This is a genomic window from Spirosoma areae, from assembly GCF_054781775.1.
The window spans coordinates 1-44,591 of sequence record NZ_BAAGTT010000048.1 but is presented as its reverse complement, the minus strand read 5'-3'; the positions used below and the strand labels follow the sequence as shown (position 1 = coordinate 44,591).

Sequence of the window (44,591 nt, the reverse complement as noted above, 5' to 3'; positions counted from 1 at the left end):
GGGGCATTTTCGAGTCGTTTCGTCGGAAGGACAGTTCGGCCCGGATTGAGGTAATTGATTTGTATGATGAAGCCAACCGGCCGGCTGGTACCCGGGTACGCATGACCATTCCAATTGAAACTATATAAGACATGAACCATCTACGCGCTGTAATTATTGACGATGAAACCAATGCCCGTGAGGCTCTGACTAATCTAATTCGCCTGCTTTGCCCGGAGGTGACCATTTGTGGAGAAGCTAAAAACGCTGACCTGGGCATCGAACTGATTAAGAAAGAGCAACCCAACCTGGTGTTTCTGGATATTCAGATGCCAGGCAAAACCGGCTTCGATTTGCTGTCGAGCTTCGAGAAAGTAGATTTTGGCGTGATTTTTACCACGGCCTACCAGGAATATGCCATTCGGGCGTTTCGGTTCAGCGCCATTGATTACCTGCTCAAACCGATTGATCCCGACGAGTTACAGGCGGCTATCGAGAAATTTAAGGCGCAGGTAGGGAGCGTGAATCCCCAGCAGCTTCAGATTTTACAGGAACACCTCGCCACGCCACAAAGCCTGCGGCTGGTTCAGCGGAAAAAAAATGACAACCAGCGCATTGCCTTACCCACCGCCGAGGGCATTCATTTTGTGCAGATGACCGACATCATTCAGTGCGAATCGCTGGGTTCATACACAAAGTTTCATTTAGTCAAAGGCCCCGCCATTGTGGTGTCGCGCTTGCTGAAGGAGTACGAGGAAATTTTAGATAACTATTATTTTTTCCGCGTCCATCAGTCAAATATCATCAATCTGGAACACATCAAACGGTACGTTAAAGGCGACGGTGGCCAGGTCTGGATGAGTGACAACACTGAAATTGAAGTCTCGCGCCGTCGTAAAGATGAATTTCTATCGCTGCTATCGGATTTCTACGTGAATTCGGGCAAACTGAAATAATCCTGTTAAAAAAAAGCTATTTCAGCAGTTGCTCTATTAGTTTCCGGGCGTTCTGATTGGCCGGATTCAGCGCAATCGATTTGGGGTTGAACTGCCTGCCCATAGGAAAAGCAGCCGCCTGTTAAAAAAAGCCAAAGGATAACCGCGCATTGCTTAATTGCCATGATAGTAACCGTTTGGCGGGAAACTCTCATTCGGCCAAAAGGTTACTGGTCAGCTACCGATTTCAACGGGCCTTGCCCTTGCGTCAATAACGGGTAATGGCTCGGCAACAACCAATTGTCGTGTTATTTCCACCGCGTTTAAAGTGAAACCTGCCTGATACATAGTCGCATCGTTGGCCCTGTTTGGTTGTTGTAGCTTTGATTCATCAAAAAAGAAACACAAACCAAACAATCACTCTTTCACTCATGAAAACCTCTCGTATAGTAACCCTGTTGGCCATTATTGGTATTGTTGGCGTAAGTTCATGCAGCAAAAAAGCGGATGATGTTACGCCCGGCCAAGCGCAGAATCCAGGTCAGACGCCGACCCAAACGCAGGCGGGTTTCCGGGTAAAAGTCGATGGTACGACTTATGCGCCTGATTTTTCGTATGCGCTGGCAACGTTTCCGGGCGGCAATGGGTACTACGCCATCTACGGCCTCGATAGTAAAACCAACGATGTTGTTGCGATTGCCTTGCCCAATACGGTTGGCGAAGGAACATATCCTATAAATAATGTGAACTTCGGTGTTTTGACCTACAACAAAGAAGATTTTTCGACAATCAATGCCGGAAGCGGAACCATTACCATCACCAAAAAAACTACAACGAACCTAATCGGTACGTTTAGCTTCACCGCTTACGATCCAACGGGTGCGAAAAAACGAGTACTAACCGACGGCGCGTTCAATGTAACCGTTCGGTAGAGCCATCGAGCCACCCATTATCCAGCCTATTTCCCGACGGCCAGTTCCTAAGACTGGCCGTCTTGGTTGTGATCTCCCTCACCCCTCGCCCCTCTCCCAGAGAGGGGGTGAGGGAAAGCCGGATGTTCGCATAAACAGGGCAGGGCATACCACATTTACCGCTTACTCCGACGTATCTTCGCTCATGAACACCAAAACCGCACTCATCACGGGCGCTAATTCAGGATTAGGACTGGCTACCGCCAATGCCCTGGCGAAACGCTCATTCGACCTGGTGCTTTTGTGTCGCAATGAACAAAAGGGTCGATTGGCCCAGGCGGCTATTCAGCAAAGCAGCCCCTCAGCGCGGGTTGATGTGGTGTTGGCCGACCTGGCCGACCATGATTCGGTGCGTCGGGCCGCGCAACAAATTAACAGCACATACCCGCGCTTAGACGTGCTAATCAACAATGCTGGTTATACACCGGCAACCGTTGAGTTTACGCCCGACGGTATTGAAAAATCATTCTACGCCAGTCACATTGGCCATTTCGTTCTGACCTGGCATTTGTTGGCATTGCTCAAAAAAACGGCTGCTGAAACGGGCGACGTGCGGATTATCAATTTGTCGTCGGGGATTCATACCCTTGGCCGCAAAGCGCGATTTTTTCGGCGTATCGACACGCTATCGGCCTGGGCAGCTTATGGCGATGATAAACTGGCAAACGTGTTGTTTGCCAGGGCGGCTGCCCGTCAATTGGCCGGAACGGGCATTTCGTCGTATTCAGTGCATCCGGGCGTCGTGCGGACGAACTTCGGCGTCGATTCGCCCGGTTTCGTAGGGCAATTATTTCGATTGGCCGCTCCCCTGATGCGTTCGCCGGAACGGGGGGCGCAGACATCGGTTTTTCTGGCATCGGCATCCATGAAAGCGGTTGGTGAGCGCAACAACGGTGCCTATTTCGTTGATAGTCAGCCTAAAGCAACCCTGAGCCACGATGTAACCGACGCCAACGCAGACTGGCTCTGGACCAGGAGCGTAGCGTTTGTGTAAGCAGACACAAAAATGGCGACCCCCAAACCGGTTGTCGCCATTCTAAAAACCCACTCTATGAGAATTTATCGGTTATCGGCCACCCAGCGGAAATACATACCCCAGGGTAGCCTGTCCGAGAATGGTTTTGGAGTCGGTATTAAACCCTTCCTCCGTATCGCCCAATGCATATTGCCCCCGAACTTCAATGGTAATATGGCCTGGCCCGGCTTTCAGGGCGGTGCCGAGGCCTAAAGCCGCGCCGAAACCAAAACGCCCCTTGATGTTGCTTAGATCGACTTTCTTGCCATCTACGCTGGCGCTGGCGACATAAGCCGCATACGGTCCGACGTTTACAAAGAAACGATTGCCCTCGTAGGTTCCTGATGCAATTTTGAGCAGCAGCGGTACCTCAATAATGTCGGTCGCAATGGATTCGGCCAGGCCGGTAATTTTCTGACTGTACCGGGCGTAGTTGACTTCGGGCTGAAACGAGAGGGTTCCTCCGCCGAAATTAAACGTTATACCACCCACGAAACCAACGCCAGCTTTAACAAGTGCCGGCTTTTCTGTATAGATTGGATAGGTAACTCCCCCGCGCAAACCGATCCGAACGCCCCCGGTGCTGCCCTCTAAGGAACTTCGCTGCGGACGACTGGGCGTTGCCGTTGGCTGGGTGCGGGTCATCTCGCGGGCTGGCAGAGGTGTTTCTGCACGGGTGGGCACGGTCGCTGGGGTAGATGTCGCTGGCTTTTTAGTAATGCCATGATACTGATCGTAAAGTTCCTGCTGGCGATTGGCAGAGGTTCCTGTTGATGAAGTGGTGGCGCCTGGACTGGTCGTTGCCGGTTTCGACAAGGTTGTCGATTGCGCCTGAGCAACGAGCAAACCTGAAGGGAGCAGTGCAAGGACCAAAAAAGAAGAAAGTGTTTTCATTAGGTAGCCGGGTAAAACACAGTGCAAGTTTAGATGCTAATCTACTAATTTAAACAACAGTACTTAGGAAACGGTCATCCCGTTTGAGTATACGGTTGATTTTGTAAACATTTTAGGGCGTATGTTATTTACTGTACTAAGTGGCGGGAGGGTAGTATGTGGAACAGGCGCGTGTATAACTGAGTAAGACAACTTCTAACTGCTCCACTCACGCCACTTAGTCCCCCTGTTCAACTAACGAACGATACATGAAAACGGAACATCAGCGCACTGCCCTCGTAACGGGAGCTAATAAAGGAATTGGCAAAGAGATTGCCCGACAATTGGCCCAGCGTGGCTTTGCGGTCTTTATCGGTGCCCGCGATATAGCGAAAGGCCGTGAAACCTCCGAGGAACTTTGTCGGCAGGGGTACGAGTCTACGTTTATTCACCTCGATGTAACAGACCCCGTCAGCATTAGAACGGCCTGTGGTACGTTTTCGCAAAAAGCCGACCATTTGGATGTGCTGGTGAACAATGCCGGTGTACTGGAAGATCATGGCGAAACTATCCTCAAACTAAATACCGAAATGCTCGACCGCACGCTGAAGGCTAACGTAACCGGCCCCATTCTGATTATTCAGGATTTTCTGGAACACCTGCAAAAAAGCCCCCATGGCGCCCGCATCGTGAATGTGTCGAGCGGGGCGGGCGCACTGAATGATATGGAAACCTACGCGCCTGCCTACAGCATCTCTAAAACGGCTCTTAACGCCGTAACGAAGCAATTTGCCGGAGCGCTCAAACCCCATAACATTGCTGTAAACTGCGTTGACCCCGGCTGGGTTCGCACCGATATGGGCGGTCCAGACGCGAATCGCCCGGTTGAGAAAGGAGCCGAAACCATCGTCTGGCTGGCTACCGACGCTCCCCAGTCCGAAACCGGGAAATTCTGGCACGACAAACGGGAAGTGGCGTGGTAATTTTTAGTTTTCCATTGCCATCTTCACCGCTTCGTAGGCATTGAGCAGCCCCCCCGAACGGCTTAGCTTTTTGAAGGGTATCTGCTGCGACAACCGGCCAGGCTTCCGCACCAGTAAGTCGGGTCGATAGCTGCTTTTCAGCAAAATTGCCTTCACCTGAACCGCCGTTAGTTTCGGGAAATAAGAGCGGAGCAGAGCGGCCACGCCCGCTGTCATTGGCGAGGCCATACTGGTGCCGGAGAAACTGGCATAGCGGTTATTGGGCAACGTTGACAGAATCTCGCTGCCGGGCGCAAACAGGTCAACGGTCTGGATGCCGTAGTTGGACGAGCGGCTGGGCAAACTTTCGCCAACGCGCCAGGTGCTGTTGCCAACGACCAGAACGTTCTGAGCCGTCTGGCCATTCTCATAGCGTGCCGATGGATAGGCGGGAAGCGAATCGTAGTTTTCGCCATTGTTACCTGCCGCATGAACAATGAGCACGTCGTGCTCTTCGGCAAAGCGGATGGCCGCATCGACCTGCTCCTTAAAGGGGGACAGTCGTTTGCCAAAACTCATATTAATCACTTTCGCACCATTTTCCACGGCATACCGAATGCCGTTGGCAACATCTTTATCGCGCTCGTCGCCATTGGCCGGAACAACCGATACAGGCATGATGCGAACGTTGTCGGCGACCCCGTCGATGCCCCGGCCATTACCCCGTTTTGCGCCAATGATGCCCGCCACGTGACTGCCATGTACGGCCAATTGTTCAGACTGACCAATAAGCATGCGTGGGCTTCCGTAATAGCGTTCGTTCGGGTTGGCGGGATTGTCGCCCACTGCCTGGCGGGCGTTGTAGTCTGGATTGTAGGCAATATCGGATTCGCTGCCGGTCATTTGCCGAAAGCGTGCCCAGTTTTGACGGACCAGCCCGGCATAGGAACGAAACGAACCAAACTGCGGCAGGTAGGTGTCTGCCAGGAGATTGCGTACCGTAATGGCTACTGTATCAGCACCCAAATCGACCTGCCTGATGAGTTGCTGCGAGGTAACCGTGTCGGGCAGCTTGCGCCGGATTTGGTCCGCAATTTGCCAGAAACGAACCGTATCGGCCAGGACTGTGCGGATAAAAAAATCAGGTTTATAGCGTTGCAGATATTGTTTTTTAGCCGTTTGGTAGGTGGTATACTGGCGCTTCTCCAGTTGGCTTAGTTTCGTCGGATCCGCGTTGTCGTATTTATTTCTCAGCAGCAGATAGGTCTGCGTAATTTCGGGCTGGTCATACTCATACGTAGTTCCGTCTTTGCCGCCCATAAAATTCCACCCGTTCAGGTCATCGACATAACCATTTTTGTCATCGTCGGCGTTGTTGCCCGGCGTTTCTTTCGGATTTACCCAGATGGCATCCCGAAGGTCTTCGTGGGTAATGTCGACGCCCGAATCCAGCACGCCCACCACGACCGGCACCGAGGGTCGGTTTTTCAGTAACGCATACGCGCGATTCAGGCTGATGCCCGCCACCGAGTCGGTGGTGGGGTCAAGGTAAGGCCAGTTGCGGGGCGGCTGACTGGCGTTTGGCCGAAGGCGAACAAAAGGTGTTTTTGACTCGAACAGCTTTTGCCGTTCAGAGCAATCATCACGAATCGGTTGCAGCAAAAATCCCTCACCGTTGTCGACATAAACAAGCCGGAACTGGCCCGGCAGGCTCGTTTCACAGGAACTTTGTCCGGCAAGTTTCTGAAGCTGCAGCGTGTCGCCTGCTTGCTGATACCGCATCATTTCCAGGGGGATGGTGTTTGTTCCGGTGCTGATGAGGAGTGTATCCCGGCGAAACGTTAGCCTTACCCGAACCTCATTTGGAGCCAGCATAACCCCTTGCCAGCGCGTGCCGCGAATGGGCAACTGCGCCCGTGCAATGGTGGCAATTAGCAGGAAACTTAACGGGAACAACAGCCGCAGGTTGCGTACATTCATGATTGATTCTGTTAACTTTCGTCAAACTATGCGTTTATACGAGCAGGTGAATGAAATTGTTAGTTGAGAAACTGTATTTGTCAGCCCGCTGCTTTAGCTGTGGGGTTGATACAGGCATTTTAGTATAGAACCTTCTTTATTAACGAATCCCGTACACATGGATTATTCGGTTGCTTTCCTGATTTGTTTGTTCATTGTTGGGTTTGTGTATGCCTCGGTTGGGCATGGTGGAGCCAGTGGCTATCTGGCAACAATGGCCCTGTTCGGTATTTCACCCGCTCTAACCAAACCCTCGGCTTTGATGCTGAATCTGTTCGTGTCAACGATTTCGTTTGTGCAGTTCTACCGGGCGGGTCATTTTCGCTGGAATACATTCTGGCCGTTTGCTTTGGCGAGCGTGCCACTGGCCTTTGCAGGAGCCAAAATCCCGCTGAGTGATACACTGTATCGGCAATTGCTGGCGGTCTGCCTGCTTTTGGTAATTGTGCGTCTGCTCTGGACCGTGCGGGGTCGGGACGAAGAAACCCGGCCTATTCCGTTAGTGCCCGCTTTGGTGACGGGGGGCGTAATTGGCCTGCTTTCGGGCATGATTGGCATTGGAGGGGGCATCCTGCTTAGCCCACTCATGCTGCTGTTCCGCTGGGCGCGACTCAAGGAAGTAGCGGCTACGTCGGCTCTGTTCATTTTCGTGAACTCCTTGTCCGGGCTGTTTGGCCTATTGAGCAAAGGCTATTCGCCGGACCCCGCCCTGTATGCCTGGGTTGGCGCTGCTTTTGCGGGTGGCGCATTGGGCGGCTACTTTGGGAGCCACCGATTCAACGTGCCCACGTTGCGGTATTTGCTGGCGTTTGGCGTAAGTGTGGCCTGCGTCAAGTTGATTTTTACATGACCACCGATCAGTAAATGAAGTTCGGCTAAAATCCGCTGATGCGATGCAGTAGGGAAGTTACGAGCCACCAGTTGTCCATCAATCAGTTCAAAAATGAATTCGTTGAGTTCCTGCTCCTCAAAGTCCATCTCTCTGAACTCCTGATACGTTATTGGTCGGGTGAATGTCTGCATAGGCATGACTGACTTGAATTCTAACAAATACAACTAAAACAAAAAAGCGACCCGGTTAATCCGAGCCGCTTTTTGTTTCTTTAACTCAGCGTTATACCTGCACCCGAACCCGTACCTGCTGGGTAATAATCTGGGTGTTATCGTCGAGGGTTACCAAAAAAATAAAGGCAATCTCGCGCGGAACAGTCGTTGTACCCGGCGTCGTAACAACGGTTGGGTATTTGGTTTTGAAAGCCGCCAGTGTTGTTTCAAATACGGCAGTTGTCCCCGTGCCCGGAATGGGTGCGGTATTAATCGCAGCGGACGCCGTATTTAGCGAAGCAGCATTGATAGCCGTTCCACCACCAACTACGCGTGTGATTTCCTTAATGGTGCGACCCGTGCTGGCCGGAATCGACAGGGTGAACTTGATAGCTCCACCACCGGCTGTCGACACATCGAGGAATGGGTTACCCCCATAGGTGATGGCGCCCGGAAACGTTACCGGAACGGCGGGCCGATTGTCGCGAACCAGAGGGCCGTATTCTAAATCATCTTCGCAGGCGAAACTGGTCACAGCCAGCGTTGCCAGTAAAAGTCCTTTTATAAGTGTCTGTTTCATTCGTTTGCTTTGTTAAACGGACTGACCATGTTTAGTCAATATCCCACCATAATTTGACATTCGTCTGCGGAGCCGGATTTGGGAAGTTCGGATTCCGTTCGATTTCCTGAGTGATGTAGACGGCCCGTACTGGACGAGTGCCATCAATCCCAACGGCGTTCTGCGAATCGCGCAGAATCGGGTAGCCGGTCCGGCGGTAATCATTCCAGGTTTCCAATCCATTCCCGGTGAAAGCAATGTACTTCTGAGTGATGATCTGTTCTAACTTCTGAGCGGTTGTTCCCGTCAGCGTAGCTATTTTCGGATTAGCTGTCAGGTACGCGTCAATTTGGGTGGCTGTCAGACCCGCCAGCGTCATCGACGCCCGAATACCTTCGGTATATAACGCCTGCGGATCGCCCGCTGTGCCCAGCGTCAGCGCCGACTCGGCCAAGATAAACGCCCGCTGGAAGCTCGTCAGCAAGCGCACGGGGCCTTCGCCATTGGCTCCGGTAATATACGTATTATAACGGGACCAGCTACTGACCGGTGTAGGCCGAGCGCCTGCCTGACCATTATCCCAGGTTACGTAGTTGGCCACCGGTTTCGTAAAGAAGAGCGGCAGACGCGGGTCATTGTTAGCCTGGAGCAGATTCAGATACCGCGTGCTTAGAATGATGTCATCTTTAAATGAACTGACAACCGTGTATTCATAACGCGGGTCGCGGCTGCCGACGCTGGCACCAAACACTACGTTCAGGTCATCGGCATTCGAGGTAATAAACTGACCACCGGTAATGACCTGATCGATAATTGTTTTAGCTAAAGCGGGCTCTTTGCGGCTAATGGTGTTTGCCATTTTGAGCAGTAATGTGTTGCCAGCCCGGCGCCATTTGGCTAAATCACCTTTGTAGATGGCATCGTCGGCACCAGGTTTGGTAACGGATGTAGCCGCTAAATCAGTAAGCCCTTCACGTACCAGATCGAATAAGCTTTGGATACCAGCCGATTGATTGCCTTTGTAAATGTCCTCTTGTTTGTCAAGCCGTGGCTGCAGATTTGCTTCGCCCTGTAACGCCTGCGAATACGGAATATCGCCCCATACATCGGTGGCCAGCGAATAGGTATACGCCTTCAGAATTTTGGCAATGCCAGAATACGCCTTTGAATTCGACGCATCGGCAAGTCGGATGATCTGATCGTAGTTCACCAAAGCACCGTCATAAATTTCAAACCGCCACTGGTTGCCAAAATCAGCTCCGCTCGTCACATATACATCGTAGTTGGCGGGGCTATTGGCGGCACCGGCCAACTGTTGGGTAAGTGTTGACGCGAAGCGATTTAACTCATTCGCGTTCGCAAATGCTGTACCATACTGTGCGGCTGGTAGCAGCACCGAAGGCGGAACGGATGTCGGGTTATTTGGCGTAACGTTGACATCGAGAAATTTAGTGCATCCGTTCAGTCCCACCAAAAAGGGCAGCAGTACGAATGCTTTTCTAACTATAGTATTCATGGATGAAATCAGGATAATAACGTGTAATTAGAAAGTGAGCCGAACGTTTACACCATAGTTGCGGGTATTCGGCGGACCATTTAAATCAAGCCCCTGAATGTTACCAGCTCCCTGGGTGTTAACCTCCGGATCAGAGAAGTAGCCCGGTGCGTAGAAGTAAAGGTTCCGGCCACTTACACCTACAGAAATGGCACCGAATGGTGTTTTATTCAGCAGGGATTTGGGTAAGGTATAGCTCAGAGATACTTCGCGCAGGCGGTAGTTGGTCGCATCAAAAACGGCGCCTTCCGAAGCCAAACCACCCAGACCAGCCCAATAGGCCTGAGAAGACAACTGAATGTTGTTAGGCCGGTAGCCCGTTACCTTGCCGTCCGTACTGGTAATGGGAATTACACCCGGCAGAATACGCGGCTGATCGCGGTCGATACCCGTCACATAAATCGAACCTGCGGTCCGATAGTCGGCAGCACTAAACGAAAAGAGTTGCCCGCCCTGCCGAATGTCGACTAAGGCCGACAGAGTCAGGCCTTTGAATGAGAAGGAGTTATTGATTCCCAGCGTATAATCTGGATTCGGGTTCGATATAACCTGACCAGCAACACCGGGCGCAAACTGACCCGTTGTGGGGTTAATCACAATCTGCCCAGCAAACTGACCCGTAGGATCGTAGTTGGCTCCATTGGGATCCGTAGTCTGTACGCGCGGGTTAGCCGTACTGACAATCACACCATAAGGTTCCCCTTCAACAATAGATGGGGTGATGCCGATAAAGCCATTACCTGTAATACCCGATTGCTTCACGCCTGGCGCAATCGAAACAACTTTGTTCCGAATCCGGGTGAAATTAGCCGTTATATCCCATTTGAACCCGCTTACGCGAATTGGTGTGCCTGATAATACCAGTTCGATACCCCGGTTCTGTAGTTCACCCACGTTGGTCGTACGTGTGTCGTAGCCCGATGAGTTCGAGATGGATACGTTGAAAATCTGATCGGTCGAGCGGGTAAAAAAGTAGGCGGCATCGATGCTCAGGCGGTTGTTGAAGAAGCCGAGGTTTGCACCCACTTCGGTCGACGTAACGAACTCCGGGGTGAGGGAGTTATTACCGATTCGATTGCTGATACCAAACCCTGGAAGGCTGCCACCGCCCACCGATAACGGGAAGGTGATGCTGGCTAAGTTATTACCATAGGTAGACTTAACAAAGACCGAGTTGAGCAGATACGGGTCAGCATCCCGACCAACGCGGGCGATACTGGCACGTACTTTCGCATACGAAAGTACGCTGGACTGGAGTTTGAAGGCATCTGTCGGCACAAAGCTAATCGAGGCTGCCGGATAGAAATAGGTGCTGCTGCTGGCAGGCAGGGTCGATGATTGGTCGGCGCGACCGGACAATTCCAGAAACAGGTAGTTGTTATAATCGAACGATGCCTGGGCATAATAGCCTACTAACCGGCGGAGTGAACTCTCTTCGGAACTACTGGTAAATACTGAACCGTTGCTTACATTCAGAAAGCCTGGAATCGTCAATTGTTCGGCTGTGACTGATTGGTCCTGAAATTTGCGCTGGTTAATGTTGTTTCCAAGTAACAGGTTAGCGCTCAACCCTTCTAAGAAAAATTTGCTGGTCTTGGCCGTAATGAGCAGGTCGCCGTTGAGTTCTGACCGGAAGAAGGTATTTTGTTCCACCGAACCCTGCGGAGCGCGGGCTGCGCCAATGTTTTCGACCCCTTTCCGGCGGTCCGTATAGGTATCGCCCGTAACGCGGTACGAAACACTTAGCCATTTCGCAATGTCATACCCCACGCTGAAGTTGCCGAAAAAGCGGTCTACCTGACTGTCTAAAGTCGAGTTTCGAATCGAATAGTTCGGGTTGGTCGATGAGGTCAGGAAATAGATGCTCTGCCCGTTGGCATCCTGATAAGGCTCACCGGTCAGATCATAACTACGCGGAATCCGGGTTAATTGTCCAAACGCACTACCGCCATTGCCGAGAATTGACCCACCCTGCACGGATTGCACATACGTGCCAGTGGCTGAAATACGCAAGCCATTGGTCAGGCGGGTTTCACCACCAATTTGAACGTTCGTGCGGTTGAACTTGGATTTTTCCGTAATACCATTCTGCGTTGTATTGCCTACGGCAAGGTTGAAATTTCTGTTCACATCACCGCCCGCAATGTTTACCGCGTTCTGGAAGATACTACCCTGCTTATAGAAATCCCGCACGTTATTCGGATAAGCCTGATAGGGCCTTGACTCACCCTGCAAATTCGTTACTGATGTCGGTCCACCCGCAAAAGCCGGACCCCACGAAGCCGTTGAATTGTTAACGAACAGGTTGTTTGTTCCCTGGCCATACTCATTCTGGAATTTCGGTAGGCCATATACGTTCTGTACATTATACGATGAGGTAACGGTTACTTCGGTTTTGTTGGCATTGTTCCGGCCCGTTTTGGTCGTGATGATAATGGCTCCTGCTGACGCCCGCGACCCATACAGTACAGCCGCTGCCGGGCCTTTCAGTACGTTAACGGATTCGATGCTTTCGGGGTTAATGTCGGCCAGACGGTTGGACGACTGCGCCTGAAACAGGGTGTTTCCCGTTACGTTGACGTCGTTCCCGAAGATGATGCCATCCACCACGATCAGTGGCTGGTTCGATCCGTTAAACGACGTGATCCCCCGAATGTTGATGTTGGTCGAAGCCCCCGGCGAACCACTTTGGCTCGAAATATTAACACCTGCCAATTTACCCTGCAGGGCATTCAATAGGTTTGGCTCCGATTTCTGAGCCAGCAGCGTACTCCCGACTTCCTGCGTTGAGTAGCCGAGCGAGCGTTTGTCCCGTTCGATTCCCTGTGCTGTTACCACAATCTCGTCGAGACTGGCCGCTCCGGCTGCTAACTGGACATTGATGGTCGATTGGCTGCCAACTACGATTTCCTGATTGCTGAAACCAATGTAGCTGAACACCAATCGGCTGTTTGGGGCCACACTGACTTTGTAGTTCCCATCGGCATCCGTTGTAGTGCCCCGAGTTGTCCCTTTTACCTGTATGCTCACACCCGGCAGGGCGGAGCCGTCGTCTGATGAAGTAACGCGGCCACTTACTGCTACATCCTGAGCCAATACAGGCAGGCAGAATAAGAGCGAAAGCAACCAGCTTCCTGCTAAAAATTTTCTCATTAGTGAGTAGAGATTAAATTAACATGATATAAAATGGAAAATGGGGACAAATATAATACTTGCCGAAAGGATATCTCAATTATATACTATGTGGTAAGGATTTTTTTTGTATAATACTGCTGAGGTAGCCAAAAGGTTACATAAGCGCAATTGCTACCCGGAAAAGTAGTTGGACAACACGAATAAAGGCAATACTCCTAAACTGGATAATAACAGGATGCATAATCTCACTAAAGAAGTATGTTGAATGATATAGACGTATCAGTAAGCAGGCGAAACTATTTAGTAATAGCAGACTTTGGTTCATATAAATAATTAATTATAGCCGAAATGCAGTACTTTATTTCTGTTTAATCGTAACTTGACCACTAAATAGACTGTTGATTAAAATTGTATAATTTAATGAAAAAGCCTTTATTAATCTGCGCTGGTGTGTCCGTGTGTGTTCTCAGTATATATACAGCTTCAGGCCAGGGAGCAACGCTCAATGCCCGCATGGACAAAACCGCAGAAAGTCTCGAAAAGAAAGTTATTGCCTGGCGACGCGATTTTCATCAGCATCCCGAATTAGGCAACCGCGAATTTCAGACAGCCGCCAAAATTGCGGCTCATCTCCAATCGCTTGGTATGGAGGTAAAAACAGGAGTCGGTAAAACGGGCGTTGTGGGGTTGCTTAAAGGCAGTAAGCCCGGTCCTGTTGTGGCGCTTCGTGCCGATATGGATGGCCTGCCCGTGACAGAACGGGGTGAGCTGGCCTTCAAGTCAGAAGTCCGGACGGAATTCAATGGCCAGCAAACGGGCATCATGCACGCCTGCGGCCACGATACGCACGTAGCCATGCTGATGGGAGCCGCTGAAGTACTGGCATCGGTCAGGAGCGACCTGCGCGGTACGGTCAAATTCATCTTCCAACCCGCCGAAGAGGGCGCTCCCGAGGGCGAAGAAGGGGGCGCTTACCTGATGGTGAAAGAGGGTGTACTGGAAAATCCCAGGGTCGACGCCATTTTTGGCTTGCATATCAATTCGCAAACCGAAGTGGGTACGATTAAATACAGACCCGGCGCCACCATGGCCGCTGTTGATAAGTATGCCATAAAAATTAAAGGGAAACAAACGCATGGGGCGGCACCCTGGTCGGGGGTCGACCCGATTGTGACTTCGGCGCAGGTGGTCATGGGCTTGCAAACCATCGTCAGCCGGAATGTCATCCTGACCGACAACGCGGCTGTGGTTACAGTGGGGGCGCTGCATAGCGGCATTCGGCAGAATATTATCCCCGAAGAAGCCAACATGATCGGTACTATCCGAACGTTTAGCCCTGAAGCCCAGAAATTAGTGCATCGGCGCATCACCGAAATTGCCACCCATATTGCCGAAAGTGCCGGGGCCAAAGCCGACGTAAAAATTGACATTCAGTACCCCGTCACCTACAACGATCCCAAACTGACCGACCAGATGGCTCCAACCCTCGAAGCGGTGGCCGGGAAGAATAACGTCAAACTGACGCCCGCTCAAACCGGTGCTGAAGACTTTTCTTTTTATCAGCAGAAAGTGCCGGGCTTCTTTTACTTCTTAGGTGGCATGAGCAAAGGCAAAAAAATAGAGGACGCAGCTCCGCACCACACGCCCGATTTCCAGATTGACGAAAGTTGCTTCGTGCTGGGGATGAAATCACTCTGCCACCTCACAACGGATTATATGGAGCAGGCCAGTAAGGGTGGGGCAGTGAGCGGTAAATAGGGCTTAAAGACAGCGTAACGGAGGGCCGCACGGAGAATACAGAGAAAATCAGCAAAACTCTGTATTTGCCGTGCGGCCCTCCGTTACGCTGTCTTTAAGCCTTTAGGTTCCTTCCCTATTTCGCAAAATACGGGACAGCAAACCCGGTAGAAATCGCTTGAGGTAAATGCCATAGGTTTCCGGGCCGCCAATGTAAACTTCTTCCTTTTCCTGTAACACTGCCCGCAGCAGCCGCTTCGCGAAATTGTTGGGAGCCATGCCTTTGTCCTGGTTTTCGTCCATCCTGCCGTGAACTTGTCCATTGTGGGCGAGTGCATTCAGCGAAATGTCCGTTCGGATGTAGCCGGGACAAACAAGCGTTACCCGCAGGCCAGCATTATAGGTCTCGGCCCGAAGTGCATCGAAAAAACCGTGTAGTGCGTGTTTACTGGCGCTGTAGCCCGAACGCTGCTTCGTAGCTAACTTGCCCGCCACGCTACTCGTAACCACAAAATGGCCGCTGCCCTGCGCCAGCATGAACGGTAGCACCGCTTTTGTGAGGGCTACCACGCCGAAGAAATTGACGTCCATGATGCGCCGGTAAACCGAAAAGTCGGTGTCGAGCACGGAACTTCGCTGAGTAATGCCCGCATTCTGAAATACGTAATCAAGGCGGCCAAATTGCTTATATACCGTTTCGACATGAGCGGGCAGGCGGTCGATGTCAGTCATGTCCATCGGCAAAACCAACACGTCGGACGCGGGCAATTTCGTTTGTGCAGCCACTCGCTGTAATTCAGCTTCACGCCGGGCTGATAGCACTAATTTGACGTTTTTGTGCTCACTGAGTTCAAGCGCGACGGCCTCACCAATACCCGACGATGCGCCGGTAATCCAGATAACGGCGTTGGAGAAAGCCATAAAAAATATCGCTTACGGGTGAAAATGAAGTTGTCCTTCTTTCTTCTGAACGACTAATTTTACCGGTTTCCCGATGGGCAGCGCCAGGTTAAAATCGACGTGACCGGCTGGGAAATTGAACAAAACTGGATACGAATAGTCCGAAACGGCTTCGGCAATTAGCTCGTAAGCCTCCTTACCGAACGGCAGCGAAAGATTACTACGCATATCGGTGAACTGCCCGGCCACCAGGCCCGCCAGATTTTGCAGGCGCCCGGCCCGGCGAAGCTGCGTCATCATCCGGTCGAGGGAAAAAAGCGTTTCGTCAATGTCTTCGATGAACAGAATTTTTCCGTTAAAATCGACATCGGTGGGTGTGCCGAGTGAATTAATGAGCATGGTTAAATTTCCACCCACAAGTGGCCCCTGCGCCCGGCCCGGTCGGTTGAGCGAGTGCGCTGGCACAATGTATTGGGCGGGGTGCCGGCCAAACAGCCACTGCCGCAATGACTCCAGCGAGGCCGCCCGGTCGGGGTCGCCAAACTGACGGGGCATCAGGCCGTGCAGACTCACGATGTCGTTGTTATGGAGTAAATTTAAGAGTACTGTCACATCGCTAAACCCCACAAGCCACTTTGGATTCGCCTTTAACTGCGTTAAATCAAGTCCATCGGCAATTCGGTAACAGCCATACCCTCCGCGAGCCGCAAATACTGCCCGCACGTTCGGGTCATCGAACATCCGTTGGAGGTCGGCCCGGCGAAGCTCGTCGGACCCGGCAAACGGCCCATCGACAGCGTGCAGGCTATCGCCCTCAATCACATGAAGCTGCCAGTCGTCGCGCAGAATCCGCAGCCCGTCGGCTAATTCTTCATAGGGAAACCAACTGGCGGGCGACACAACGCTAACCGTATCGCCGGGGCGCAGAAAAGGGGGGAGAATCAAGGTAGGTTTCAGATTTCAGGTGTCAGGTTTCAGGCCGCCCAATCAGACTTAAAACTTGAGCGTTGAAATCTGGAACAGTAAACGATCAATTTAATGCAGCTTCTTCCGTTTCGTCGAGTTTGTCTAAATCAAGATTCACCTCGGTCTGGGTTCCATCGAACATCGGCCGGAATTTATGCCCCCAGCGAACTTCGTCGTGGCGGTACGAGAAGCGCGTATGAACGCTCTGCACGAAGGTGTCATCCAGCCCTTGCAGGGAAACCAGAAATTCAGTATCCGATTTTTCAAGGTCCTCGGGCGTGCAGCCATACAGCGGGCTTTGGTCCGTGATGGGATGAACCAACGTCCAGTTTGCCGGGAAAAATGCTACTTTACTACGCTCCAGATTTAGCCCGTAATATTTGCGATAAAGGGTGCCATCGGGTTTCGATTCCAGCCGCGACATCGTTATCGTTACGTCCAGATTAATAAGCTGGTTGGCGCGGGTATTGATGATGCGAAACATCCAGGCATTCACGTCTAAGTAGGGCGCAAAGACCGAATTCTTCGAGAAACGAATGTGGGCTACCGGGCGCGAAAACCGCCCGTAAAGCAAGCCCGTGGCTAAGGCGAAAGCCAGCAGGCCAATCATCGACTCAAAAGCCGCAATGGAACTCGTCAGGAAGCTATTCGGCGAAATATGCCCGTAGCCCACCGTCGTTAGCGTTTGCGAACTGAAAAAGAAGCACTTCCAAAACGGACCATTCAGCACGGCATCGTCAACACCAACGAGTGATTCGGCACCGGCCAGCATATAAATACTGGCGAAAAGGGTGTTCGCCGTAAGGTAAGCGGCTAAAAGCAAGGAAAAAAACGGAACCCAGCGCATCGTAATGAGCCGGTTATAGAGGTTCAGCCGGTCCCAGAGAGTGCCATTCACCCGAACAACGTTGAACGTACCATCCTGATTCACCAGCCGCGACTTTGAGTCGGTTAATTTCATGCCGAAACCAAGGTCGCTGCGCTGTTCTTCCTGCTTAACTAACTCGCTGTTTTTGGGAGCATGGTTGAATAGACGGGGCTTTGTGGTATTCATGCTGGATAGGTTTGTCAATTAGTAGACATTTGAGGTAGGTTGGCTAACAAAGTTATAGCAAATTTGCCCTACCTCTTTGCTAACCCAAATCACTACGCATTCTGTTCACTCCAAGCATGCAATTGAAATTGTAACGGCCTTGTTGGGCGTAACCACACTGCTGGCGGTGGTGGCTCGTCGGTTGCAACTGCGGATCAACGAACCGAATGGCATCCTGCGTGCATTGGCTATGACTGAGCGACCCGCCGAACTTTATCAACAGACTATTCTGCTCCAGTTAGAACTGATTGCGGTTGAGCGAACTGTTCTCAGTCGCTACATACTTTTTGTAAAGAAAGAAACGCCGGCCCGAAGGCAGACAAGTATAAAATAGCAGCATTAACTTTTCTGTAATAGTTGATAAAAACTAAGTACTTTTACTTAATTTAGCATCCGTTTTTTAACCGAAATCCGTCCGTAACGGCCCTTAACAACACACTCGATCTATGAGGTCTTACCCAGGTATGATTAGCCTGATTGTGCCCGCTTTTAATGAAGAAGAAAATTTGCCCGTTCTGGTTCATCGGCTCATGGTCGTTATGGAACGGTATGATTCGTATGAAATTCTACTAATTGACGATGGTAGTTCCGACCAGACCCGCCATGTGCTTCGGCAGTTGAGCAAAGCCTATTCAGTGGTTCGCTTTCTCTCCTTTTCGCGCAATTTCGGTCACCAGATGGCCCTGCGGGCAGGTTATGAAAACGCTCGCGGTCAGGCCGTTATCTGCCTCGATGCCGACCTTCAGCACCCGCCCGAACTGATACCCACCCTGATTGACAAGTGGCGCGAAGGCTACGAAGTGGTCTACACCGTCCGGCAGGCCGACCCGAAACTGTCGTTGTTCAAACGAACAACGTCGAAATATTTCTACAAGTTGCTTCGCAACGTGTCGGGCCTGCAAATTGAGGATGGGGCGGCTGATTTCCGGCTACTCGACCGCAAAGTTGTTGACACGCTCAACCAATTCAAGGAGAACGATTTGTTTTTGCGGGGCGCTATCTCGTGGGTAGGATTCCGGCAATGCCGAATTCTGTATCAGCCGGCCGCCCGCTATGCCGGTCGCTCCAAATATTCGTTTCGCAAAATGCTGCAGTTAGCGGCTATGGGTATTACTTCGTTCTCCACAAAGCCGTTGTATTTATCGGTTTTGCTTGGTTTCGGGATGTCGTTATTCGCTTTGCTGTTCGGCGCCGAAGCTACGTATGAATATTTCTTCACCAATGCGACGGTATCCGGCTGGACAACACTGGTCGTACTCTTAGTGCTGATTGGTGGGGTGCAGTTCATCATGATCGGCATTATCGGCGTATATTTGGGCAAAACGTTCGTTGAAGTAAAAGGGCGACCGGCCTACATCATTAGCGATACGAGCGAGATTGAGGAGACCGTAACAACATGGCAAGCCCCAACCGAGGAGGAAGACGATCTATTTTATTCACCGTTGACGTAGAAGAGTTCGATACCGCCGTTGAATTCGGACATCCCATTTCTTTAGATGAACAAGTGGCTGTTTCAACGCGCGGGCTGCGGTTGCTGACCGACCGATTCGAGGTTGTAGGAACCCCGGCTACCCTGTTTACAACGGCCAACTATGCCCTTCATGAACCAGACCTGATCCGGAGGTTGGCGCAAAAACACGAAATTGCATCGCACGGCTATTATCACACCACATTTGAACCGGCCGATTTGCTCAAATCCCGTTTAGCGCTGGAAGAACTCTTAACGAAGCCAGTAACAGGATTTCGGCGGGCACGCATGGGTTTTGTTGATCCAAACGACGTGCAGCGGGCTGGTTATCAATATAATTCGTCGTTGCACCCAACCTGGTTGCCAGGCCGGTATAACCATTGGGGCGAACCCCGGCATCCATTTTGGGAGGCCGGGGTATGGCAAATTCCGGCATCGGTGACCCCCACACTCCGGCTGCCACTTTTCTGGTTAAGTCTGAAAAACGTTCCGTTTGCTTATTATAAACAACTCTGCCGCCAAACCCTGCAAACCGACGGCTTTCTGAATCTGTATGTGCATCCCTGGGAGTTCACCGACCTGTCGGCCTATAGAAAAATTCCGGCCTATGTTCGTCGGCACTCGCGCGATGTACTGCTCGACCGGGTTGAAAAGCTGCTTCGTTATCTGAAGCCGCTTGGCGAATTCGGGACGATGGGCGAGTTTGTACAGCAACTCAACTCGGATACCCACTAAGCGTCAGTCTCATTTCTGCTATTTTTGCCCCATGGTATCGTTTTTTAGGAAGCCAATTTTTAGTGATTTTCGGCTGATTTTCGGGGTTTATGCCTTACTTACGTTGTTCGCCAGTACCCGTATTGTTTTTGCCGATGGGTCGAACAACTACCTGATCTTCTATTATTCCCTCGATCACCTCATCCATGGGAAAAGTCTCTACGCACTTTACCCAACCGAATACACCGACCATTATCATTACGCTCCCACGTTTGCCGCGCTGTTTGCGCCGGTTTTTGCGCTGCCTTATTCGGTAGGTTTGTTTCTATGGCAATTGCTTTTTGCCGGTGTTTGGGTGCTGGCCGTGTACCGAATGCCCCTCACGCATCAGCAAAAGGTGTTCGGGTACTGGTTTTGTTTGCAGGAGCTGTTTACCTCGCTGGTCAACAGCCAGACAAATCCATTCATTGCGGCTATCCCATTGTTTGCCTATGTTAGTTTTGAAAAACGGCAGCCGTTCTGGGCGGCTTTTTTTATCGTTCTGGGCTTCAATATCAAAATATACAGCGTGGTAGCGGGTGCGTTGTTTCTGCTATACCCCCAAAAACTTCGCTTTTTAGCGTCAACGGTATTCTGGGGCGTCGTGCTTGGCCTGACACCACTCTTGTTTACCTCACCCGCCAAATTACTCTGGCAATATGAACTGTGGGTCAATCAGTTACTGATTAAGTCAGACGGCGATAAATGGGCGAATACGTCCATTCACCGGCTGGTTCACGTGTTCATCTCACCGGATGTGGCCACGCCGGTTATCATCGGCCTGGGCGTGCTGCTTTTCTGCACGGTGTATGTGCAGGTGCAAAAGTTTATGCAACGTTCCTTTCGCCTGTTAATGGTAGCGTCTATCCTGATCTTTCAGGTTATTTTTAATCCGGTTTCGGAGTCACCCACCTACATTACGGCCGTTACGGGCGTCGTCATCTGGTGGTTTTGTAGTCCGCAAACGGGGCTTGATCGGGTCCTGCTTGTCAGTTGCCTGATCCTCACCGTTTTCTCGCCGAGTGATGTATTTCCGGTTTTTCTACGGGAGCAATTCGTGAAGCCCTACGTGCTGAAAGCCTTACCCTGCGTCTTGATCTGGTTCCGGGTGCTTTATCTGATGCACACGGCAACACCAACGGCGCACCTGCAGCGCGGGTCCGACGCGCCGGTTAATTCCTGAAATTAAGTTACCATTGGCCTATCGCCACAACTCAAGTATTTCGTATGGCCTCAACCTGGCTGGATTTCTGGCAAAAAGAGAATGAGTTTGATGACTCGATGTCAACGAATTACGCCTACTTTCTGGCGAGGGTCGAGCACTACATTTCGTTGGCGAAAACGCAGAAAGTACTGGATATTGGTTCGGGTCCGGGCAATCTGGAAGATGCCTGGCACGACCGGGTGGCCGAAATTCATGGGCTGGATATATCGAAGCGGTATAACGAAACGGCCCGCGCCAGACACGCTGCTCATCCGAACGTTTACTTCCATGACATACCGGCTGACGACTACCTCAACTTTAGTCCGGTCGCGAATCAGCAGTTTAATGTCATTATTGTCATGAGTGTCGTGCAGTATTACCGAAACGCCAGCGAAGTGGAGGGATTAATCCGGGCGATCAAACAGGTAGCGGCTCCCGGCGCCAAAGCGCTCATCTGCGACTTAATGGTGGGTGGAAGCGTTTTCAAAGATATTCTGAGCATTCTGGGGCGGTCGCTGCGGCAGGGTCAACTGCTGTCGATGCTGACGTTGTTGGTGCGACTGCGCTTTTCGTCGTATTATACCGTTCGCAAGGAGAATGGCTTTCTGATTCTTTCAGAACGAGACTGGTTAGACATAACCAAACGGGTAGGTGTGGCCGCTCAGTTTGTGACTGAACCCCTGACGCTGCAACAGGAACGCCGGAACTTACTGATTCAGTTTTGACCCGCTAAATAAAAATTACGTCTTCAATTACATCGGTGCCCATATCTTTATTGACCAATGAGATTAGCTTCTGCTTGGCCTGAACGAGTTCGTTGCGAAGGGGAGCCGAGGCAATCTCAATGTAGAGTTTGCGGTCGCGGACATACAGCCGGTTGGTGCGCGTGGCAATGGCTGGTCCCATCATGCGGCCCCAAAACGCTTCCAGATACGTTTCGTTGAAACGAGTCTGAAGCTGATAGGCTTTAAGTAGCTGACCAATAGCGTCTTTCAACGATGTGGTGCCAGCGACCCGGGTGGCATTTTCGCGATTATACCGGTACGTCTGATTCATGGGGCGGATGTCTTCCTGCAAAAGTAACCAATGAATTGACTTGAGAAATAGCCGCCAATGAGTTAACACGAAAAAAAGTTTATCGTGTAGAAAAAAGAAGTGGTGTTTGGATTCGCGCCCGTTGGCTATTATACTTGCGGCATCAAGTCAATAGTTACGCGCCTATTTCGATCTTACCGGCGCGCGTTGATTTATACAGAAGCGGGGAGAGATCAGGCTCTGCGAACCGCTGGCAACCTACCACATGGCAAGGTGCTAACTCCTGCCTAAAGCTGTTTTAGGAACTATAAATCGAAGAACTCACATGCTCTACAATCAGCGATGTATGGCCCCGGAGGCCTGCTAAGCATCTTCACTAATGGCTACGAAAACCGGGAGGGTTTGTCGTGAAAAAAAATCAGTTTGTCGTTTGATCCGGGCCGCCGGAGCGGTTCGTAGTTTGACGTTACTGAAACGTAGCTATAATTTAGACAGTGCACTGCGAACTACAGACCTCAAACCACTAACTACAAACCTCAAACTATAAACCACTAACTACTAAACTCATGTCCCAGCTTCATTTTGATACGCTTCAGCTACACGCTGGCCAGGAACCTGATTCGGCGACCAACGCCCGGGCGGTCCCTATCTACCAAACAACCTCGTTTGTCTTCAACGATTCGGCGCACGGAGCCGATTTGTTCGCGCTGAGAGCCTTTGGCAATATCTATAGCCGCATTATGAACCCCACGACCGACGTGTTCGAGAAGCGGATAGCGGCCCTCGAAGGCGGGGTAGCAGCGCTGGCCGTATCCTCCGGGCAGGCGTCTCAGTTTATTGCCCTCAGCAATATTATGGGCGCGGGCGACAACTTCGTGACGACTTCATTTCTGTACGGTGGTACCTACAACCAGTTTAAAGTTTCGTTTAAACGGCTGGGTATCGAAGCCCGCTTTGCCGAAGGCGACAATCCCGAGTCGTTTGCCAAACTGATTGACGATAAAACCAAAGCCATCTACCTCGAAACCATCGGTAATCCCGGCTTCAATATTCCTGATTTTGACGCCTTTGCCGACCTCGCTAAAAAACATGACCTGCCACTTATTGTCGATAATACATTTGGTGCGGGCGGGTATTTGTTCCGGCCCATCGAACATGGCGCGGCTGTCGTGGTTGAATCGGCAACGAAATGGATTGGCGGACATGGCACCAGCATTGGGGGCGTTATTGTCGATAGTGGCAACTACAACTGGGGCAACGGCAAGTTTCCTCAGTTCAGCGAACCTTCTGAAGGCTATCATGGAATGGTTTTCAACGATATATTCGGTATAGGCGGGCCGTTTGGCAATATTCAGTTCATCATTCGTGCCCGGGTTGAGGGACTTCGCGACTACGGTCCGTGCATGAGTCCATTCAACTCATTTCTGCTGTTGCAGGGACTCGAAACACTCTCGCTTCGGCTGGACCGAACCGTGCAAAACGCGCTGTCGCTGGCACAGTGGCTCGAACAACATGAGCAGGTCGAATTCGTGAACTATCCGGGTCTGGAAAGCAGCGCCTACCACGACCTGGCCAAAAAATACCTTAAACGGGGCTTTGGGGGCGTATTTTCGTTTAAAATAAAGGGCAGTAAAGAAGACGCCGACCAGTTTGTGAACAACCTCAAATTGGTCAGTCATTTAGCGAACGTTGGCGATTCCAAAACGCTCATCATTCACCCGGCTGCCACCACCCACCAGCAACTGAGCGAACAGGAGCAGGCCAGCGCCGGGGTCGAGTCGGGCGTATTGCGGATATCGGCGGGTATCGAACACATCGATGATATTAAAGCGGACTTAGCGCAGGCGTTTGCCCAGATTGCCGAGCCGGTGAGTGTTTAATTGTTTCAGGTTTCAGCCGGGCCGCCGGTGCGGTTCCAGGTTAATCTGTCCGTCAGCAACCTGGAACCGCACCGGCGGCCCGGCTGAAATGTTGAACTTGAAATTTGAAACGTTGAACGTTAATTATTTCGATTATAAATATTCGTTCCCGCTCGAATCGGGGGAGAGTTTGCCGGGTTTCCGGCTGGCTTACACCACACGCGGCCAGTTGAATCAGGACCACGCACCGTCAAACCGATCGAATGTGGTATGGGTCTGCCATGCACTGACGGGCAACGCCGATGCGGGCGACTGGTGGGGGGGTATGGTAGGTTCCGGTAAATATTTCGACCCCGAACAAAGTTTTATTGTTTGCGCCAACGTGCTCGGTTCGTGTTACGGCTCAACCGGACCGCTGTCGATGAATCCGACAACGGGGCAGCCCTACTACCACGATTTTCCAACGCTTACGGTTCGGGATATGGCGGGCGCGCTGGATTTACTTCGGCAGGAGCTGGGCATCGAAAAAATTCAAACCTGCATTGGCGGCTCGGTGGGTGGCGAACAGGCGCTGGAGTGGGCCGTTTTACAGCCCGACCTTATCGAGAATTTAGTGCTCATTGCTGCCAGCGCCGTGGCCTCACCCTGGTGCATTGCCTTCAACGAGTCGCAGCGGATGGCCATTGAAGCCGATCCAACCTGGGCCGACCGACGCGACGATGCGGGTTTGGCCGGGATGAAAGCAGCCCGGGCAATGGCCATGATTTCGTATCGGAATTATGACACCTATGGCTTCACGCAGGCCCTCGACAACAACGAGCAGGTAGACGGCTATAAAGCAGCGGGTTACCAACGGTATCAGGGCGACAAATTAGCCGACCGTTTCAATGCGTTCACGTACTGGATTCTCTCAAAAGTAATGGATTCGCACAATGTTGGCCGGAACCGGGGCAGCATCCTCAACGCGCTGGGGCAGATTAGAGCCAGGACGCTTGTGGTCGGTATTCGATCGGATTTGCTCTTCCCGCCTATTGAACAGCAGTTTCTGGCGCGTCATATTCCCGATGCCACCTACGAAGAAATTGATTCGCTCTATGGCCACGATGGCTTTCTGATTGAGTTCCGAACGTTGTCGGGAATTCTCCGAAAGTGGATGGCGGGGGCGACGTCTTCAGATATGTCTAAATTAGCGCAATCGCCTGTCAGCCAGTCGGTTAAATAGTGGTTTATGGATTGGTATGAAGCCGATGTGCGGCAATTGGAAGCTCAACTCAATGCGTTGCCACCGGCGGCTGACCGGGTTATTTTTTACGGCAGCTCATCCATTCGACTCTGGACAACCCTCGCGCAGGATTTCCCCACAATAAATGCCCTCAACCTGGGGTTTGGCGGGTCAACACTGGCAGCCTGTTCGTGGTTTTTCGAGCGGCTAATGGTTCCGGCAAACCCCAAATCACTTGTGTTTTATGCGGGCGATAATGACCTCGGCGACGGGCGGCATCCCGAAGAAGTGTACCTGTTCTTCTGTACACTTGCCGAAAAAATGCGGACGTTGCTGCCGGGTTTGCCCCTCTCTTTTTTGTCGATAAAAATTAGCCCGGCCCGCTGGAACATCGCCCATAAAATCTACGCCACTAATCAATTACTACTAACTGAAATCGAAAAAAATCCGGGCTATCAGTATATCGACGCGACAACACCCCTGCTTGGCCCAACCGGCCAGCCCCGGCCGGAGTTTTTTGAAAACGATGGACTGCATTTAAGCCAGGCGGGTTATCGGGTATGGCGGCAGGTTGTTCAGCAGCAGGCCCGAATTTTTTAACGATTTGTTTACACAAATAGTCAACAAAGTTTGCCGTAACGGTTGCAACTTGACGTGTATTTGAGGGTATCGTTATGCACCGTGACTATCATAAGTGGTTTAGCCCGAATCTGAACCGCGACATGGAACTTCTCGTTTTTGGCCATGCCGGTGCACGGGTGCTGGTGTTTCCGACCCGTCGGGGCCGCTTTTATGAATATGAAGCGATAGGCCTTGTCGATGCCCTGGCCGACCGGCTTGAAAATGGATGGCTTCAACTTTTTTGCGTCGATAGTGTCGACCGCGAAAGCATTTATAATCGTTACATCTCCGCGCACGACCGCATTCGCCGGCACGGGCAGTATGAGCAGTACATTCTCAATGAAGTGCTGCCACTTTCCCGCCTGAAAAACCCGCAGTCCTTTATGATTTCGCACGGCTGTAGCTTAGGGGCCTATCATGCTGTTAACATCGCGCTTCGGCACCCGCAGCACTTCGGGAAGGTTGTTGCGTTCAGCGGGCGCTACAGCCTGTCAGAACCTGTAGCCGAATTTCGGGGCTTATTCGATGACTATTACGACGAGGAAATCTACTTCCATAGCCCCAATCACTTTCTGCCAAATCTTACGGAAGATTCGCTACTTCACCATTTGCGACAATTGCAGATAGTGATGACCATTGGCCTCGACGACCCATTCATGCACAGTAACCTTACCCTGAGTGAAACGCTTTGGGCCAAAAATATAACCCACGAGCTATACATGTGGGACGGGCGTGCTCACAAGGCCGATGACTGGCAGAAGATGGTGCAATTGTATTTGTAATTTAAAGTTTCCTTGCCCCGCAACCCGTCGCTTTCATCAGCTATTTCCGCACAAATCGCATCACGGCGATGTCGCCCATGATGAAGGTCAGTGTGTTGTCGTCACCAACTGCGTAGCGATTCACGGTTTTCAACACATCCAGAAACGCCTGCTCACCTTCGCCGGGGCACATCATTCGGGTCATGGCCATTGGCTCACTGAAGTTAATTTTTTGTCCGTCCACAACCAGCTTTCCATTGAATGAGTTACAACTGGTTGACCCACTCAGTCGCTGACTGGCTATGTTGAACGTGATGAATGGCTTTTTCTCGGGGTACAAACCGTTGAAGGCAATTTTTCGACCGGAGATGTACGTTAACTCCCAGGTGCCGTCTACTGTCTGGCTTGAGGAGGTGGGGGCCATTGGCTCGGTCGATGTGGAAAGTTTCTCGGCCAGGTATAAATAAGGCGGGTGAAAATGGTGGGTAAAAATCTTCTCTTTACTATCCGGATACTGCCGAAAATAGGCACTGTCGGCCAAGAGAACAATCGTCGTTCCAGTTCTTACATAATGGCTGCTGTTGTAGTATTCGGGGGGTACGTAGCCGTTCAGGTTCTTCATCACGGTGTTAGAAGCCAGTTTACCCAGGTATTTCTGGTAGTTTTTCTGTGCTTTAAGAGACGGTTTGCTTAGGCTGTTGTAGACGTACTTTAAGGCAATACGCTTTACTAATTTCTGTTTTTTTATCATAGCGGGCGCGCCACTAAAGGGGTTTGTCGGATTAAAATCATTGACCGTCTGTACGGTTAACGGGACTTCGGGCACCCAATCGGCGGAGTTGACGACATTATAGGCCCACCCGTTTTGGGTGGCGGCCTCATACTCGTAAGCGAAATAGAGATTACCCGGTTTAGGCCCCGCACTGCAATAGGTTTTAAAGCGAATATCGGCGGGAAGCCGACCCTGTTTTTGCAGATTTTTCAGGTGAGCCGTCAGGAGAAAAGCAATGGCTCCGCCCTGGCTATGGCCCATGATGAGCATGTCTTTACTACCCATCCGATAACACGAATCAATTTTGGGCAGCATATCCTTCGCTAAGTAGCCCATCGTTACCAGCCAGCCAACATGAACAGCCGCTTTTGGGCTGGAAGCCAGTTCGTAGGTGAATTTTTCAGTATCGCTGAGTTGAATCTCACCCTTGGCGGGCACCATTGCTGCATAAAAATTGCCCAACCAACTCAGGCTTTCCGCCGTTGTGCCCCGAATGCTGAGCACCGCAACGCCCTGATTATCCGCCCATAAATCCCAGCGATTCTCCAGGCCAACAACTGGCGAGCGGTACACAAATTTGAACTGCTGCGGAGTAGGGAAGGCCTTTATATAAGCCGAATCACCAAAAGCGGCTGATACTTTAAGAAGTTCAATGTATTCCGCTTTGTCGAAACCCGGCCTAAGGTTCTGGCCAAATAGGGACGTTGCTAACGCAAGCACAGCAAAGAGCGTCACGAATTGTTTCATTGCAGGGAAGGTTTCGTGTATGGTAAACTCTATTTTTAACGCTTGCCGAAGGGTTTCTATCTCCGTCGGCTGGAGGTGATAAGTGCTAATTAAACCCCTTCCTAATCTGTGTAAACGTACTGCAATTCGGGTAACTATATGTTTGGTGAAAAGTTAGTTTGTTAACAAAGAGGCCTCTGTTAGGCTGAGTTGTGCCTGCAGCAAAGCCTGTGCATACGAACTGGCCAGTACCCGTCCAGGTGGTGTAGTCGATAAATCAGCATCCCAAAGGCCAGCCTGGTGCCAACGGTCGAGGTGGTCCCAATCCGGGCGGTCAATAATGGGGTACAGACACACGCCCCACAGCGGCACACCCGCCTTCAGGACAGCCGCACACTCGCGGCCAATCATCTCAATCCAGACTGGACGGTCGATACCGGGATGACTGGTTTCGGTTAGGGCGATGGGTCTTCCGTAGCGGTGGTGGGCTTTCGTCAGCAGTCGTCGAAGAGGAACCCAGCGTGGGTCGGGGATGGCATCGTTCCAGCCCAGAAAGATGCCTGTGCCCTCAATCCACTGATTATTGTAATAATAATTGAAGCCCAGAATGTCGAGGTAGTCGGGCGAACCGCCCAATTCGGGTGCTATAATACCGGCCAGCATATCGACCGACTGGAACTGATTTTCGTCGGCAATGGCTGCGTTAATTAGCTGCTCCTGAGTCGCATTCAGGGGGGGCACCATTTGCACTAAAGGTTCGGTGGTCAGGATGCGGATTGAGGGGTCAATCTCACGCATAGCCGCTACGCCCTCGATGTAGGCCCGCATCAGGCCAACTTTAACCTCCCACCCCTGCCTCGTGCAATAAGGCGACGTGCCCCGCACGTCGCCACCTAACCAGGCCATAAAACTGACTTCATTGACGGGCGTCACAATCAGGACATCGTCGGGGTAACGGTCGCGATAGAACCGGACGAAGGCCCGGCAAAGGGCTGCAAACCGCCGGGCAAACAGGGGGTGAAGGGGCGTCAGGTCGTCGGGATACCCAAAATGGCACAGATCCCATACCTGCTGAATGCCCTGCCGATGGCCCTCCGTCAGCATGTGTTCAACGACCGTCCAGTCGTATTGGTAAGCGGTTTTTTCGACCTGACTCCACCGAATTCCCTCCCGAACGGTTCGGATGGCAAAGGGAGACAGCCGTTCATAATCGTCACGCAGTAGTTGCAAATGCCCCGTTAATGGCAGGAAATCAACGCGATTCCCAAAGCAGTTAAGCTGGTCGGTGCATTCAAAACCAGCCCACCAAAACGATTGAAACGGGTTCGTAGTGGCAGAAGTTATCGAGTTAAGTAGCAAAGAAAATGTGGTTGGTTTCAGTCAAATATGATAAATAAACGCCAACTATGAGGTTTTAGCACTGATTGTGAACTGATTAAGTGCCGTAGGCACGCCAGTAGGCTCAGAAGGCCATTTCTCGACAAACATCCGACTGCTACGCGCTCAAAAATCTCATAGTTCTCGTTAAATAAGCTTCTGTTGGCAGGAATTGTTAACTTTTTCGAGGGAGAGGTATCCACATTCCAGCCAGGAAGCCCGAGTGGTGTCAGGATTGTCGGATGGAACCCTGAACGTGAAACGTTTACCCTTAAACTATTACAACGCCTGAACAATGGCGATGACAACTTTTGCCGAATTACGGGCGGCTGCCTGGTAAAACGTCATCATATCGCTCCGGGCGTTGTCGTCGGCGCGGTCGCTCAAGCTGCGGATTATTAAGTGGGGCACCTGCATCTGATAGCACACCTGCGCTACGGCGGCCCCTTCCATTTCGGTCGCATCGGCGTTGAAAACCTGCCGTAATTGAGCCACTTTCTCCGCTGAGGAGATGAACTGATCACCCGTAACGACGATGCCCGTCAGCACAGTCGGTGGACGTCTGGTGACCGGAACCGACTCGAAGGTTATGGATCGAATAACCGTCTGCGCCTGCTGTAGCATTACCGAGTCGGCGGGGAAAAAGGCTGGATTAAATTTCCCGGATAAGGAGTAGGTTTGCCGCGTGGGTTGCCGGTCTGGTGTAAGAGTCTGATAATCATGGTGGGCCGTTTGGCGGGCAATCACAATATCACCCGGCTGCAGGTCAGGATTGGTACCGCCCGCAATACCGGTAAATAACACACGTCGGGGCCGGAAATGGTTGAGCAGCAAGGTGGTTGTCATGGCTGCGTTGACTTTGCCAATGCCCGTCTCGGCAATCACAACCCGCTGTTTGCCAATCCGCCCGGTTGTAAACGAAACCCCGTCGACAACAACCGTTTTTGGTCTCTTCACCGATTCTTTCACTAAGGCCACCTCAGCCCCAAACGCACCCAGCAGGCCCGTAACGGGGCGAGGTTTATAGTGTTGGGCAAAGGCGAAGTGGGTGAGGAGAAGCAAGAAGAAGGTTATGTTTTTCATAATAGAACGCCGATGGTAAATACAGGTTTTAGCGAAATATCAGCCACTGAGTTTAATCAGTGGATTAGAAAAAGTGGAGATGGCCTTTACCCGTTTTAACGGTTTATCTCTCCGACTAAAAAACGGGTAAACTTACACTATCTCTACGGTGGACCCAGAGTTTTAATTTTGGGCTGACATGTTTTTTCTCAATGTCCACTCGTTAACGCCAGCACACAAAATACATCCACAATCCACAGGCCCAGCGGCACTTCCCGGCGTTTACCTATGGCTACTTTTATGACCGTCCACGACAGAAACCCCCAGATTAGCCCCTGTGTAATGGAATAACTGAAGGGGATCAGCACAAGGGCCAGAAAAGCGGGCAGCGCATCGTCCAACTGTCCCCAATTAATGCGGGTAACGGGTTTCATCATAAACGCGCCCACCAGCACCAGCGCCGGGGCCGTTGCAATAGCCGGAATAACCGACAATAGGGGCGATAGAAAGAGAAACGGCAAAAAACAACAACCGGCCACGATAGCCGTCAGGCCCGTGCGCCCGCCCTGTGCAATACCCACCGCCGACTCGATGTAGGCCGTGCCGGGGCTGGTGCCGAACACGCCTGCCAGGGTCGTCGCTACGGCATCGGTCAGGAGAGAGCGATTCAGGTTGCGGGGCTGTCCGTCTGGGTCGTGTAAGTTACCGGCTTCGGCTACCCCGACAAAGGTGGATAAACTATCGAACAAATCGGTGAAGGCAAAGGCGAAAATGACCGGCCATAATGACCACGACAACGAACCGGCCAAATCTAATTTTCCGAGCAGCGAAAAATCGGGTGCGGCCCAAATGCCCTGAACGTTGACCAGCGTTTTCTGCCCAAAGTTAATGGCCGACGCGTCGCCCCAGTACCGCCCAATGGGCCAGGCTGCCAGCGTCGTCAGCACGATGCCGATAATAATGGCACCTGGTACGTCGCGCACGACCAGTACACTTGTCAGTAATAAGCCAAGGATAAACGTCAGGACGATGGGGTCGTTGAAGCGGGCAATGCCGACCAAGGTGGCTGGATTAGCAATGATGAATTTAGCATTCTCGAAGCCAATCAGCGTAATAAACAGCCCGATGCCCGCCGAGACAGCATAGCGCAACGGCTGCGGAATCGTCCGTACAATGGCCGACCGAACGTTCAGCACGGACATCAGCAGAAATAGCACACCTGCCCAGAACACCGCACCGAGGGCAATTTCGGGACGAATGCCCATGCCTTTCACGGCGGTGAAGGTGAAGAAAGCATTCATGCCCATGCCGGGCGCAACAACAATTGGGTTGCGGGCATAAAGGCCCATCATCAGGCTGCAAAAAAACGATAGCAACACGGTCGCCGTCAGAACGCCACTAAACGGCAAGCCCGCCTGACTTAGAATGGCCGGGTTGACAACAATGATATACATTGTTGCCAGAAAAGTTGAAATACCCGCCAGGATTTCGGTTTTTTTCGTTTCAGGTTTCAAAGTCAATGTTTCAGCCGGGCCGCCGGAGCGATTTCAGGTTCCAAGTTCAACATTTAACCTGAAACATTGAACCTGAAACATGGAACATTACACTAAACTTCCCGCCCCCTCATCCACCCAAATCTGACCGTTGGCGTGGGTTTGAAGAATACTGGCCGGAACTTCTTCGGTAATGGGACCAGTCAGGGCCTGGCGAAGCATGGAGGCTTTTTTTGCGCCACTAACGAGCAAAATTACCTCGCGGGCTTCGGTTAGGTGGCGCAGGCCGAGTGTAATGCCCTGCGCCAGTGTGGTTTCCTGCGTGAAATATTTCTGCCCAACGGTTTTGGTGCTTTCGGCCAGTTCAACAACGTGACACCCGTTTGTGAAGGGCGTTCCCGGTTCGTTGAGGGCAATGTGGCCGTTCATGCCCATCCCAACGAGCAATAAATCCAACCCGCCGTGCCGGTCGATGAGGGCGTCGATTTTCGCGCATTCAGCCGTCAGATCGCTGGCTTTGGCGTTGAAGATATAAACCTGCTCCGGTCGTAAGTCCAACGGCGTAAACAGGTCACGGAACACATAATACGAACAGCTACCGGCATCGTCCGGCCCGAAACCAACCCATTCGTCTAAGCCCACAAACGTACACTGGCTCACGTCTACACGCCCGGCTTTCGCTAAGGCCACAAACCGGTGGTAGGTTTCTATGGGGGTATCGCCCGACGCTAAGCAAAGCAGTGCGTTGGGCTTTTGATTCATGACAGCCGCAAGGTGCCCGGCAGTGTGCTGGGAGAGAGTTTCGTGATTAGGGAATTTTTGGAGAGTCATTTTTTTAAGTCTTACCGGATTAAAACCCGGTGCAAATTTCATTTACTGCGCTAATCACTTGTACCGGGTAGTAACCTGGTGAGACTTAAAAATTTATTTCAACTCGCTGGCCCGTAACTCTTTCGTCCAGCGTTGGGTGCCTTTCTGGTCATAAACGTTGATGGTCAACACCCGGTCTTTCAGCGGGCCGCTGACACTCAGAATGCCGAAATTACGGTCAGATACAAGAGTTCCATCTATATAAGTTGCCTGTTTTAACTCGTCGGCGTTGGGTTTTGACGGGCCGGAGGTTAAAGGCGAAATAGTTAAATCGTAGAGGGGATACGATCCTGCCCGGTCTAATTTGTGCAGAATGGAGTGGTGCCGGTCGCCGGTTATGAACAGAACTCCCGGAATCTTCGCATCAGTAATGGCTTTGAACAGTCGCTCGCGTTCGGTGCCATAGATGGAATAATTTTCAGCGGTTTTAGCCGGGTTGACAATCTGCCCACCCGTCACGATGAATTTAAATGAGGCCTTGCTAAACGTCAGCGCGTCGAGTAACCATTGCATTTGTTTCTCACCAAAATAAGCCTTCGCCGGGCCGTCGGGCATTTCGTTGGGAGCGCGGAAGGTGCGGTCATCGAGCAGAAAAAACTGGCAGTCATTCCAGGTAAACGTGCCGGTGCAACCTTCCGGGAAAATATAGTTTGGATTCGCCCAGAACAGCTTAAAGGCATCGAGGGTCACATCTTTGAGCCAGTACGACCGGTCGGAATCGTTGGGGCCGTAATCGTGGTCATCCCAGGTCGCATAATTGTGTGTATTGGCCAGCAAGGGCTGCATTTCGGGCAATGAGCGCGTGTGGGTATACCGGCGCAGCACACCCGACCGGCTGTTCCAGTCGGTTTCGCGGGTATAGGTATTGTCGCCCGTCCAGAGCATGAAATCGGGCTTCTGAGCCGATAAGGCCGTAAAAATTTCGTAACCGCCACCATACGGCGTTCCGGGCCGGTCGGTGTCAGGTTCGTTGACGTAGGTACAACTTCCGACGCCGAAACGAAAGGCCGGTGGGTCGGTCCGCCACTGCCACAGGGGTTGGGTTTGAAACTGGGTCGGGTAGGGCAGGCTCACCTTCTGGCCCCCGATTAGCACGTCGTATGCGTACTTTTTGCCGGGTTCCACCTGGTCGGCGAGCAGGTGGGCGGTAAAAGCCGTTTGCCGGGTTGTCTGTACTTCATTTGTCAGATATGTTGGCGAAGATTTGCTGGCTGCGCCCACTTCACGGTAGCGAATCTGAACACGGGCGGCCTGTTTGGTCTGCGCCCAGAGCATCACCTCCCGCATGTCTGAATAGCCAACCATCGGGCCGGACTGGAGCGGTCCGACGGGTCGGGGCCCGGACTGGAGGGTCCCGGACTGGGGTGTAGACGAACGTTGCTGATTAGGGCCAACGTCTGCCGGGTCGATTCGTAGCCGAACAACCTGAGGCTGCTGACCGAATAAAGGATAAGTGCCGAGCAGACTAAGCGTCAGCAGGTAATAGCAAATTTTGTACATGGAGGAAAGATGGCGTAATTTTGCGGCTCGTTTCACGAAGGTATGCAACTCAATAACCAAAGTTACCAGATTCAGGGTATCAATGTACTGGATATTGCCGACGAGTTCGGTTTACCTGTATATGTGTATGATGCCGACAAAATTATCGAAAAAATCGGCTTGCTGCGGTCGTCATTTCCAGAGGTTAACCTAAAGATAAAATACGCGGCCAAAGCCCTCACCAATGTGTCGATTCTGAAGTTGATGCGGTTGCAGGGCATTGATGTTGAGGTTGTTTCGGTCAACGAAGCCCGGCTGGCGCTCATGGCTGGCTTTGAGCCGGTGCAAATTATGTTTACGCCGAGTGGCAATGCCTGGGTCGAAATTCAGGAAGCGCTCGAAATGGGACTTCAACTGAACGCCGACAGTTTGCCCCTGCTCGAACAAATCGGGCAGACCTACGGCGACCGGTATCCGGTGGCGCTGCGGATCAACCCCAGCATTGCCGAAGGTGGAAACTTTAAAATTCAGACTGGCCACGGCGATTCTAAATTTGGTATTCCAAACGATTACCGAGCGCAAATCAAGGCAGTTGTGGAACAATATGGCATTCCAGTGATCGGTCTGCACATTCACACGGGTTCGGATTTTAAGGACGGCAACACCTTTCTCAAAATCGCCGATGTACTGTTCGACTTAGCTACCGACTACCCTGACCTGCGTTTCATCGACTTCGGCAGTGGGTTTAAAGTAGCCTATAAAGAGGGCGATCATTTCACTGATGTTGCCGACCTGGGCCGGAAAGTGTCAATCGCCTTTCGTTCATTTTGCGATCGGTACGGGCGTGAACTGGAACTCTGCTTTGAGCCAGGCAAGCTGTTAGTCAGCGAAAGCGGCCATTTGCTGGCGGGCGTGAATGTGGTTAAGCAAAACCCTAACCGGACATTTGTGCAGGTCGATTCGGGCCTGAATCACCTCATCCGGCCCATGATGTACGATGCTTACCACGACATCAAAAACATCTCGAACCCGGCTGGCGAGGAACAGCTCTATGATGTAGTGGGCTATATCTGCGAGACAGATACCTTCGCCACTGACCGTTTGCTGCCGAGGGTGCGGTCTGGCGATGTGCTGTCGTTCGAGAATGCGGGAGCCTATGGTTTCTCGATGGCCTCCAACTACAACTCACGCCCCCGCCCGGCGGAAGTGCTGGTTTACGACGGGAAAGCCCATCTTATTCGCCAGCGCGAGACATTTGACGACTTGCTGCGCGGGCAGGTGGAATTATCAATTTTTAACCAACAGGAGGAGCTAAATGTATAATGAATAATGAGCAATGCATACTGTGCTGACGCCAGCCATAACGCCTAATCCATTGTACACTATACATTTTTCATTATACATTATTCTTTACAACAATGGGACGCGCATTTGAATACCGAAAAGCCCGCAAAATGAAACGGTGGGGGCAAATGGCCAAGACCTTTACCCGAATCGGCAAAGACATTGTGATGGCCGTTAAAAGTGGTGGCCCCGATCCGGATAGCAATGGCCGGCTTCGGGCCATTATCCAGAATGCCAAAGCGGCTAATATGCCGAAGGAAAATGTAGACCGGGCTATCAAGAAAGCCTCCTCGAAAGAGCAGGAAGATTACAAGGAAATCGTGTATGAAGCCTACGCTCCCCATGGCATTGCACTCGTTATCGAAACCGCCACCGACAACCACAACCGCACCGTCGCCAACGTTCGCAGCTACCTCAACAAATTAGGCGGCAGTCTTGGCACGCAGGGAATGCTCGACTTTATGTTCGACCGCAAATCTGTGTTTCGGATTCCGGCTGAAGGTGTCGACAAGGAAGAGCTTGAACTCGAACTGATCGACGCTGGGGGCGATGACATTGAACTCGACGACGACACCAATCAGTATGTTATCTATGGGGAGTTTACCGCCTTCGGCAGCATTCAGAAATTTTTGGAAGAAAAGGGTTACGAAATCAAACAGGCTGAATTCGAACGCATCCCGAATGACTACAAGGAACTAACCGATGAGGAAGCCATCGACGTCGAAAAACTCATCGAACGCATTGAAGAAGATGACGATGTGCAGACGGTGTATCATAATATGAAGTAGGTTTTTGGTACAAAGTGGCGTGGGTGGTGTGGTGTCAGGTTCGAAAACCTGACACCACACCACCCACGCCACTTTGTACCAAAACTTACCGAACTGTCACGCTTTCACGGAAAATCTGAACCCACCCCTTTAGCACCTGCGGTGGGGCGTTTCGATTCAGCAGGGCATAGCTTACTGTTGCCTGATAGTAGTATAAACCGGTGGGCAAATCGGCTCCGTCGCTGCTCTGACCATTCCAGCCCAGGGTCGGTCCACTACTCTCATAGACCTTGGCCCCCCAGCGGTTGTAAACCACAAAGACCACGTTCTCTACAAAGCGGGGGCAGCGCAACGGCTGAAATACGTCGTTCTTACCATCGCCGTTGGGCGTGAATACATTAGGCAGCACAAACGAAGGACAGGCATCCGTGCAAACTGTGTTGGAGGGTACACTCTCCAGGCCTCGCCGGCTCACGGCCGTCACGTAATAGCACCCCGCTACGGTTGTCAGGCTGCCATGGTCAAAGGAGGTGGTGGGGGCTGCCACACTGCTCAGCGCCCGCAGACTGTCGGGCCGATAGCGGGCGTAGTAGATTTTATACGTGGCAATGTTAGGGTCGCAGCCCGGTCCCGTTGCAGGCTGCCAGGTTAGCTTATTGGTATAGCTGGTCTGGTCGCACAGGCTCTCGGTAGTCAGATTGGCACAGTTCAGGCTGTCGAGCCGAAGCGTGGGTGCACAGGGGCGCGTGGTATCAGAAGGGGTAGCGCACAGAATCTGGCTGTAGTTTTCCAGCAGACCCAGCCGGGCCAGTTGCGTATCCGTGTAGCGGCCTCGGGTCAGTACCCGGTAGCAGTAGCTGGAGTCGGCTGAGAGCGCACGACTGGTGTTGCCGTCAGCCAGAAACGCATCGCTGCCATCATCGGTAAATGTATAGGGAGGAGTCATCACGGCTACCTCCCGAATCAGGTTGAAGGGCCCATTCGGTCCCGTCCGGCTGCGGAAGACCCGGTGGGTCTGGTTATCGTTGCTCCAGGGCGTGTTGGCCTGCCAGGTCAGGCTAATCTGTCGGTTGGCGGGCATAGCCGAGAGCCGCACCGAGGAGGCTGCCTCGGTCACGTCTAAGCGGGTCAACTGGCCATTGGCGGCTGTGTAATAAAACTCCAGGCGGTAGGTATAGGGATTGGCGAGGGTGTTGAGGGCACTGACCGACGTGCCTTTGTCAATATAAACAGTATCGGGTGCTGTGGGCAGTAAATTCGTATTGATGGTGGCAATAGGGACAAAATTGGTGCCGCTCAACCCCACAGCCCGCTGAAGCCGATACTGATAGGGGCCAGTCAAGTCTGCCGGATTCAGCCCAAGAGGGCGCGTCCAGCGCACGGTAATCTGACCTGTAACATCTTTGGTGGAATCGACCGTAACCTGGGTGATGACCGGAGCCAGCAGGGGCAGTTCCAGACAGGCTTTAGTGGAGGCAAGGCTAACCCCCCCATTGGCGCCCCCGTTGGCATCCGGGTAAACCGCCAGCAGCCGGTAAGCGTAGCTGACACCCCGACGCAGGGCCGAGGTATCCACATACGTGGTGGCCGAAATGGGCACCTCAGCAATCTTGACGTAACCAGCAGGCACGCCCGGTGTGCAGGGCGGCAGCGGACGATCATCACAGCCCTCTTTGCGGTAAATAGTGATTTTAGTGCCGGGTGCTCCGCACGTGTAGGGCGACCAGGTCAACTGAATGGCCCGGCCATTGGCTGTGGCGGTGGGCCGGGCCGTCAGGTTCTGGACAGGCGGCCCCACCAGGGTAATGCGGAAGGTCTGGAACGACACCAGCGATGCGGCTGGTTTGGGGGGCACATCGTTGACCTTGAAGGTCACATCGTAAGGCGTTTCCCGAATTTGGTTGCAGTTGGTCTGCCAGGTGAAGGTGGCTGTGGCGGGTTGTGGCTGCACAATACCGCCGTTGATAAGCCGGGCATAGGCGGGTTGGATTAACTCGCCGGGGGACAGGGGTTCCCGGTCGGGGCCAACGTTGAAGACGCCCCCGAAGCCGTTGATAATGACGCGCTGGCCATCGGGGTCGGTAGCCGTGATGGTCTGGTTGATCAAGGTGCCAGCCTGGACGCACAAGTCGGGGATGGGCTGAATCAGTGGGCGTTTGTTGGGATTGTCAACGACGAAAATCTGCATGTCGCGGGTTATCTCACCGATGAGTACCCCATTGCGCCACTCCTCGATGATAAAGGCGAAGTTGAACTGACCCTCCCGTCCGGGGGCATCCCAGCACAACTCCCCGGTGACGGGGTTGATGGTGAAGGTCGGCGTGCCTCCGCTTTCGCTGGCGGAGCTAAAGCGGGTCGGGTCCTGATAAACCGGAATGGCCCGGCCGGTACAGCCCGTTTCGGTCAGCGAGGTCTGGGGCACACTAAGTCGGTAGGCCAGACTATCCCCATCGGCATCGAAAGCGGCTGGATTATGACAGAACTTCTGACCTACCCGGCCCGAATCCAGGGGTGGGTTGAGCATTACCGGCGTCGAGTTCGTCCGCAGAGCCTCGTTGATAAGGATAGTCGTTGAAACGAAGAATTTGATGTTTTGTGACTCACCTGGCGGGGGCAGGTTAATGGTATTGTTGTTCCGGTTTGGAACCGTAATGCCAATGGTATACGTACCTGGTCCCGGATAGGTGTGCACAATCGTGTAGGAATCGATCGAAGATGTCTTGCCATTGATATAGACCCGGCTACTACGTGCTATACTTGAGGTCGAGTTATCGCCGAAGCAAATCACATAGTCATTCGCCATGTCGGCGGCATTTTTCCCTCCTCCCGGTGTTTCATCGAAATAGGCGGTGAAGGTAATCTTGTATGTCAGCGATGTTTGAGAAATACGCTTGGTAGTAATCTCGCCCGCCCGCACGTGCGTAGCCAAACTATGGGTGGGCAACAGCAAGGCTCCCAAAAACAGGCTCAGAAGGCCAATAATGTAAACGAACCGCATAAACTTCTTCTGGTTTCATCTACAACGATTTCAGTGAGAAAAAGTGTATAGGAAGTAAGTAGTAAGTGGTAAGTTCTAAAGTGGCAGGTAGCCAACGCACGTACTGTTTTCGCGTCACCTACCTGCCACTTTAGAACTTACCACTTACTACTCAATATAGCACCCACGTATCCTTGCCGCCCCCGCCCTGCGAGGAGTTGACAACGAGTGATCCTTTTCGGAGTGCCACACGTGTGAGGCCACCCGGAATCACGTTAACCCCATCGCCATAGAGGATATAGGGCCGCAGGTCCACATGCCGGCCTTCGGCATGGTCGCCCACCAGACAGGGCACCCGCGACAGTGAGATAGTAGGCTGAGCAATGTAGTTACGCGGATTCGCCTGAATTTTCCGGCGGAATAAGTCATGGTCTTCGGGTGTGGCTTTTGGGCCGATGAGCATCCCGTAGCCACCCGCTTCGTTGGCTTCTTTAACAACTAATTGCTCAATGTTTTCCAGTACATAGCGGCAATCAGCTTCTTCCCGGCAGATGTAGGTTTTCACATTAGGAATAATGGCCTCTTCGCCTAAGTAATATTTGATAATGCGGGGAACATAGGCGTAAATGACCTTATCGTCGGCAACGCCCGTACCCGGCGCATTGGCTAAGGCCACGCGGCCTTTTTTGTAAACATCGAAAATGCCGGGTATGCCAATCATCGAGTCGGGATTAAACGCTTTGGGGTCTAAAAAGGTATCGTCGATGCGCCGGTAAATAACGTCGACGATCTGGAAGCCTTTCGTGGTCCGCATCTTCACGTACCCACCCGACACCACGAGGTCGCGGGCCTCAACCAGTTCAACGCCCATTTGCTGGGCCAGATAGGAATGCTCAAAATAAGCCGAATTATAGATACCCGGTGTCAGCACAACTACTGTGGGGTTGGGTCGATCGGCAATGAACTGCAGCATCTGGAGCAGGCGCGTCGGGTAATCCGATACAGGCCGAACCCCCGTCTGAGCCAGCACTTCCGGGAATGTTTGCTTGATAAGTTCGCGGTTTTCGAGCATGTACGAGACACCCGACGGACAGCGGAGGTTATCTTCCAGAACCATAAACTGGCCATCGTCGCCCCGAATCAGGTCGGTGCCCGTAATGTGGCACCAGATGCCCTTGGGTGGCCTGACACCCAGACAAGGGGGAAGAAAGGACTGGCTGGACTCGATCAGGTCGCGGGGCACAACCCCATCGTTCAGAATACGCTGCTCATTGTATACGTCGTCCAGAAACATATTCAAGGCTTTGATTCGCTGAATCAGGCCTTCTTCGAGCCGGTTCCATTCGGCTGACTCAATCACGCGCGGAATAATGTCAATGGGCATGATGCGCTCGGTGCCTTCTCCTTCCGAATACACATTGAAGGTAATGCCCATACTCATCAGGGCACGCTCGGCAGCATGTTGCCGCCCAATGAGGTCCTCACAGGTTAGCTGCTCAACCCGTTGCTGAAACGGGGCGTAGCCCGCCCGTACCTTCATTTCACCGGCGAACATCTCGTCGAAAAAATTATCGGTCTGGTAATCGGTAAACGAGAAGTTCAGCCTGCTCTGTCCCTGCGATTGCTTCATACCACTGCGTGTCTGCGACTGCGATTGTCCTGATTTTTGTTTCTTCATGGAACAATATATGTTGAATTGGCAAAACGGCCAAATAGAATACTGACAACAGAATGATTACACAAATAAAACACGGTAATCGATAGCGAAAAAAGGTTTGATTGTATTTGATTGGTAATTGCCTGGAAGTCAATAGGATCGGCCCATGAATTCGCTCAGTTCAATGAGCCGGTCGAACTGGCTGATCAGGCTGAACAACTCTCAAGGAGTTCGGCAAATTGGTAGAGCTTATCTACGTGTCGTATCACTTAACGGACCTGTTTCGGTTAGTTTATGTCGTTACAACGATACTCAGCTATAAGCTGCTTTTTGGTGCAGACGGCACGATTAAAAGAGCCGCAACGGGGATATATAAATTGATGTGGTAACAAAATAAGATCTGATTATGGCCAGGTCTTAGTCTTATTTCGTTACCACAGATAATGAACCGGATTTTTAATATACGTCTCGTAGATAGTTTGCACAGTAGCCATCTGCTCATGGGTGGGGGCGGGGCGCTGAGTCGCTTCTACGTTTGACCTCAGATGCCCGGGTTTCGATGCGCCGGGAATAATGCAGCTAACGGCGTCGAACGTCAGAATCCAGCGCAGCGCGTCGGGGGCTAAATTGGCGTTGTCTGGGAAAACGGCCCGCAACTTGTTAACGGCGGCCAAACCGGTTTCATACTCCACGCCCGAAAAGGTTTCTCCTTTATCAAAAGCCGCGCCTTCCCGGTTGAAATTCCGGTGATCATCGGCTGAAAAGGCCGTATCCGAATGAAATTTGCCCGTTAGTAATCCACTTGCCAGTGGCACCCGAACAATAATGCCCACCTGCCGGCGACTGGCTTCGGTAAAAAATAGTTCAGCCGGACGTTGGCGAAACATATTGAAAATGATTTGCACCGTTGTTACGTTCGGAAATTCAATGGCTTTCAACCCTTCTTCTACTTTCTCAACGCTAACTCCCAGGTGCTGAATTTTACCTTCGTCTTTCAGCCGGTCGAATACCTCAAAAATTTCCGGTCGGTAATAAACCTCCGTCGGCGGACAATGCAGTTGAATTAAGTCGAGGGTTTCCAGACCCATGTTCTTCAGACTGTTGTCAACGAACCGGCGCAGCGTAATGGGTTGATAAGCTTCATTGGTGTGCGGCTGCAACCGACGCCCACATTTGGTGGCCACAAAAATTCGTTCGGAACGGGAGCGCACGAGCCGCCCCACAGCTTTTTCGCTTTCACCATCGCCATACACATCGGCAGTGTCAATAAAGTTGATCCCTGCATCAACGGCTTCGTTGAGAATCTGGTCGGCGTTATTGTGGCTAAACGGGTCGCCCCATTTGCCACCCACCTGCCAGGTGCCTAAGCTGATTTCGGAAATGCTAAAACCGGTTTTGCCCAGTGTTCGATACGTCATACAGTTGAGTTTTTGGGTGTAAACGATTGGTTTTGGTACACTGTTTTGCCAGCATGAGGGAAAGGGGAAGGCGGCCGACCGTCCCCTTTCCCTCATGCCCATTTATAGCCGAATGCCAAACCGTTCGCCCAATTCGGCTAAGCTTTTAAGCACGGGTTCAACCACCGGAATGCCGTGGTCTAATCGCCAGGCTTCCATTTCGCGCTCCGGGTCGCCGGGAATCAGAACGCGCTGGCCCTCAACCGCTTTGGCCTGCCTGAATCGCTGAATCCAAGTGTCCATGTGGGCTTTAAATTCATCGGCGGGGCGGAAGGCGTCAATCCGCATGGCCCCGAAAAAATGCCCCGTGCCTGCACCAACGCCTTCGTTGGCCTGCATGAACCCGGCAGTAGCGAAGGGGGGCACCCAGGGACCGTAGTTCGCCCCCGACAACACACCCGAAAAAATATCGACAATGGCCCCCAAACCATAGCCTTTGTGGGAGCCGTGTTCGCGGTCGGTACCGAGGGGAAGCAGCGCACCGCCGTTGCGAATGGCGTTGGCATCGGTGGTGGGTTCTCCTTCGGCATTTTGTGCCCAGCCGAGCGGCACATCCTGCCCTTTGCGCTGTAGAATTTCGAGTTTGCCGTAAGCTACTGCCGTCGAGGCAAAATCGGCCAGAAACGTTGGCTCTGTCGCTGCCGGAATGGCCACCGCAATGGGATTGGTTCCCAGCAGTTTATCCAATGAAAATGTGGGCGCTACGAGCGGGGCTGCGTGGGTCATTGCCTGCCCAATCATGTCGTGTTTGGTGGCCAAAAGGGCATGGTAGCCAGCAATACCGAAGTGGTTGGAGTTGCGTACTGCTACCCAGCCCGTTCCGGCCATGCGGGCTTTCTCAATGGCAACCTGCATGGCCCAGGGGCCAACAACCAGCCCCAGCCCCCGGTCGCCATCGACCACTGCTGTGGAGGGTGTTTCGTGTACCACGCGCATCTGAGGCCGGGGATTAATGCGACCCTGATCGTAGAGCCGGACATAACCCGGCAAACGCGCCACACCGTGCGAGTCGACCCCCCGCAAATCGGCACTAACGAGGACATCGGTGGCTAAGCGGGCATCGGTTTCGGAGCAGCCAATGGCAATGAAAATCTGTTTGGTAAAGGTTCGGAGTTGGTTGGCAGTAATCATGAGTGCAAATTAGCCAACAGGAAGCGAAGCCGTTAAATTTTTCTAAAAAATGGCCAACTGTCTGCTTTTCGCGTTATAAACCCAGGGCTATTCTCTGAACTGATGAACTTATCTGCTGTTGGCTTTCCTGTACTTATTATTCATTGTTCATTATTCATTGTCAATTATACATTGGCTCAACCCCAGGACACGCTTACAACGGAACAACTCCTGCAACGCCGGGGAACGGCCTATACGGCTCTGCTGCGCCCGTCGCGTTACCTCGCCCTCGATGTGAACCACACCCTGGGGAGTTTCCGGCGATACCGTTTTTTTGAAGGGGATGAGTTTCACTTTACAGCGAGAAACGAGAAATTTCGTGAGCAGCTTTATGCCGTTACCGACAGCACCTTCAGCATTCTGATGGCGAATGAAGTTATGAACCGCGACGAGCCGGTAACGTTTCGCTACAATGAAATTCAGCGCATTTATCTGCACCGCCGAATTCCGTTCATAACGGCCGCCGGTAATGTATTCCCCATTGCCGGGGGTGTTTACCTACTGGCCGATATTGTCAATCAGCGTGGCTTTTACACCAATCCACTGCCGGTGGCAGGCGCTTTGGCGTTTAGTGGCCTGCTATTCAATCGGCTGAGTAACCCACACATCCGGCTCAATAAACGCCACCGGCTTAAAGTATTGCAGACCTATTGACGCTGATTCCTCACCCCCGGCCCCTCCCGCAACGGCGGGCCGCCCAGTGGGCGAGGGGAAAAAAGCCATGTTCTGCTCCCCTCACCCACTGGGCGGCCCGCCGTTGCGGGAGGGGCCGGG

Annotated in this window: 37 protein-coding genes and 1 riboswitch; of the genes, 18 read left to right on the top strand and 19 right to left on the bottom strand. The window is 52.2% G+C overall.

The window, feature by feature from the left end:
• Positions 1-131: 131 nt before the first annotated feature.
• The 3 genes from ACYVI1_RS28715 to ACYVI1_RS28705 all read left to right on the top strand — a co-directional run bounded on the left by ACYVI1_RS28715 (position 132) and on the right by ACYVI1_RS28705 (position 2,879).
• Positions 132-935, top strand: coding sequence for a LytR/AlgR family response regulator transcription factor (locus tag ACYVI1_RS28715; protein ID WP_460914814.1), 804 nt, complete (start codon positions 132-134; stop codon positions 933-935).
• A 410-nt stretch (positions 936-1,345) separates the two neighbouring features.
• Positions 1,346-1,846 carry a DUF6252 domain-containing protein gene (locus tag ACYVI1_RS28710; protein ID WP_460914813.1) on the top strand — a complete coding sequence of 167 codons (501 nt, stop codon included), beginning with the start codon at positions 1,346-1,348 and terminating at the stop codon, positions 1,844-1,846.
• Between the two features lie 184 nt (positions 1,847-2,030).
• Positions 2,031-2,879 (top strand): SDR family NAD(P)-dependent oxidoreductase, encoded by an 849-nt coding sequence (locus ACYVI1_RS28705; RefSeq protein WP_460914812.1) that lies wholly within the window; start codon positions 2,031-2,033, stop codon positions 2,877-2,879.
• Positions 2,880-2,951: 72 nt separating this feature from the next.
• Here the strand turns inward: ACYVI1_RS28705 and ACYVI1_RS28700 are convergent, their stop codons facing one another.
• Positions 2,952-3,794 (bottom strand): porin family protein, encoded by an 843-nt coding sequence (locus tag ACYVI1_RS28700; RefSeq protein WP_460914810.1) that lies wholly within the window; start codon positions 3,792-3,794, stop codon positions 2,952-2,954.
• A 248-nt stretch (positions 3,795-4,042) separates the two neighbouring features.
• Between ACYVI1_RS28700 and ACYVI1_RS28695 the strand changes: the two genes are divergently transcribed.
• Complete coding sequence (locus ACYVI1_RS28695) at positions 4,043-4,756, top strand: SDR family oxidoreductase (protein ID WP_460914809.1); 714 nt, start codon at positions 4,043-4,045, stop codon at positions 4,754-4,756.
• Positions 4,757-4,759: 3 nt separating this feature from the next.
• Here the strand turns inward: ACYVI1_RS28695 and ACYVI1_RS28690 are convergent, their stop codons facing one another.
• The gene (locus tag ACYVI1_RS28690) at positions 4,760-6,715 is read right to left on the bottom strand and encodes a S8 family peptidase (protein ID WP_460914808.1); all 1,956 of its coding nucleotides are present in this window, start codon (positions 6,713-6,715) and stop codon (positions 4,760-4,762) included.
• A gap of 157 nt (positions 6,716-6,872) precedes the next feature.
• On the opposite strand from ACYVI1_RS28690, the gene ACYVI1_RS28685 reads away from it, so the two are divergent.
• The gene (locus ACYVI1_RS28685; RefSeq protein WP_460914807.1) at positions 6,873-7,604 is read left to right on the top strand and encodes a sulfite exporter TauE/SafE family protein; all 732 of its coding nucleotides are present in this window, start codon (positions 6,873-6,875) and stop codon (positions 7,602-7,604) included.
• Between the two features lie 264 nt (positions 7,605-7,868).
• Here the strand turns inward: ACYVI1_RS28685 and ACYVI1_RS28680 are convergent, their stop codons facing one another.
• From ACYVI1_RS28680 to ACYVI1_RS28670, 3 genes are read right to left on the bottom strand one after another with little or no spacing between them, the layout of a single operon-like run.
• Complete coding sequence (locus ACYVI1_RS28680) at positions 7,869-8,378, bottom strand: hypothetical protein (protein WP_460914806.1); 510 nt, start codon at positions 8,376-8,378, stop codon at positions 7,869-7,871.
• 31 nt (positions 8,379-8,409) lie between these two features.
• Positions 8,410-9,873, bottom strand: a complete 1,464-nt coding sequence (locus ACYVI1_RS28675) for a SusD/RagB family nutrient-binding outer membrane lipoprotein (RefSeq protein WP_460914805.1) — start codon at positions 9,871-9,873, stop codon at positions 8,410-8,412.
• A gap of 27 nt (positions 9,874-9,900) precedes the next feature.
• A complete protein-coding gene (locus ACYVI1_RS28670) occupies positions 9,901-13,065 on the bottom strand; it encodes a SusC/RagA family TonB-linked outer membrane protein (RefSeq protein ID WP_460914804.1) in 3,165 nt (1,054 codons plus the stop codon).
• Positions 13,066-13,467: 402 nt separating this feature from the next.
• On the opposite strand from ACYVI1_RS28670, the gene ACYVI1_RS28665 reads away from it, so the two are divergent.
• On the top strand, positions 13,468-14,805 hold the full coding sequence (locus tag ACYVI1_RS28665; protein ID WP_460914802.1) for an amidohydrolase: 1,338 nt from the start codon (positions 13,468-13,470) through the stop codon (positions 14,803-14,805).
• A 102-nt stretch (positions 14,806-14,907) separates the two neighbouring features.
• Here the strand turns inward: ACYVI1_RS28665 and ACYVI1_RS28660 are convergent, their stop codons facing one another.
• The 3 genes from ACYVI1_RS28660 to ACYVI1_RS28650 form a co-directional block, all read right to left on the bottom strand.
• Complete coding sequence (locus ACYVI1_RS28660) at positions 14,908-15,705, bottom strand: SDR family oxidoreductase (protein ID WP_460914800.1); 798 nt, start codon at positions 15,703-15,705, stop codon at positions 14,908-14,910.
• Between the two features lie 12 nt (positions 15,706-15,717).
• Positions 15,718-16,629 carry a S66 peptidase family protein gene (locus tag ACYVI1_RS28655; protein WP_460914799.1) on the bottom strand — a complete coding sequence of 304 codons (912 nt, stop codon included), beginning with the start codon at positions 16,627-16,629 and terminating at the stop codon, positions 15,718-15,720.
• 85 nt (positions 16,630-16,714) lie between these two features.
• On the bottom strand, positions 16,715-17,704 hold the full coding sequence (locus ACYVI1_RS28650) for an ion channel (protein WP_460914798.1): 990 nt from the start codon (positions 17,702-17,704) through the stop codon (positions 16,715-16,717).
• Positions 17,705-17,780: 76 nt separating this feature from the next.
• Between ACYVI1_RS28650 and ACYVI1_RS28645 the strand changes: the two genes are divergently transcribed.
• The 5 genes from ACYVI1_RS28645 (at position 17,781) to ACYVI1_RS28625 (ending at position 21,893) form a co-directional block, all read left to right on the top strand.
• Positions 17,781-18,077: a hypothetical protein gene (locus ACYVI1_RS28645; RefSeq protein WP_460914797.1), complete on the top strand. Its 297-nt coding sequence runs from the start codon at positions 17,781-17,783 to the stop codon at positions 18,075-18,077.
• 112 nt (positions 18,078-18,189) lie between these two features.
• Positions 18,190-19,194, top strand: coding sequence for a glycosyltransferase family 2 protein (locus tag ACYVI1_RS28640; protein WP_460914796.1), 1,005 nt, complete (start codon positions 18,190-18,192; stop codon positions 19,192-19,194).
• Positions 19,140-19,946 (top strand): polysaccharide deacetylase family protein, encoded by an 807-nt coding sequence (locus tag ACYVI1_RS28635; protein WP_460914795.1) that lies wholly within the window; start codon positions 19,140-19,142, stop codon positions 19,944-19,946. Before ACYVI1_RS28640 ends, ACYVI1_RS28635 begins: the two co-directional genes overlap by 55 nt.
• 31 nt (positions 19,947-19,977) lie before the next feature.
• Positions 19,978-21,147: a glycosyltransferase family 87 protein gene (locus ACYVI1_RS28630; RefSeq protein ID WP_460914793.1), complete on the top strand. Its 1,170-nt coding sequence runs from the start codon at positions 19,978-19,980 to the stop codon at positions 21,145-21,147.
• Positions 21,148-21,191: 44 nt separating this feature from the next.
• Positions 21,192-21,893 (top strand): class I SAM-dependent methyltransferase, encoded by a 702-nt coding sequence (locus ACYVI1_RS28625; protein ID WP_460914792.1) that lies wholly within the window; start codon positions 21,192-21,194, stop codon positions 21,891-21,893.
• A 4-nt stretch (positions 21,894-21,897) separates the two neighbouring features.
• On the opposite strand, the gene ACYVI1_RS28620 is transcribed toward ACYVI1_RS28625, so the two are convergent.
• Positions 21,898-22,224 carry a DciA family protein gene (locus tag ACYVI1_RS28620; RefSeq protein WP_460914791.1) on the bottom strand — a complete coding sequence of 109 codons (327 nt, stop codon included), beginning with the start codon at positions 22,222-22,224 and terminating at the stop codon, positions 21,898-21,900.
• 188 nt (positions 22,225-22,412) lie between these two features.
• Positions 22,413-22,517, top strand: a riboswitch (SAM riboswitch).
• Positions 22,518-22,769: 252 nt separating this feature from the next.
• On the opposite strand from ACYVI1_RS28620, the gene ACYVI1_RS28615 reads away from it, so the two are divergent.
• From ACYVI1_RS28615 to ACYVI1_RS28600, 4 genes are all read left to right on the top strand, one after another.
• Positions 22,770-24,083: an O-acetylhomoserine aminocarboxypropyltransferase/cysteine synthase family protein gene (locus ACYVI1_RS28615; protein WP_460914790.1), complete on the top strand. Its 1,314-nt coding sequence runs from the start codon at positions 22,770-22,772 to the stop codon at positions 24,081-24,083.
• Between the two features lie 112 nt (positions 24,084-24,195).
• On the top strand, positions 24,196-25,284 hold the full coding sequence (locus tag ACYVI1_RS28610) for a homoserine O-acetyltransferase family protein (protein WP_460914788.1): 1,089 nt from the start codon (positions 24,196-24,198) through the stop codon (positions 25,282-25,284).
• 6 nt (positions 25,285-25,290) lie between these two features.
• Entirely contained in the window at positions 25,291-25,884 is a 594-nt protein-coding gene (locus tag ACYVI1_RS28605; RefSeq protein WP_460914787.1) for a GDSL-type esterase/lipase family protein, read from the top strand.
• 74 nt (positions 25,885-25,958) lie between these two features.
• Entirely contained in the window at positions 25,959-26,687 is a 729-nt protein-coding gene (locus ACYVI1_RS28600; protein ID WP_460914785.1) for an esterase family protein, read from the top strand.
• Between the two features lie 40 nt (positions 26,688-26,727).
• Here the strand turns inward: ACYVI1_RS28600 and ACYVI1_RS28595 are convergent, their stop codons facing one another.
• The 6 genes from ACYVI1_RS28595 to ACYVI1_RS28570 all read right to left on the bottom strand — a co-directional run bounded on the left by ACYVI1_RS28595 (position 26,728) and on the right by ACYVI1_RS28570 (position 34,466).
• Positions 26,728-28,185, bottom strand: a complete 1,458-nt coding sequence (locus ACYVI1_RS28595) for an META domain-containing protein (RefSeq protein ID WP_460914783.1) — start codon at positions 28,183-28,185, stop codon at positions 26,728-26,730.
• Positions 28,186-28,338: 153 nt separating this feature from the next.
• Positions 28,339-29,523 (bottom strand): amine oxidase, encoded by a 1,185-nt coding sequence (locus tag ACYVI1_RS28590; protein WP_460914781.1) that lies wholly within the window; start codon positions 29,521-29,523, stop codon positions 28,339-28,341.
• Between the two features lie 297 nt (positions 29,524-29,820).
• A complete protein-coding gene (locus ACYVI1_RS28585; protein WP_460914780.1) occupies positions 29,821-30,624 on the bottom strand; it encodes a 5'-methylthioadenosine/adenosylhomocysteine nucleosidase in 804 nt (267 codons plus the stop codon).
• 188 nt (positions 30,625-30,812) lie between these two features.
• Complete coding sequence (locus ACYVI1_RS28580; protein WP_460914779.1) at positions 30,813-32,117, bottom strand: NCS2 family permease; 1,305 nt, start codon at positions 32,115-32,117, stop codon at positions 30,813-30,815.
• An 87-nt stretch (positions 32,118-32,204) separates the two neighbouring features.
• Complete coding sequence (locus tag ACYVI1_RS28575; protein ID WP_460914778.1) at positions 32,205-32,927, bottom strand: glucosamine-6-phosphate deaminase; 723 nt, start codon at positions 32,925-32,927, stop codon at positions 32,205-32,207.
• Between the two features lie 93 nt (positions 32,928-33,020).
• A complete protein-coding gene (locus ACYVI1_RS28570) occupies positions 33,021-34,466 on the bottom strand; it encodes an alkaline phosphatase D family protein (RefSeq protein WP_460914777.1) in 1,446 nt (481 codons plus the stop codon).
• Between the two features lie 42 nt (positions 34,467-34,508).
• Here ACYVI1_RS28570 and lysA point away from each other — a divergent pair, with 42 nt between their 5' ends.
• Together lysA and ACYVI1_RS28560 are read left to right on the top strand one after the other, a co-directional pair.
• A complete protein-coding gene (gene lysA / locus ACYVI1_RS28565) occupies positions 34,509-35,768 on the top strand; it encodes a diaminopimelate decarboxylase (protein WP_460914776.1) in 1,260 nt (419 codons plus the stop codon).
• 95 nt (positions 35,769-35,863) lie between these two features.
• The gene (locus ACYVI1_RS28560) at positions 35,864-36,577 is read left to right on the top strand and encodes a YebC/PmpR family DNA-binding transcriptional regulator (RefSeq protein WP_460914774.1); all 714 of its coding nucleotides are present in this window, start codon (positions 35,864-35,866) and stop codon (positions 36,575-36,577) included.
• 85 nt (positions 36,578-36,662) lie between these two features.
• Here the strand turns inward: ACYVI1_RS28560 and ACYVI1_RS28555 are convergent, their stop codons facing one another.
• From ACYVI1_RS28555 to ACYVI1_RS28540, 4 genes are all read right to left on the bottom strand, one after another.
• Entirely contained in the window at positions 36,663-39,554 is a 2,892-nt protein-coding gene (locus tag ACYVI1_RS28555; RefSeq protein WP_460914773.1) for a T9SS type B sorting domain-containing protein, read from the bottom strand.
• A 151-nt stretch (positions 39,555-39,705) separates the two neighbouring features.
• Complete coding sequence (locus ACYVI1_RS28550) at positions 39,706-41,211, bottom strand: circularly permuted type 2 ATP-grasp protein (protein ID WP_460914772.1); 1,506 nt, start codon at positions 41,209-41,211, stop codon at positions 39,706-39,708.
• A gap of 410 nt (positions 41,212-41,621) precedes the next feature.
• Positions 41,622-42,608 (bottom strand): aldo/keto reductase, encoded by a 987-nt coding sequence (locus tag ACYVI1_RS28545; protein ID WP_460914771.1) that lies wholly within the window; start codon positions 42,606-42,608, stop codon positions 41,622-41,624.
• Between the two features lie 102 nt (positions 42,609-42,710).
• Positions 42,711-43,778, bottom strand: coding sequence for an Ldh family oxidoreductase (locus ACYVI1_RS28540; RefSeq protein ID WP_460914770.1), 1,068 nt, complete (start codon positions 43,776-43,778; stop codon positions 42,711-42,713).
• 102 nt (positions 43,779-43,880) lie between these two features.
• On the opposite strand from ACYVI1_RS28540, the gene ACYVI1_RS28535 reads away from it, so the two are divergent.
• Positions 43,881-44,471, top strand: a complete 591-nt coding sequence (locus ACYVI1_RS28535) for a hypothetical protein (protein WP_460914769.1) — start codon at positions 43,881-43,883, stop codon at positions 44,469-44,471.
• Positions 44,472-44,591: the final 120 nt, after the last annotated feature.

Excerpts from the sequence above, each read along its gene's own strand:
- ACYVI1_RS28550 (WP_460914772.1), bottom strand. The coding sequence starts at position 41,211 with ATGAAGAAACAAAAATCAGGACAATCGCAGTCGCAGACACGCAGTGGT.
- ACYVI1_RS28630 (WP_460914793.1), top strand. The coding sequence starts at position 19,978 with ATGGTATCGTTTTTTAGGAAGCCAATTTTTAGTGATTTTCGGCTGATT.
- ACYVI1_RS28705 (WP_460914812.1), top strand. The coding sequence starts at position 2,031 with ATGAACACCAAAACCGCACTCATCACGGGCGCTAATTCAGGATTAGGA.
- ACYVI1_RS28665 (WP_460914802.1), top strand. The coding sequence starts at position 13,468 with ATGAAAAAGCCTTTATTAATCTGCGCTGGTGTGTCCGTGTGTGTTCTC.
- ACYVI1_RS28620 (WP_460914791.1), bottom strand. The coding sequence starts at position 22,224 with ATGAATCAGACGTACCGGTATAATCGCGAAAATGCCACCCGGGTCGCT.
- ACYVI1_RS28695 (WP_460914809.1), top strand. The coding sequence starts at position 4,043 with ATGAAAACGGAACATCAGCGCACTGCCCTCGTAACGGGAGCTAATAAA.
- ACYVI1_RS28670 (WP_460914804.1), bottom strand. The coding sequence starts at position 13,065 with ATGAGAAAATTTTTAGCAGGAAGCTGGTTGCTTTCGCTCTTATTCTGC.
- ACYVI1_RS28575 (WP_460914778.1), bottom strand. The coding sequence starts at position 32,927 with ATGACTCTCCAAAAATTCCCTAATCACGAAACTCTCTCCCAGCACACT.
- ACYVI1_RS28710 (WP_460914813.1), top strand. The coding sequence starts at position 1,346 with ATGAAAACCTCTCGTATAGTAACCCTGTTGGCCATTATTGGTATTGTT.
- lysA (WP_460914776.1), top strand. The coding sequence starts at position 34,509 with ATGCAACTCAATAACCAAAGTTACCAGATTCAGGGTATCAATGTACTG.
- ACYVI1_RS28595 (WP_460914783.1), bottom strand. The coding sequence starts at position 28,185 with ATGAAACAATTCGTGACGCTCTTTGCTGTGCTTGCGTTAGCAACGTCC.
- ACYVI1_RS28600 (WP_460914785.1), top strand. The coding sequence starts at position 25,959 with ATGCACCGTGACTATCATAAGTGGTTTAGCCCGAATCTGAACCGCGAC.
- ACYVI1_RS28680 (WP_460914806.1), bottom strand. The coding sequence starts at position 8,378 with ATGAAACAGACACTTATAAAAGGACTTTTACTGGCAACGCTGGCTGTG.
- ACYVI1_RS28570 (WP_460914777.1), bottom strand. The coding sequence starts at position 34,466 with ATGTACAAAATTTGCTATTACCTGCTGACGCTTAGTCTGCTCGGCACT.
- ACYVI1_RS28700 (WP_460914810.1), bottom strand. The coding sequence starts at position 3,794 with ATGAAAACACTTTCTTCTTTTTTGGTCCTTGCACTGCTCCCTTCAGGT.
- ACYVI1_RS28605 (WP_460914787.1), top strand. The coding sequence starts at position 25,291 with ATGGATTGGTATGAAGCCGATGTGCGGCAATTGGAAGCTCAACTCAAT.
- ACYVI1_RS28545 (WP_460914771.1), bottom strand. The coding sequence starts at position 42,608 with ATGACGTATCGAACACTGGGCAAAACCGGTTTTAGCATTTCCGAAATC.
- ACYVI1_RS28560 (WP_460914774.1), top strand. The coding sequence starts at position 35,864 with ATGGGACGCGCATTTGAATACCGAAAAGCCCGCAAAATGAAACGGTGG.
- ACYVI1_RS28675 (WP_460914805.1), bottom strand. The coding sequence starts at position 9,873 with ATGAATACTATAGTTAGAAAAGCATTCGTACTGCTGCCCTTTTTGGTG.
- ACYVI1_RS28650 (WP_460914798.1), bottom strand. The coding sequence starts at position 17,704 with ATGAATACCACAAAGCCCCGTCTATTCAACCATGCTCCCAAAAACAGC.
- ACYVI1_RS28625 (WP_460914792.1), top strand. The coding sequence starts at position 21,192 with ATGGCCTCAACCTGGCTGGATTTCTGGCAAAAAGAGAATGAGTTTGAT.
- ACYVI1_RS28635 (WP_460914795.1), top strand. The coding sequence starts at position 19,140 with ATGGCAAGCCCCAACCGAGGAGGAAGACGATCTATTTTATTCACCGTT.
- ACYVI1_RS28640 (WP_460914796.1), top strand. The coding sequence starts at position 18,190 with ATGAGGTCTTACCCAGGTATGATTAGCCTGATTGTGCCCGCTTTTAAT.
- ACYVI1_RS28540 (WP_460914770.1), bottom strand. The coding sequence starts at position 43,778 with ATGATTACTGCCAACCAACTCCGAACCTTTACCAAACAGATTTTCATT.
- ACYVI1_RS28555 (WP_460914773.1), bottom strand. The coding sequence starts at position 39,554 with ATGCGGTTCGTTTACATTATTGGCCTTCTGAGCCTGTTTTTGGGAGCC.
- ACYVI1_RS28685 (WP_460914807.1), top strand. The coding sequence starts at position 6,873 with ATGGATTATTCGGTTGCTTTCCTGATTTGTTTGTTCATTGTTGGGTTT.
- ACYVI1_RS28715 (WP_460914814.1), top strand. The coding sequence starts at position 132 with ATGAACCATCTACGCGCTGTAATTATTGACGATGAAACCAATGCCCGT.
- ACYVI1_RS28535 (WP_460914769.1), top strand. The coding sequence starts at position 43,881 with ATGAACTTATCTGCTGTTGGCTTTCCTGTACTTATTATTCATTGTTCA.
- ACYVI1_RS28615 (WP_460914790.1), top strand. The coding sequence starts at position 22,770 with ATGTCCCAGCTTCATTTTGATACGCTTCAGCTACACGCTGGCCAGGAA.
- ACYVI1_RS28585 (WP_460914780.1), bottom strand. The coding sequence starts at position 30,624 with ATGAAAAACATAACCTTCTTCTTGCTTCTCCTCACCCACTTCGCCTTT.
- ACYVI1_RS28690 (WP_460914808.1), bottom strand. The coding sequence starts at position 6,715 with ATGAATGTACGCAACCTGCGGCTGTTGTTCCCGTTAAGTTTCCTGCTA.
- ACYVI1_RS28660 (WP_460914800.1), bottom strand. The coding sequence starts at position 15,705 with ATGGCTTTCTCCAACGCCGTTATCTGGATTACCGGCGCATCGTCGGGT.